At 75.2% G+C, this 56,786-nt stretch carries 51 protein-coding genes (2 of these 51 only partly in view); 24 read left to right on the top strand and 27 right to left on the bottom strand.

The annotated features are described in order from the left end of the window. The 7 genes from ABD160_RS25135 to ABD160_RS25165 form a co-directional block, all read right to left on the bottom strand. Positions 1–358, bottom strand: partial view of a helix-turn-helix transcriptional regulator gene (locus ABD160_RS25135; protein WP_344026701.1) — the 5' portion only. It extends 2,483 nt beyond the left edge of the window; the window shows 358 of its 2,841 coding nt (coding positions 1–358); its start codon is at positions 356–358; its stop codon lies off the left edge, out of view. Positions 359–472: 114 nt separating this feature from the next. After that, a complete protein-coding gene (locus tag ABD160_RS25140; protein ID WP_344026703.1) occupies positions 473–2,761 on the bottom strand; it encodes a hypothetical protein in 2,289 nt (762 codons plus the stop codon). 125 nt (positions 2,762–2,886) lie between these two features. Continuing rightward, positions 2,887–3,243, bottom strand: a complete 357-nt coding sequence (locus tag ABD160_RS25145; protein ID WP_344026705.1) for a hypothetical protein — start codon at positions 3,241–3,243, stop codon at positions 2,887–2,889. A gap of 157 nt (positions 3,244–3,400) precedes the next feature. Next, entirely contained in the window at positions 3,401–4,003 is a 603-nt protein-coding gene (locus ABD160_RS25150) for a TetR/AcrR family transcriptional regulator (protein WP_344026707.1), read from the bottom strand. Then, on the bottom strand, positions 3,987–4,586 hold the full coding sequence (locus ABD160_RS25155; protein WP_344026709.1) for a GNAT family N-acetyltransferase: 600 nt from the start codon (positions 4,584–4,586) through the stop codon (positions 3,987–3,989). The genes ABD160_RS25150 and ABD160_RS25155 overlap by 17 nt, the downstream gene beginning before the upstream one ends. A 55-nt stretch (positions 4,587–4,641) precedes the next feature. Beyond that, positions 4,642–5,085 (bottom strand): OsmC family protein, encoded by a 444-nt coding sequence (locus ABD160_RS25160; protein ID WP_344026711.1) that lies wholly within the window; start codon positions 5,083–5,085, stop codon positions 4,642–4,644. 121 nt (positions 5,086–5,206) lie between these two features. Beyond that, complete coding sequence (locus ABD160_RS25165) at positions 5,207–5,698, bottom strand: L,D-transpeptidase (RefSeq protein ID WP_344026713.1); 492 nt, start codon at positions 5,696–5,698, stop codon at positions 5,207–5,209. Between the two features lie 316 nt (positions 5,699–6,014). Between ABD160_RS25165 and glmU the strand changes: the two genes are divergently transcribed. Both glmU and ABD160_RS25175 read left to right on the top strand, forming a co-directional pair. After that, positions 6,015–7,598 (top strand): bifunctional UDP-N-acetylglucosamine diphosphorylase/glucosamine-1-phosphate N-acetyltransferase GlmU, encoded by a 1,584-nt coding sequence (gene glmU, locus ABD160_RS25170; protein ID WP_425563658.1) that lies wholly within the window; start codon positions 6,015–6,017, stop codon positions 7,596–7,598. Continuing rightward, the gene (locus ABD160_RS25175) at positions 7,595–8,575 is read left to right on the top strand and encodes a ribose-phosphate diphosphokinase (RefSeq protein WP_344026715.1); all 981 of its coding nucleotides are present in this window, start codon (positions 7,595–7,597) and stop codon (positions 8,573–8,575) included. Before glmU ends, ABD160_RS25175 begins: the two co-directional genes overlap by 4 nt. Before the next feature lie 58 nt (positions 8,576–8,633). Here ABD160_RS25175 and ABD160_RS25180 read toward each other — a convergent pair whose 3' ends face one another. After that, positions 8,634–9,785 carry a Fic family protein gene (locus ABD160_RS25180; protein ID WP_344026717.1) on the bottom strand — a complete coding sequence of 384 codons (1,152 nt, stop codon included), beginning with the start codon at positions 9,783–9,785 and terminating at the stop codon, positions 8,634–8,636. A gap of 309 nt (positions 9,786–10,094) precedes the next feature. On the opposite strand from ABD160_RS25180, the gene ABD160_RS25185 reads away from it, so the two are divergent. Genes ABD160_RS25185 through ABD160_RS25195 form a run of 3 tightly spaced genes read left to right on the top strand, consistent with a single transcriptional unit; the run spans position 10,095 to position 12,296 of the window. Further along, positions 10,095–10,784 (top strand): 50S ribosomal protein L25/general stress protein Ctc, encoded by a 690-nt coding sequence (locus ABD160_RS25185; RefSeq protein ID WP_344026719.1) that lies wholly within the window; start codon positions 10,095–10,097, stop codon positions 10,782–10,784. Beyond that, positions 10,781–11,374, top strand: a complete 594-nt coding sequence (pth, locus tag ABD160_RS25190; RefSeq protein WP_344026721.1) for an aminoacyl-tRNA hydrolase — start codon at positions 10,781–10,783, stop codon at positions 11,372–11,374. Before ABD160_RS25185 ends, pth begins: the two co-directional genes overlap by 4 nt. A gap of 28 nt (positions 11,375–11,402) precedes the next feature. Then, complete coding sequence (locus tag ABD160_RS25195) at positions 11,403–12,296, top strand: DMT family transporter (protein ID WP_344026723.1); 894 nt, start codon at positions 11,403–11,405, stop codon at positions 12,294–12,296. Positions 12,297–12,324: 28 nt separating this feature from the next. Here the strand turns inward: ABD160_RS25195 and ABD160_RS25200 are convergent, their stop codons facing one another. Continuing rightward, positions 12,325–14,007, bottom strand: a complete 1,683-nt coding sequence (locus ABD160_RS25200; RefSeq protein WP_344026725.1) for a fatty acyl-AMP ligase — start codon at positions 14,005–14,007, stop codon at positions 12,325–12,327. Between the two features lie 91 nt (positions 14,008–14,098). On the opposite strand from ABD160_RS25200, the gene ABD160_RS25205 reads away from it, so the two are divergent. Continuing rightward, complete coding sequence (locus ABD160_RS25205; RefSeq protein ID WP_344026727.1) at positions 14,099–15,466, top strand: dipeptidase; 1,368 nt, start codon at positions 14,099–14,101, stop codon at positions 15,464–15,466. Between the two features lie 80 nt (positions 15,467–15,546). Further along, a complete protein-coding gene (locus ABD160_RS25210) occupies positions 15,547–16,386 on the top strand; it encodes an LLM class F420-dependent oxidoreductase (RefSeq protein ID WP_344026729.1) in 840 nt (279 codons plus the stop codon). On the opposite strand, the gene ABD160_RS25215 is transcribed toward ABD160_RS25210, so the two are convergent. Next, positions 16,331–17,179 carry an alpha/beta fold hydrolase gene (locus ABD160_RS25215; RefSeq protein ID WP_344026841.1) on the bottom strand — a complete coding sequence of 283 codons (849 nt, stop codon included), beginning with the start codon at positions 17,177–17,179 and terminating at the stop codon, positions 16,331–16,333. The two genes, ABD160_RS25210 and ABD160_RS25215, sit on opposite strands and share 56 nt — an antisense overlap. A gap of 44 nt (positions 17,180–17,223) precedes the next feature. On the opposite strand from ABD160_RS25215, the gene ABD160_RS25220 reads away from it, so the two are divergent. Next, positions 17,224–20,379: an AfsR/SARP family transcriptional regulator gene (locus tag ABD160_RS25220; RefSeq protein WP_344026730.1), complete on the top strand. Its 3,156-nt coding sequence runs from the start codon at positions 17,224–17,226 to the stop codon at positions 20,377–20,379. Here ABD160_RS25220 and ABD160_RS25225 read toward each other — a convergent pair. The 7 genes from ABD160_RS25225 to ABD160_RS25255 form a co-directional block, all read right to left on the bottom strand. Continuing rightward, positions 20,354–21,181, bottom strand: coding sequence for an ABC transporter permease (locus tag ABD160_RS25225; protein WP_344026732.1), 828 nt, complete (start codon positions 21,179–21,181; stop codon positions 20,354–20,356). The two genes, ABD160_RS25220 and ABD160_RS25225, sit on opposite strands and share 26 nt — an antisense overlap. Further along, a complete protein-coding gene (locus ABD160_RS25230; RefSeq protein WP_344026734.1) occupies positions 21,178–22,143 on the bottom strand; it encodes an ATP-binding cassette domain-containing protein in 966 nt (321 codons plus the stop codon). Before ABD160_RS25230 ends, ABD160_RS25225 begins: the two co-directional genes overlap by 4 nt. 294 nt (positions 22,144–22,437) lie before the next feature. After that, a complete protein-coding gene (locus ABD160_RS25235; RefSeq protein ID WP_344026736.1) occupies positions 22,438–24,234 on the bottom strand; it encodes an ABC-F family ATP-binding cassette domain-containing protein in 1,797 nt (598 codons plus the stop codon). Between the two features lie 15 nt (positions 24,235–24,249). Next, positions 24,250–25,227, bottom strand: a complete 978-nt coding sequence (locus ABD160_RS25240; protein WP_344026738.1) for a 4-(cytidine 5'-diphospho)-2-C-methyl-D-erythritol kinase — start codon at positions 25,225–25,227, stop codon at positions 24,250–24,252. 62 nt (positions 25,228–25,289) lie between these two features. Further along, on the bottom strand, positions 25,290–26,810 hold the full coding sequence (locus ABD160_RS25245) for a DHA2 family efflux MFS transporter permease subunit (RefSeq protein WP_344026740.1): 1,521 nt from the start codon (positions 26,808–26,810) through the stop codon (positions 25,290–25,292). A gap of 55 nt (positions 26,811–26,865) precedes the next feature. Beyond that, the gene (locus ABD160_RS25250) at positions 26,866–27,654 is read right to left on the bottom strand and encodes an SDR family NAD(P)-dependent oxidoreductase (protein WP_344026742.1); all 789 of its coding nucleotides are present in this window, start codon (positions 27,652–27,654) and stop codon (positions 26,866–26,868) included. After that, positions 27,651–29,102 carry an aldehyde dehydrogenase family protein gene (locus ABD160_RS25255; protein ID WP_344026744.1) on the bottom strand — a complete coding sequence of 484 codons (1,452 nt, stop codon included), beginning with the start codon at positions 29,100–29,102 and terminating at the stop codon, positions 27,651–27,653. The genes ABD160_RS25250 and ABD160_RS25255 overlap by 4 nt, the downstream gene beginning before the upstream one ends. A 182-nt stretch (positions 29,103–29,284) precedes the next feature. Here ABD160_RS25255 and ABD160_RS25260 point away from each other — a divergent pair, with 182 nt between their 5' ends. From ABD160_RS25260 to ABD160_RS25270, 3 genes are read left to right on the top strand one after another with little or no spacing between them, the layout of a single operon-like run. Beyond that, positions 29,285–29,941 (top strand): GntR family transcriptional regulator, encoded by a 657-nt coding sequence (locus ABD160_RS25260; RefSeq protein WP_344026746.1) that lies wholly within the window; start codon positions 29,285–29,287, stop codon positions 29,939–29,941. A gap of 32 nt (positions 29,942–29,973) precedes the next feature. Further along, on the top strand, positions 29,974–31,110 hold the full coding sequence (locus ABD160_RS25265) for a 3-isopropylmalate dehydrogenase (protein WP_344026748.1): 1,137 nt from the start codon (positions 29,974–29,976) through the stop codon (positions 31,108–31,110). Next, on the top strand, positions 31,107–31,877 hold the full coding sequence (locus tag ABD160_RS25270; protein ID WP_344026750.1) for a FadR/GntR family transcriptional regulator: 771 nt from the start codon (positions 31,107–31,109) through the stop codon (positions 31,875–31,877). The genes ABD160_RS25265 and ABD160_RS25270 overlap by 4 nt, the downstream gene beginning before the upstream one ends. Here ABD160_RS25270 and rsmA read toward each other — a convergent pair whose 3' ends face one another. From rsmA to metG, 4 genes are all read right to left on the bottom strand, one after another. Beyond that, on the bottom strand, positions 31,878–32,768 hold the full coding sequence (gene rsmA, locus ABD160_RS25275; protein ID WP_344026752.1) for a 16S rRNA (adenine(1518)-N(6)/adenine(1519)-N(6))-dimethyltransferase RsmA: 891 nt from the start codon (positions 32,766–32,768) through the stop codon (positions 31,878–31,880). A 44-nt stretch (positions 32,769–32,812) separates the two neighbouring features. Then, the gene (locus ABD160_RS25280; protein ID WP_344026754.1) at positions 32,813–33,664 is read right to left on the bottom strand and encodes a resuscitation-promoting factor; all 852 of its coding nucleotides are present in this window, start codon (positions 33,662–33,664) and stop codon (positions 32,813–32,815) included. Positions 33,665–33,966: 302 nt separating this feature from the next. Continuing rightward, positions 33,967–34,740: a TatD family hydrolase gene (locus ABD160_RS25285; protein ID WP_344026843.1), complete on the bottom strand. Its 774-nt coding sequence runs from the start codon at positions 34,738–34,740 to the stop codon at positions 33,967–33,969. 71 nt (positions 34,741–34,811) lie between these two features. Then, on the bottom strand, positions 34,812–36,602 hold the full coding sequence (metG, locus tag ABD160_RS25290; protein ID WP_344026756.1) for a methionine--tRNA ligase: 1,791 nt from the start codon (positions 36,600–36,602) through the stop codon (positions 34,812–34,814). Between the two features lie 113 nt (positions 36,603–36,715). Here metG and ABD160_RS25295 point away from each other — a divergent pair, with 113 nt between their 5' ends. Beyond that, on the top strand, positions 36,716–37,279 hold the full coding sequence (locus ABD160_RS25295) for a TetR/AcrR family transcriptional regulator (protein WP_344026758.1): 564 nt from the start codon (positions 36,716–36,718) through the stop codon (positions 37,277–37,279). 13 nt (positions 37,280–37,292) lie between these two features. On the opposite strand, the gene ABD160_RS25300 is transcribed toward ABD160_RS25295, so the two are convergent. From ABD160_RS25300 to ABD160_RS25310, 3 genes are read right to left on the bottom strand one after another with little or no spacing between them, the layout of a single operon-like run. Then, on the bottom strand, positions 37,293–37,844 hold the full coding sequence (locus ABD160_RS25300) for a Uma2 family endonuclease (protein ID WP_344026760.1): 552 nt from the start codon (positions 37,842–37,844) through the stop codon (positions 37,293–37,295). A 23-nt stretch (positions 37,845–37,867) separates the two neighbouring features. After that, a complete protein-coding gene (locus ABD160_RS25305; RefSeq protein ID WP_344026761.1) occupies positions 37,868–39,718 on the bottom strand; it encodes a glycoside hydrolase family 15 protein in 1,851 nt (616 codons plus the stop codon). After that, the gene (locus ABD160_RS25310; RefSeq protein WP_344026763.1) at positions 39,715–41,136 is read right to left on the bottom strand and encodes a glucose-6-phosphate dehydrogenase; all 1,422 of its coding nucleotides are present in this window, start codon (positions 41,134–41,136) and stop codon (positions 39,715–39,717) included. Before ABD160_RS25310 ends, ABD160_RS25305 begins: the two co-directional genes overlap by 4 nt. Positions 41,137–41,207: 71 nt before the next feature. Between ABD160_RS25310 and ABD160_RS25315 the strand changes: the two genes are divergently transcribed. Both ABD160_RS25315 and ABD160_RS25320 read left to right on the top strand, forming a co-directional pair. Beyond that, positions 41,208–41,690, top strand: a complete 483-nt coding sequence (locus ABD160_RS25315; protein ID WP_344026765.1) for a cation:proton antiporter regulatory subunit — start codon at positions 41,208–41,210, stop codon at positions 41,688–41,690. Between the two features lie 3 nt (positions 41,691–41,693). Next, positions 41,694–42,869, top strand: coding sequence for a cation:proton antiporter (locus ABD160_RS25320; RefSeq protein ID WP_344026767.1), 1,176 nt, complete (start codon positions 41,694–41,696; stop codon positions 42,867–42,869). A 738-nt stretch (positions 42,870–43,607) separates the two neighbouring features. On the opposite strand, the gene rsmI is transcribed toward ABD160_RS25320, so the two are convergent. Next, positions 43,608–44,465 (bottom strand): 16S rRNA (cytidine(1402)-2'-O)-methyltransferase, encoded by an 858-nt coding sequence (gene rsmI / locus ABD160_RS25325; protein WP_344026769.1) that lies wholly within the window; start codon positions 44,463–44,465, stop codon positions 43,608–43,610. Positions 44,466–44,489: 24 nt separating this feature from the next. On the opposite strand from rsmI, the gene ABD160_RS25330 reads away from it, so the two are divergent. The 3 genes from ABD160_RS25330 (at position 44,490) to ABD160_RS25340 (ending at position 47,703) form a co-directional block, all read left to right on the top strand. Beyond that, a complete protein-coding gene (locus tag ABD160_RS25330) occupies positions 44,490–46,085 on the top strand; it encodes a dolichyl-phosphate-mannose--protein mannosyltransferase (protein ID WP_425563659.1) in 1,596 nt (531 codons plus the stop codon). A 73-nt stretch (positions 46,086–46,158) separates the two neighbouring features. Continuing rightward, a complete protein-coding gene (locus ABD160_RS25335) occupies positions 46,159–46,734 on the top strand; it encodes a copper resistance CopC family protein (RefSeq protein WP_344026771.1) in 576 nt (191 codons plus the stop codon). 18 nt (positions 46,735–46,752) lie between these two features. Further along, positions 46,753–47,703: a CopD family protein gene (locus tag ABD160_RS25340; RefSeq protein ID WP_344026773.1), complete on the top strand. Its 951-nt coding sequence runs from the start codon at positions 46,753–46,755 to the stop codon at positions 47,701–47,703. Positions 47,704–47,709: 6 nt separating this feature from the next. On the opposite strand, the gene ABD160_RS25345 is transcribed toward ABD160_RS25340, so the two are convergent. Together ABD160_RS25345 and ABD160_RS25350 are read right to left on the bottom strand one after the other, a co-directional pair. After that, entirely contained in the window at positions 47,710–49,053 is a 1,344-nt protein-coding gene (locus tag ABD160_RS25345) for an MFS transporter (protein WP_344026775.1), read from the bottom strand. Between the two features lie 99 nt (positions 49,054–49,152). Then, entirely contained in the window at positions 49,153–50,133 is a 981-nt protein-coding gene (locus ABD160_RS25350; RefSeq protein WP_344026777.1) for a LysR family transcriptional regulator, read from the bottom strand. A gap of 116 nt (positions 50,134–50,249) precedes the next feature. On the opposite strand from ABD160_RS25350, the gene ABD160_RS25355 reads away from it, so the two are divergent. The 7 genes in view from ABD160_RS25355 to ABD160_RS25385 are tightly spaced (at most 41 nt apart) and all read left to right on the top strand, a layout consistent with a single transcriptional unit that may run on beyond the window. Next, positions 50,250–50,795, top strand: a complete 546-nt coding sequence (locus tag ABD160_RS25355) for a flavin reductase family protein (protein ID WP_344026779.1) — start codon at positions 50,250–50,252, stop codon at positions 50,793–50,795. 41 nt (positions 50,796–50,836) lie between these two features. After that, entirely contained in the window at positions 50,837–52,294 is a 1,458-nt protein-coding gene (locus ABD160_RS25360; protein WP_344026781.1) for a 4-hydroxyphenylacetate 3-hydroxylase family protein, read from the top strand. Continuing rightward, positions 52,291–53,952, top strand: a complete 1,662-nt coding sequence (locus ABD160_RS25365) for an acetolactate synthase large subunit (protein WP_344026783.1) — start codon at positions 52,291–52,293, stop codon at positions 53,950–53,952. The genes ABD160_RS25360 and ABD160_RS25365 overlap by 4 nt, the downstream gene beginning before the upstream one ends. Before the next feature lies 1 nt (position 53,953). After that, the gene (locus ABD160_RS25370) at positions 53,954–54,775 is read left to right on the top strand and encodes an SDR family NAD(P)-dependent oxidoreductase (RefSeq protein WP_344026785.1); all 822 of its coding nucleotides are present in this window, start codon (positions 53,954–53,956) and stop codon (positions 54,773–54,775) included. A gap of 34 nt (positions 54,776–54,809) precedes the next feature. Beyond that, positions 54,810–55,847 carry a WD40/YVTN/BNR-like repeat-containing protein gene (locus tag ABD160_RS25375; RefSeq protein WP_344026786.1) on the top strand — a complete coding sequence of 346 codons (1,038 nt, stop codon included), beginning with the start codon at positions 54,810–54,812 and terminating at the stop codon, positions 55,845–55,847. Positions 55,848–55,874: 27 nt separating this feature from the next. Then, the gene (locus ABD160_RS25380; protein WP_344026788.1) at positions 55,875–56,354 is read left to right on the top strand and encodes a VOC family protein; all 480 of its coding nucleotides are present in this window, start codon (positions 55,875–55,877) and stop codon (positions 56,352–56,354) included. A gap of 23 nt (positions 56,355–56,377) precedes the next feature. Continuing rightward, a protein-coding gene (locus tag ABD160_RS25385; RefSeq protein WP_344026790.1) for an amino acid synthesis family protein crosses the window boundary here: on the top strand, positions 56,378–56,786 show its 5' portion. The gene runs 197 nt beyond the window's last position; the window shows 409 of its 606 coding nt (coding positions 1–409); it begins with the start codon at positions 56,378–56,380; its stop codon lies beyond the right edge, outside the window.

A 56,786-nucleotide genomic window follows, 5' to 3' on the forward strand; every position in this document is an offset into this window, starting at 1 on the left:
CCGGGCGGTCCCCGCGCAGCGCGGCGAGCGCGTGCTGCAGCAGGACGAACCGGTCCGGCTCCCCCGGCACCGGCGGTACCGCGTGCGCGAGGGGGCCCAGCGGGACGTCCGGTCCGGTCCCGGTGACCAGCACCGTGCGGCGCCCCAGATCGCGGGCGATGCGGACGGCCTCACGCAGCAGCCGGGTCCGCCCCACCCCGAGCGGCCCGGTCAGCAGCACGCCGCCCGGTTGCCCGTCGGTCAGGAACCGCTGCAGGACGGCCAGTTCCGCGTCCCGCCCGACCAGCGGCGGATGTGTGCTCAGCACCTCCGGGCCGGCGTCGTGCCGGCGGTCGGACGACGGCGCCACTCCGGCCACGCGGTCCTCCCGTCCTCGGCGATCGTCTACCGGTATGTCCGTTTCCGGGGACGGTTCGGTTCAACCCGGTGGCTGCATTCACCCCACGACTCACCCCACGACCCACCCCACGACTCACCCCGGCGCGCCGGGCACCGACGCGGCCGGGGCGGGCGGGGCCGCCGGGGCGGCGCTGGTCGCCGCGGCCGTCACCACCGGGCCGGACGCCGCCAGGAGGACCGCGACCGTCGCGCCGAGCAACGCCCCGGCCCGCACCGGCCGTTCCCGGTCCAGCACCCGATCGGCCAGTCCGGCGGCGAGCATCGCCAGCACCGGTCCGAGCAGCAGCACCGCCGCCGTCCGGGTGTCCGGGAACGCCGACGCGGCGAGCAGCACCGCCGCGGCGGTGCCGAGCGGGGCGAGCGGGCGCCGGAAGCGCACGGTCAGCAGCACCAGCACCGCACCGGCGGCGACCGGCGCGAGCTGCGTCGCACCCAGCTCCGGGACGACCCCGGCCCGGCCGGCGAGCACCCCGCCACCGAGCGCGGCCGCGGTGCCCGCGACGACCACCAGCGTCCACCGCCCGGCCGGGCGCAACCGCGGACCCAGCTGACCGGTGTGCGCGGCGTGCGCGACGAACGCCGCCAGCGCCACCGCCGCGACCGGCGAGGTCAGCGCGGCGACCGCGCAGGCCAGGTAGGCACCCCGGGCGGCGGCCGGGCCGCGGCCGGCGAGCAGCGCAGCGACCAGCAGCCAGAACGCGGCCGGGGCCGCCGGATCGCCCGCCGCGTGCACGACGACCAGCGGCGGCAGCGCCCCGGCCAGCACGACGGCCAGGCCGGCGATCGGCGCCGGCAACCCGATCCGGCGCGCCATCGGCCACAGCAGGACCGCGGTGACCGCGCCGAGCAGCACCCCGGTGACCGGTCCGGACGCCCCGGTCAGCGCGAGCAGCGCCGCGGTCTGCCGCTCACCCAGCCCGAGCGGGTCCGCCGACGCGGCCACCGCGGGCAGCTGCGATGCCCCGGCCGCCGTGAGCGCACCGACGAGCAGCACCGGCAGCAGGGTGCCGGCGAGCGTCGGCAGCGCCCGGTCGCCGGCGTCCCGGGTCTCGACGAGCCGGCGCAACAGCGGCGCCCCGAGCAGCGAGAGCACCAGCCCGAGCAGCAGCGCACCGCCGACGATCGGCAGCACCAGCAGTGCGGCGCGGACGGTGCCGAGCACCGCCTCGACCGCGATCCCGTCCCGCACGCCGGCGGCGGCGTCGCCGAGGAAGCCACGCGCCCCGCCGAGCATCTCGGGCACGACGACCGGTGCGGCCAGCAGGAACCCGCCGAGGAACACCACCAGGAACGGGACGACGAGTGCCACCCACAGCTCGACGGTGCGGCGGACCCCCGGCCGCAGCCGGGTCAGCTTCGGGTCCGGCGTCGCGCCGGGCAGCCGGCTGCGCAGCACCGGGCCGAGGTAGCTGAACAGGTCCGGGACGCCGACGATGTCGCTGAGGATGTAGTAGCCGTCGAGCCGGATCATCGGCAGGAACTGCCGGGCCGTCTCCAGGTGCAGCAGCGCCAGCACCACGAGCAGCCAGTCGGTGCCGGTGAGCAGCCAGGTCGCGGCGAGCCCGCCGAGCACGATCGCGTTGAAGTAGACCCCGCCCAGGTCGGTGCGCAGCCGCCCGGCCCGGGACAGCCGGTAGCTGTCGGTCACGGTGCTGTAGAAGGCGGGCCAGACCAGGTAGACGCCGAGCCCCATCGCGCCGGGCCGGGCGCCGCCGTAGCGGCAGGCGGACACGTGCCCGGCCTCGTGGAACGCCCCGGTCGCCAGGAACAGGCCGAGCACCGCCAGCACCAGCGCGGGGTTCGCGACCATCTCACCCGTCCCGGCGAGCGCACCGGCGATCCCGCCGCCGAACAGCACCACCAGGTCGAGCACCAGCACCGCGACCAGCACCGGGACGACGACGGGCGGCCGGTGCAGCCACGTGAACATCCCGGCGATCACCCAGGTCACCGACGGCGGCACCACCGGCAGCCGGAACCGCAGCATCAGCAGGTGATCGGGCCGCTGCTCGAGGCGTTCCGGCCGCTCGTCGTTGTCGGAGCCGGAGCCGGTCTCGACCAGCCCGGCCGGGACCAGCCGCTCCCGGACGAGCGCGTCGACGTCGGTGGCGGTGAGGTCCTCCCCGGTCTCCGCGGCGACCCGCTCGGCCAGTTCCGCGGCGCCGGAGCGGCCGTCGATCGCCGAGACGATCCGGAAGAGCAGTTCGGAGAGCTGGACGACCTGGCCGTCCGCGCGCACCACGACGTAGCGCTGGTCGGTGTAGCCCGAGCCCTGGTACGGCCCCACGAGCTCGATCCCGTCGGCCGGCCGGAACGGCGCCGCGACGAGCTGGGTCGGCGGATCGAGAACCAGGGTCTGCATCGCCTGCCTTCGTCCCGGTGGTGTCGGAAAAGTGCGGAAATTGCCTCGAACGCACCGGAGGGGCGACCCGCGGGCCGCCCCTCCGATTATCCGGAAATCGTTTCGCAACGATTCCCGGGGATGGCTCAGCGCCAGTTCTGGAAGACCCAGGAGTCGGCGTCGCCGCCGGAGCCGCCGTCGCCGCCGGACCCGCCGTCGCCACCGTCGGACGAGGCGTTGCCGCCGTCGCCGCCGGAGCCGCCCTCGGCCAGCTGGTTGGTGCTGCCGCCGTCGCCGATGACGCTGAAGCCGCTGAGCACGGACACGTTCGTGCCGCTCCCGCCGCTGCCGCCGTCGGCCGACGCCGACGAGCTGCCGCCGTCGCCGCCGGAGCCGCCGTCGCCACCGGACCCGCCGATGACGCCCAGCAGGGTCATCTGGGTGCGGGCCGGGAGGAGCTCGGCGTGCTCGGTGTCCAGGTGCCGGGAGATCGAGTCGCTCATCTGCGGACTCCTTTTCTCGGTTCGGATCCGTGGACCTCGGTCCACGCTTTCGGGAATCGGCCCGGTCGAGCCGATCTGGAATCCATCCTGGCCATCCCGGCGAGCGGCCCGCAATCAGATCCGGTACGTACAAATCAATGGGCCGGACCACGTAGGTTCATTCTCGGGGTACGGAGATGGCCGGATCGGCCACTGATCCCGGGCCCAGCAGGATGCCGCTGATCAGTCCGGGCTCGGGCACCGGCAGCGCGTCGCCCAGCGCGATCCGCATCGCGGCCAGACCGGACAGCGCGGCGAGGTAGGTGACGCCGCGCTGTCGCGGGTCCCCGTCGCCGGTCGCCAGCCCGGCCAGGACGTCGAGCAGGATCCGGTGCCGCTGCGCCAGCTCGGCGGTCCGGGGCGGCGGCCCGGGCACCGCGAACGCCTGGTTCATCAGGAGCAGGAACTCGGCGAACCGGTCGTCGCGGGCGATCGCGGCGACCACCTCGCGGGTGAACTCCCGCAGCGCGTCGCCGTCGTGCAGCCGGTCGACGACCGCGTCGAGGCCGTCCGTGGCCTCGCCGACCAGCGCGTCGAACAGGTCCTCCTTGGACGCGTGGTGCCGGTAGACCAGGCCGGTGCTGATCCCGGCGGCGCGCGCGACGTCCCGGATGCCGGTCGCGGCGAAGCCGTGCCGGGCGAACAGCGAGACGGCGGCGGCGCGGATCCGCTCCTCGGTGCGCGCCCGCATCGCGCCGTACTGCTCAGCCGGCCGGGGCACCGCGGTCCAGCCGCATCGAGACGTAGGCGCCGATCCCGGTGCGCGCGGTGTGCGGCACCGGCCGTCGCCGGTACTCGACGAAGCCGAGCTTGCGGTAGAGGTTCAGCGCGGCGGTGTTGACGTCGGCGATGTCCTCCAGCACGAACGCGGTGCAGTCGCTGTGCCGCATCAGGTGTTCGAGCAGCGCGGTGGCGACGCCGCGGCCGCGGTGGGCCGCCGCGGTACCGACGAACTCCAGCGACGCGGTGCCGGGCGGCAGATCGAGGCTGCCGGAGAACTCGCGGCGCAGCATGATCCCGCCGATCCCGCCGCGGATCGGGCCGAGCCGGCGCAGCAGCGGCCACAGCCGCGGCCGCACGCTCTGCTGCCTGCCGTCGGTGCGGGCGGCGAGCCCGGCCGGTTCGCCGTCGAGGACGGCGACGTGGAAGAGCTCGGGCACCAGCATGTGCTCGAACGCGTCCGCGAGCCGCCGCGGATCGGTGGCGAACCAGCGGAAGTCCGCGCCGAACGCGTCCAGGTAGAGCTCGACGAGCAGCCGCCGGTGCCGCGCACCGAGCTCCACCGCCGGTACGACGTCGACCATGACCGCCCCCGAGGAGAATGAACTTGTGTTCACTCTACCCCGGGGGGCGGGCCGGTCAGCTCTCCAGCGCGGCGTCCAGCGTGATCTCGACGCCGGCCAGCGCCTTCGAGACCGGGCAGCCGGCCTTGGCGGCCTCCGCGGCCTCCCGGAACCCGTCCGCGTCCAGGCCGGTGACCTCGCCGCGGACGGTCAGCGTGATGCCGGTCAGCCGGAAGCCGCCGTTCGCCTCGTCCGGCCCGAGCGAGACGTCGGCGGACACGTCCAGCGACTCCGGGGTCCCGCCGGCCTGGCCGATGTTCGCCGAGAGCTGCATCGCGTAGCAGGCCGAGTGCGCGGCCGCGATCAGCTCCTCCGGCGAGGTGACGCCGCCGGCGTCGTCGGCGGCGCGCTTCGGGAAGCTGACCTCGTAGGTGCCGACCTTCGAGCTGCTGAGCTCGACCTGTCCCGAGCCCTGCTCGAGGGTGCCGTTCCAGGCGGTGCGGGCGCTGCGGGTGGGCATGGTGCCTCCAGGTAGATCGGAATCGGTTGTACGCAACCGGTCAACCCGATCCTGGTGGGCGCGACTCCTCGGCCGGCACCTGTCGCGCCGAAAGGCACCGGCCGGGCGTCGAGCGGTCGCCTCAGCGCACCTCGACCCGGTCGCCGACCTGCAGCGAGGCGTACCAGCGCTCGGCGTTCGCCCGGTCCAGCCGGACGCAGCCGGCCGACGGCGAGTCCAGGTTCCCCTCGTGGAAGGCGATGCCGCCGGGGGCGAAGAACACCGCGAACGGCATCGGGGCGCCGTCGAACTCGGTGCTGCGGTGGTCGCGGTTCTTCCACTCCACCTGGAACGTGCCGAGCGGGGTCTCCTTGCCCTGACCGCCGGGCGCGACCCGGACCGGCCCGGCCTCGATCCGGCCGTCCCGGATGAGCCACGCGGTGCGGCCGGCCCGGTCGACGCAGGCGCGCGCCTGGGCGCTGCACGGCGTGCCCTCGGCCCGGCCCTCGGACCCGCCGCGCCCCTCCGCGGGGGCCGCCGGTGCCGCCGGAGCCGGTGCGGCCGAGGCCGTCGCGGCGAGTGCGCCGAGCAGCACCCCCGGCACCAGGACCAGCACCGTGACCAGGGCCGTCATCGTGCGGGACCGCCCGCGGCGACCCCCGACCTCGCGCGTCATCGCACTCCCGCTCGTCACCGCGGCGGCCACCGCGGCCGGCACGTGACCGGTTGAACGACGGCGTCGCAACCTGGTTACCACCCGAAGGTTTGATCTTCGGCCGGGCCACCCGGCCGGGTGCCGGAACGACGGGCCGGGACCGGCGCGGAGCGGCCCCGTACGATGCCGTACCGGCACGGGGGGCCGTTGCACCACGAGCGACCGACCGTCCGCGACGCGGCCGGGGCACGGGCCGTCCGACCGGCGGCGGGAACCCCAGCAGGAGGAACCGAACATGCCCGATGCCCACCAGGGCGGCACCGGCGACCGAACCGACCCGACCGCACCCGGCGCAGCCGCGGCCGTGGTCCTGGCTGCCGGGGCGGGCTCCCGGATGCGCTCGGCGACGCCGAAGGTGCTGCACCGGCTCGGCGGCCGCAGCATGCTGGGACACGCGCTGCACGCGGTGGCCGGGGTGCTCCCGGAGCACCTGGTGGTCGTCGTCGGGCACGAGCGGGAACGGGTCGCCGAGGCCGTCACCGGCATCGCCGGCGAGCTCGGCCGCACCGTCACCGCCGCCGTGCAGGAGAACCGGCTCGGCACCGGCGACGCGGTCCGCGCCGGACTCGCCGCGCTGCCGCCCGACCTGGGCGGGACCGTACTGGTCACCTACGGCGACGTCCCGCTGCTCGACACCGCGACGCTCACCGCGCTGGTCGGCGAGCACGAGCGGGCCGGCGCCGCGGTCACGCTGCTGACCTGCGACCCGGACGATCCCACCGGCTACGGCCGGATCGTGCGCGACGAGGCCGACCCGGCCCGGCCGGTGACCGCGATCGTCGAGCACGCCGACGCCACCGCGGAGCAGCGCGCGATCACCGAGGTCAACTCCGGCGTCTACGCCTTCGACGCGGAGTTCCTGCGCGCCGGGATCGGCGGGCTCGCCGCCCACAACTCGCAGCAGGAGCTCTACCTGACCGACCTGGTCGGCGCCGCCGTCCAGGCCGGGCGGACGGTGCACGCCGTCCGCTGCGCCGACGAGTGGCTGCTGCGCGGGGTGAACGACCGGGTGCAGCTCGCCGAGCTGCGCGCGGAGCTCAACCGCCGGGTGCTGCGGCGCTGGATGGTCGACGGCGTCACCGTCGTCGACCCGGCCACCACCTGGGTGGACGTCCAGGTGCGGCTCGGCACCGACGTCGTCCTGCACCCGGGGACGCAGCTGCACGACGCCTGCACGATCGGCGACGGCGCCGAGATCGGGCCGGACAGCACGCTCGCCGGCTGCGTCGTCGGGCCGGGCGCGACCGTCGTCCGCACGCACGGCTCGGAGGCCGAGATCGGCGCCGACGCCTCCGTCGGGCCGTTCGCCTACCTGCGGCCGGGCGCCCGGCTCGGGACCCGCGGCAAGATCGGCACCTTCGTCGAGGTGAAGAACTCCGACATCGGCGCCGGCAGCAAGGTGCCGCACCTGACCTACGTCGGCGACGCCTCGATCGGCGAGATGAGCAACATCGGCGCCTCGTCGGTGTTCGTCAACTACGACGGCGTCCGCAAGCAGCGGACGACGATCGGCTCGCACGTGCGGACCGGCTCGGACACCATGTTCATCGCGCCGGTCACGGTCGGGGACGGCGCCTACACCGGCGCCGGGACGGTGCTGCGCTCGGACGTCCCGCCGGGGGCGCTCGCGGTGTCGGGCGGGACACAGCGCACCATCGAGGGGTGGGTGCCCCGCAAGCGCCCGGGCACACCGGCCGCCGAGGCGGCCGAACGGGCGGGGGTCCACCCGGCCACCCAGCAGGACGACAGCACCGGCCGGAACAGCGACGCCCGGAACAGCGACAACAGAGACCTCAGCCGAGGAGGCACCGCACGGTGAGCGCGATCGCAGGAACCCCGAAGAAGAACATGATGCTCTTCTCCGGACGGGCGCACCCCGAGCTGGCCGAGCACGTGGCCAAGGAGCTCGACGTCACCGTCACACCGCAGTCGGCGTACTCCTTCGCCAACGGCGAGATCTTCTGCCGCTTCGAGGAGTCCGTCCGCGGCAGCGACGCGTTCGTGATCCAGGCGCACTCCGCCCCGATCAACGACGCGATCATGGAGCAGCTGATCATGGTCGACGCGCTCAAGCGCGGCTCGGCCAAGCGGATCACCGCCGTCATGCCGTTCTGGGGCTACGCCCGCCAGGACAAGAAGCACCGCGGCCGCGAGCCCATCTCGGCCCGCCTGGTCGCGGACATGTTCAAGACCGCCGGTGCGGACCGGATCCTCACCGTGGACCTGCACACCTCGCAGATCCAGGGCTTCTTCGACGGCCCGGTGGACCACCTGTTCGCGCTGCCGGTGCTGGCCCAGCACATCAAGAGCACCCGCCCCGGGGAGGACTTCGCGGTCGTCTCCCCCGACTCCGGCCGGGTGCGGCTCGCCGAGCGCTGGGCGGACACCCTCGGCGGCACCCCGCTGGCGTTCATCCACAAGACCCGGGACCCGCTCAAGCCCAACGAGGCCGTCGCCAACCGGGTGGTCGGTGACATCGAGGGCCGCTGCTGCGTCGTCATCGACGACATGATCGACACCGGTGGCACGGTGGCGAAGGCGGTCGAGGTGCTGCTGGCCGAGGGCGCGACCAAGGTCGTCGTCGCCGCGACGCACGGTGTGCTGTCCGGCCCGGCCACCGAGCGGCTGGCCAACTGCGGCGCCGACGAGGTGATCTTCACCGACTCGCTGCCGATCCCGGCCGAGAAGCGCTTCGACCGGATGACCGTGCTGCCGATCGCGCCGCTGCTGGCCGAGGCGATCCACCAGGTCTTCGAGGACGGCTCGGTGACCAGCCTGTTCGACGGCAACGCCTGAGCGGTCCACGCAGCGCACGACGGCGCCCCACCGATTCGGTGGGGCGCCGTCGTGTGCGTCAGGCCCGCAGCAGGATCGCCACGATGTCCGGTGCGGTGAACTCGCGCGCGTAGGCCGACTCGTCGTACCTGCGCAGGACGCCGAGCTCCACGAGCTGACCGACCAGTCCGTTGGCCCGTGTGTAGGTGACACCGAGCTGTTCCTGCACCTGGCGCACGGTGAAGATCGGCCGGCCGAGCGCGAAGTCGACGAGCAGCGTCGCGTTGTCCGCGCGCAGCCCGCCCGCCCGCACCCGGCGCTTGAGGTCGTCCTGCACCGCCAGGAGCTCCACCAGCCGCTGCTCGGTGTCCCGCGCCGCCGCGGCGACCCCGCGGGCGAAGAACCGGATCCAGCCGTCCCAGTCGGCACGGGTGCTGACCGCCATCAGCGCGTCGTAGTAGTCCGCCCGGCGGGCCTCGAACCACGGGGAGACGGTGAGCGTCGGTTCCACCAGGACTCCCGCGTAGAGGAGCTGGAGCACGATCAGCAACCGCCCGATACGACCGTTCCCGTCGTGGAACGGGTGCAGCGTCTCGAAGTGGTAGTGGCTCATCCCGGCGGCCACGACGGGATCGATGTCGGCGTCCCGGCTCCGCGTGAACCAGTCGATCCAGGTGCGGACCTGCTGTTCCAGCTCCGGGCCGGGCGGCCGCGGGACGAACCGGGCGTCCTGCACACGCATGCCGGGATCGCCACCCACCATCACCTGGTTCGAGCGGAGCCGGCCCGTCTGGTCCCCGTCGACCGAGGTGCCGCGGACCAGCGCGGCGTGCAGCTCGGTGAGCAGGGTCATCCCGAACGGCCGACCCTCCCCGTGCCAGGCGAAGGCGTGCTCCGCCGCGCGGACGTAGTTGATCACTTCGCGGAGCCCCGCGTCCGTCTGGTCCTCCCGCTCGTCGGCGGCGAGCACCACGGGGAGCGGGGCGTAGGTCCCCTCGAGGGCGGACGTGCTCTGCGCCTCACGGCGGAGGACGGGCCTGCGGAGCAGCGCGGGGTTCGGCAGGCGGCGGGCCGAGCTGTCCAGCGCGGCCACCGCCGCGCGGGCGTCGGCCACCGCGTTGAACGTGCTGGCCGACAGAGCGGGCGACTCCAGCGGCAGCGCGGCCGGGACGAACGCGACGTGCTCCCAGCGGCCGTAGCGGATGCTCTCCCCGCTGATCGGAACGAGCATGCCCGGACTGTCCGGACCGAACTCCTCGACGCGCACAACTGAACACTATCGGCAGTTGTGTTGCGTTGTCCGGCGAAATCGGGGGCGGAATGCAACACGGCCGCCCGTCCCGTCGCATGCACGTTCCGGGCGTTGCGGGTGGGTGCCACAGGGTGTAGGGCAGCCGTGCCGTAGACTTCCCGGCATCTCCGCGGCGAGGGCGGGTGCACGCTGACCCGCCGTGATCGACGTGGGCCGATCCCGGTCGGCTCCTCGCCGCGCGCACGCCTTCCACAGCGCAGAACGCAGCAAGAACCGAGGAGCACCCCCGTGGCCCAGACCCGCATTCCCGCCGAGAACCGGACCGAGTTCGGCAAGGGCGCCGCCCGCCGCACCCGTCGCGCCGGCAAGATCCCCGCCGTGCTCTACGGGCACGGCACCGACCCGGTGCACCTGTCGCTGCCGTCGCTGGAGTTCGCCGCCGTCGTCCGCGAGCAGGGCCGCAACGCCGTCCTGGAGCTCGACGTCGCCGGCAGCGCGCCGCAGCTCGCGCTGACCAAGACCGTCGTCGTGCACCCGCTGCGCCCCTACATCGAGCACGTCGACCTGCTCGTCATCAAGCGCGGCGAGAAGGTCGAGGTCGAGCTCGACGTCGTCGTCACCGGCGACGCCGCCCCGGGCTCGCTGGTCACCCAGGACCTCAACACCGTCCTGGTCGAGGCCGACGTGCTGAACATCCCGGAGAACATCGAGATCTCCGTCGAGGACGCCGAGATCGGCACCCAGTACTTCGCGAAGGACCTGCGCCTGCCGCAGGGCGTCGAGCTGCGCACCGACGAGGAGTACCTGGTCGTCCAGGTCGTCCCGGCCCCGACCGAGGAGGACCTCGAGGCCGAGATCGACACCGAGGGCGCGGGTGTCGTCGAGGAGCCGTCCGACGAGGAGGAGGCCGCCGAGCCGGCCGCCGAGTCCGCCGAGGGTTCCGAGGGCTCGGACGAGTCCTCCGACGACGCCAAGTGAGCCCCGTGCCGGGGCCCGCGCTGGTCGTCGGGCTCGGTAACCCGGGCCCGGACTACGCCGAGACCCGGCACAACGTCGGCACCCGCGTCGCCGCCCTGCTGGCGGCGCGGGCCGGCGCCGGCCGGTTCTCGGTCCACAAGCGGACGAACTCCGACGTGGCCCAGGGCCGGCTCTCCGGCCGGCCGGTGACCGTGGCCGTCCCGAGGACGTACATGAACCTCTCGGGCGGCCCGGTCGCCGGGCTCGTGCAGTACTTCTCGATCCCGCCGGCCGAGGTGATCGTCGTGCACGACGAGCTGGATCTCGAGTTCGGCGTCGTCCGGCTCAAGCGCGGCGGCGGCGAGGGCGGGCACAACGGCCTGCGCTCGATCAGCCGGTCGCTGGGCACGAAGGACTACCTGCGGGTGCGGTTCGGCATCGGCCGCCCGCCCGGCCGGCAGGACCCGGCCGACTACGTGCTGAAGCGGTTCTCGGGCGCCGAGAAGAAGGAGCTCGATCTCGGGATCGACCTGGCCGCGGACGCCACCGAGGCACTGCTGGCCGACGGGCTGGAGGCGGCGCAGAACCGCTTCCACCCGCTGTCCGGCTGACCGCCGGCCGCCCCGGAGCGTCCCGCGCGTGTCCCGTCCCGGCCTCGTCGGCGCCGCCGCATCGCTGGTCGGTGCGACGCTGTTCTGGGCGGGCAACTACATCGTCGGGGCCGAGGCGGTGCGCAGCATCGACCCGTTCAGCCTCACGCTGCTCCGGTGGGTGCTGGCGCTGCCGCTGCTGGTCGCGCTCGCCCAGCTGGTCGAACGCCCGGACTGGCGGCGGGTGCTCGCCGCCTGGCCGTGGCTGCTGGCGCTGTCGCTGTTCGGGATGCTCGCCTACACCGGGTTCCTCTACGCCGCGCTGGCGGCGACCACCGCCTTCAACGCCTCGCTGATCAACGCCTTCAATCCGGCGCTGATCGCGCTGGCCGGTGCGGTCCTGCTGCGCGAGCGGCTGACCCCGGTCGCGGTCGCCGGGATCCTGGTCGCACTGCTCGGCGTGCTGATCGTCGTCACCGACGGCGACCCGGCGACCGTGCTGCGCACCGGGTTCGGCGCGGGCGAGCTGCTGATGCTGGGGGCGATCCTGTCCTGGACCGGCTACGCCGTCGTCGGCCGGCGCGCCCCGGCGCTGCCGCCGATCTCCTCGACCGCCGCCCAGGCCGCGGTGGCGGTGCTGCTGCTCGCCCCGGCCGGTCTGCTCACCGGGGTCACCCTGCCCGACGGCCCGTCGTCGACCGGCTCGCTGCTGTTCATCGTGGTGTTCCCGTCGGTCCTGTCGTACCTGCTGTGGACCCGGGCCCTGCTCGTCCTGCCGGCCGGCAGCGCGGGCGTGTTCCTCAACCTGATCACGGTCTTCACCGCCGCGTTCACGATCGCGGTGGGCGACCCGTACACGTCCGCGCAGCTCGTCGGCGGCCTGATCGTGATCGTCGGGGTCGTCCTCACCTACGGGCGGCACCTGCGCCGCCGGCCCGGCTGACCGGGCCGGGCCGGGCGGCACGACGGCGTCAGCCGGGGGTGCCGAGCAGGTCGGCGGTGGCGGCCCGGCGCAGCTTGCCCGACGGCGTCTTCGGCAGGGTGCCCGGCGCGAGCACCGCGACCTCGGCCGGGCGCACCCCGACCGCGGACACCACCCGGCGCACCACGTCGTCCCGGATCGCCTTGACCGCCTCGGGGCTGTCGGCGCCCTTCGCCTCGACCGCGACCGCGAACGACTCGCGGTGCCGCCCCTCGCCTGCGGCCAGCCGCACGGCGACGACGTTCCCGGCCCGGACCCCGTCGGCGGCGGCCGCCGCGCGTTCGATGTCGGTCGGGTAGATGTTGCGGCCGCCCATGATGATGACGTCCTTGGTGCGGCCGCACACGACGACCGCGCCGTCCGGGGTGAGGTAGCCCTCGTCACCGGTGTCGAACCAGCCCTCGGCGTCCTGGGTGGACCGCGGGCCGTCGACGGTGAGATAGCCCGGCGTCACGGCCTCGCCGCGCAGGTGCAGCACGCCGACCTCGCGCGGCCCGAGCACCCGGCCGCCGGGGCCGACCGCCCGCACCTCGAGACCGGGCAGCGGCGGCCCGAGCTCGGGGAACTCCCGGACCGGCCCGTCCGAGGCCGGTTCGGCGCGCCGGTGCGTCTCCAGCGACGCGGCGTCCACCCGGTCCACCGTCAGTCCGGTGTGGACCGGCGCGAACGACACCCCGAGCGCCGTCTCGGCCATCCCGTAGGCGCACAGCACCGACTCCGGGCGCAGCCCGAACCGGGCGCCGGCCGCGGTGAACGCCGCGACGGCCGCCGGATCGACCGGCTCGGCGCCGTTCAGCGCGATCCGCAGCGACGACAGGTCGAGCTCGCCGTCGTCGACCCGGGCGAGCTGGCGGGCCAGCACGGCGTAGGCGAAGTTCGGCGCCGCGGTCACCGTGCCGCGGTACTTCGAGATCAGCTCCGCCCACAGCCGCGGCCGGCCGAGGAAGTCGACCGGGGTGACCGTGACCAGGTCCAGCCCGACCGTCATCGGGATGGTCAGGAAGCCGACCATCCCCATGTCGTGGAACAGCGGCAGCCACGACACCATCCGGTCCGATGCGACGTCCAGCTCGGACGCGGTGACCATCGAGCCGATGTTCGCGTGCAGGTTGGCGTGGGTGATCCGGACGGCCTTCGGCGCCGCGGTGGAGCCGCTGGTGAGCTGGAGCAGCGCGGTGTCGCCCTCGTCGGCGACGGCGGCGTCCGCGGCGAACGCGTCCGGGTCGCCGTCCAGCGAGTCCAGCGTGCGGAACGGGATGCCCTGCTCCATCAGCACCGGCGCGAGCGCGTCGAACGGCGCCCCGAGCAGCACCATCGACGCGTCGATCATCTTCAGCGTGGTGACGGTGTCCGCCGCCCACTCCGCGAGATCGGTCCGCGGGGTCGGCTGGTGCAGCATCGTGACGCTGCCGCCGCGCAGCCACACCGCCTGCGCGGTCGGCGCGATCGCCGCCGGCTCGCCGGCGAGCACCCCGACCGCCCCGCCGGCCGGTAGCGCGGGCGCGCCGTCCGCGCCGGGCCTGCGCAGTGCGTCCGCGCAGCCCCGGGCGGCCCGGTGCACCTCCGCCCAGCTGCGCCGGGTCGGCTCGCGCGGCTCCCCGGTGGTCATCCCGCGGGCATCCCGGTCGGGACCGGTCGCGGACTCCAGCAACGTCGCCAGGAATCGGGACATGCGCCCGACCCTAGCGACGAACCGGGCACGCGCGCCGCCGCGATCGGTGACCGGCTGATCCGGAACGGGCCCGGGCGTAGCATCCGGGCCCATGACGGACCAGCAGATCAGCACCCCGCCGGCCGAGCTCGCCGAGGCGGTCACGGCCGTCCTGCCCGGGGCGCGCACCGACCTGGAGGCGCTGGTCCGCATCCCGAGCATCTGGGCCGATCCGGCGCACGCCGACGACACCCGGCGCTCCGCGGACGCGGTCGCCGCGCTGGCCCGCGACGCCGGCGCGGCCGACGTGCAGGTGATCTCCGCCGGCGGTGGCGCGCCGGCCGTCGTCGCGCACTGGCCGGGCCCGGAGGGCACGCCGACCGTCATGCTCTACGCCCACCACGACGTCCAGCCGACCGGCGGCGACGAGCACTGGACGACGCCCCCGTTCGAGCCGACCGAGCGGGACGGCCGGCTCTACGGCCGCGGCGCCGCCGACGACAAGGCCGGCGTGATGACCCACCTGGCGGTGCTGCGCGCCTACGACGGGCGGCCCCCGGTCGGGGTGGTGCTGTTCATCGAGGGCGAGGAGGAGTCCGGCTCGCCGACGCTGACCGCGCTGCTCGCCGAGCACCACGCGAGCCTCGCCGCGGACGTCATCGTGATCGCCGACGCGGCCAACCCGGCGGTCGACGTGCCGGCGCTGACCACCAGCCTGCGCGGGCTGGTCGACGTCGTCGTCGAGGTGTCGATGCTGGAGCGGCCGGTGCACTCCGGGGTCTACGGCGGCCCGATCGGCGACGCGCTCACCGCGCTCTGCCGCACGCTGGCGACCCTGCACGACGACAAGGGCGAGGTCGCCGTGCCCGGCCTGGTGCACGGCAGCTCGGACGCCCCCGACCCGGACGAGGCGACCTACCGGGCCGACGCCGGCCTGCTCGACGGCGTCGAGCTGATCGGCTCCGGCAGCATCCCGGAGCGGGTGAACGTCAAGCCCGCCGTCGCCGTGCTCGGCATCGACGCGCCGCGGGTCGCCGAGGCCTCGAACGTGCTGCTGCCGCGGGCCCGGGCGATGGTGAGCATGCGGCTCGCCCCCGGCGAGGACGCGGCGCAGGCGCAGCGGGCGCTCGCCGAGCACCTGGAGCGGAACGTGCCGTGGGGCGCGCACGTGACGGTGACCCCCGGCACCGGGGTCGCCGAGCCGTTCAGCCTGTCCGCGACCGGCGAGGTGTACGACCACGCCCGCGCCGCCTTCTCCTCGGCCTACGGCAACTCCGCGGTGGAGACCGGCATCGGCGGCTCGATCCCGTTCATCGCCGAGTTCGCGCGCACCTTCCCGGGCGCCGCGGTGCTGGTCACCGGTGTCGGCGACCCGGCCAGCCGGTGGCACGGCATCGACGAGAGCCTGCACCTGGGCATGTTCGGCCGCGGCGTGCTCGCCGAGGCGCTGCTGCTGAGCCGGCTCGGCGGGCAGGACTGACCCGGACCTGCCCCGGCCGGCGCCGGTGACCCGGCCGGGCCCGCCGACTGGGCCGGGGCCGGATCGGGTATCCACGGACCATGAAGTTCGGCATCGCCACGTTCGTGACCGACGAGGGCATCCGGCCGGGTCCGCTGGGCCGCGCGCTCGAGGAGCGCGGGTTCGACTCGGTCTTCCTCGCGGAGCACTCGCACATCCCGTCCAGCCGGGAGTCCCCGTACCCGGGCGGCGGTGACCTGCCGCGGGTCTACTACCGCACGCTCGATCCGTTCGTCGCGCTGACCGCGATGGCCGCGACGACCACCGATCTGCTGCTCGGCACCGGGATCGTCCTGCTCCCGCAGCGCGACGTGATCCACACCGCGAAGTCGGCGGCCAGCCTGGACCTGGTGTCCGGCGGGCGGCTGCTGTTCGGCGTCGGCGCCGGCTGGAACCGCGAGGAGATGCGCAACCACGGTGTCGACCCGGCGACCCGGGGCCCGCTGATGACCGAGCAGCTGCACGCGCTGAAGGCACTGTGGACGCAGGAGGAGGCCGAGTTCCACGGCGAGCACGTGCACCTCGAGCGGTCGTTCTGCCGGCCCAAGCCGGTCCGCGAGCCGCACCCGCCGATCTACCTCGGCGGGGAGAGCGGGGCCGCGCTGAACCGGCTCGCCGAGGTCGGCGACGGGTGGCTGCCGCGCGGGCACCTGCCGATCGACGAGATCCGGCGGGTGCGCGCCGAGCTCGCCGACCGCGGGAGGCCGGACGTGCCGACCACGGTGTTCGCCGTCCCGCCGGAGCCGGCGGCGGTGGCCGGCTACGCCGACGCCGGGATCGAGCGGGTGACGTTCCTGCTGCCGACGCTGCCCGAGTCGGAGACCCTCACGAAGCTGGACGAGCTGGCGCAGGTGACGCGGGTGGCGCAGGGCGCCCGCTGACCGCGCCGAGCACCAGCGCGGTCAGCGCCTCCGGGGCGTCGAGCTGGATCAGGTGCCCGGCGGCGGGCACCAGGTGCAGCTCGGCGCCCGGGATCGCGGCGGCGAGCCGGTGCGCCCGGTCCACCGGGATCCAGGTGTCCTCGGTGCCCCACACGATCCGCACCGGCAGGTCGAGCTCGCCGTAGCGGGGCTCGATCTCGTCGGTGAAGCGCTGGTCTGCCTGCGCGATCTGCCGGTAGAACGCCGCCCGCCCCTCCGCGCCGAGCCACGGCCCGACCAGCATGTCCTCGTCGTCGGCGCGCAGCGGGCGGAACGCCGCGCCGCGCACGTAGGCGCGGACCAGCGCCTCGTGCAGCGGAGCGGGCAGCGCGGCGAACACGGCCGCGTTGTCCCGGACGAGCCGGAAGAACTCCGAGCCCCACGGGGCGAGCGCGACGACGTCGACCAGGGTCAGCGAGGCGTACGCGGCGCCGTGCAGCAGGTGCGCCCGCAGCGCGACGGCGCCGCCGTAGTCGTGCGCGACGACGTGCGGCGGATCGTCGAGCCCCCAGTGGTCCAGCAGCGCGGCCAGCATCCGGCCCTGCACGCCGAGCGACACGTCGTCGCTCTTCGACGACGTCCCGTAGCCGGGCATGTCCCACAGGAGCACCCGGTGCGACGGGGCGAGGGCCGCCGCGACCGGTGCCCACAGCCGCGACGACCACGGCGTGCCGTGGCAGAACACCACCGGTGGGCCCGCGCCGCGCGAGGTCCATCGCACCCGGTGGCCGTCGACCGAGTACACCTCGTCCATATCCACCGGCGGAGCCTCGCACATTCCGGGCAGAATGAGCGCCGATGGAGATCCGGCTGCTGGGCACCGTGTCCGCGCTCGACGGGTCCGGTGCGGAGCTGCTGCCCGCCGGTCCGCGGCTGCGCGGGCTGCTGGCCCGCCTGGCGCTGGACGCCGGTCACCCGGTCGACGCCGCCACCCTGGTCGACGCGCTGTGGGGTGAGGCGCCGCCGTCGACGGCGAACGCGTTGCAGTCGCTGGTGTCCCGGTTGCGCCGGTCGGTGGGCGCCGACCGGGTGCGCTCGGCGCCCGGCGGCTACCGGCTCGACGTCGGCGCCGACGCGGTCGACGCGCTGCGGTTCGCCCGGCTGCGACGGGAGGCCGCCGCGACCGCGGACCGCGAACGGGCCCGGGAGCTGCTGGACCGGGCGCTGGGCCTGTGGTCCGGCCCGGCGCTGGCCGACCTGCGCGAGGTCGCGTTCGCCGGGCCGGCGGCGGCCCGGCTGGCCGAGGCCCGCGCCGCGACGGCCGAGGAGCTGACCCGCCGCACCCTGGAGGACGGGGTGCCCGCCCCCGGCACGCTGCGCGGCGTGCTCACCGAGGTGCTGGCCGAGCAGCCGCTGCGGGAGACCTCGGCCGTCGCGCTGGCCAGGTTGCTGCACGCGTCCGGGCACCGCGCCGACGCGCTCACCGTGCTGGACCGCACCCGCTCCGCGCTGGCCGCGGAGCTGGGCGTCGACCCGGGCCCGGAGCTGCGGGCCGCCCGCACCGAGCTGCTGCACGACGCCCCCGCCGGGAACGGCCGGGTCGCGGCACCGGCACCGGCCACCCGCGCCGGCCCGGCGGGGACCCCGCGCCACCGCGCGCCCGCGCTGACCTCGTTCATCGGCCGGGAGGACGATCTGGCCCGGCTCCGCTCCCTGCTCGCGGGCGCCCGCCTGGTCACCGTGACCGGGCCGGGCGGGGCCGGGAAGACCCGGATCGTCGCCGAGGTGGTGCGCGACCTGGACCGCCCGGTGGAGGTGGCCGAGCTGGCACCGCTGGCCGGGCCGGAGCAGCTCGCGGCGACCGTGCTGCACGCCGTCGGCGGCCCCGATCTCAGCCTCGGCGACCGCACCGGGCCGGGCACCCTGGCCCGGTTGCGGACCGCGCTGGCCGGCCGGGAGCTGCTGCTGGTGCTGGACAACTGCGAGCACCTGATCGACCCGGTCGCGACGCTGGTGCACGACCTGCTGGGCACGGTGCCGGGGCTGACGGTGCTCGCCACCAGCCGGGAGCCGCTGGGGGTGCCCGGCGAGGTGCTGCACCCGCTGGGCGCGCTCGACGACGCGCAGGCGGCCCGGCTGTTCACCGACCGCGCCGCGGCGGTCGCGCCCGGGTTCACCGCCGATCCGGCGACCGTCACCGAGATCTGCCGCAGGCTCGACGGGCAGCCGCTGCCGATCGAGCTGGCCGCGGCCCGGGCCCGCACGCTCAGCGCGCGCGAGATCGCCGACCGGCTGGCCGACCGGTTCCGGCTGCTGGTGACCGGCAGCCGCACCGTGCTGCCCCGGCACCAGACGCTGCGCGCGGTCGTCGACTGGAGCTGGGACCTGCTCGGCGCCGCCGAACGCACCCTGGCCGACCGGTTCGGGGTGTTCGCCGGGCCGGTCGGCGCGCACGCGGTGGAGACCGTGTGCGGGGGCGGCGGCCTGGACGGCGACCCGCTCGGCCTGCTCGACGCGCTCGTCGAGAAGTCGCTGGTCGTCGCGACCCAGGATCCGGGCGGCGGGCCCACCCGGTACCGGATGCTGGAGACGATCCGGGAGTACGCGGCGGCCCGGCTCGCCGAGTCGGGTGGGTCCGGCCGGATGGTGCGGGCACACGCCGACTGGCTGCTGGCGGTGCTCGAACCCGCCGAGCCGCAGCTGCGCACCCGCGCGCAGCTGGACACGCTGGCGACGGTGCGCCGGGTCGAGGGCGAGGCGTTCCGGGCACTCGACCGGGCCGTCACCGATCCGCGGCCGGAGCACGCACACCGGCTGCTGGCGGCGGTGTCGTGGAGCTGGATGATCCGCGGCGAGAACATCGCGCTGCTGCACTGGTCGGACCTGGTGGCCGCGCTCGACGCGCCGGCGGACGTGCCGGCGGTCACCACGAACCGGGCGATCCGGGCGCTGCTGCTCGCCGGTTACGTCTCCGTCGAGGGTGCGCCCGCCGAGATCGACGCCGTCGGGTCGGCGCTGCCCGGGCTGCCGCATCCCCGGCACCCGGCCGTCGTCCTGGCCGGGCCGGTCGCCGAGGCGTTCCGCTCGGGCGACCGCACCGAGCTCGGCGCCCTGGTCGCCCGGGGTGCGGACCCGTGGCTGCGCGGCGCGGCCGCGTTCCTGGCGTCGGTGCACGCGGAGAACGAGGGGGACCTCGACGAGCAGCGCGCCTACCTGCGGGTCGCCCATCCGCTGTTCCGCTCGGTCGGCGACCGGTTCGGGCTCGGGCTGACCGTGGCCTCGCTCGGCGAGCTGGAGGACCTGGCCGGCAACGGTACGGCCGCCTGCACCGCCTGGACCGAGTCGATCGCGCTGACCGCGGAGCTGGGCAACCTCGACGACATCCCGCACTACCGGATGCAGCTGGCCGGTCTCGCGGCCCGCCGGGGCGACGAGGCCGGGGCCCGGGAACATCTGGAGCTCGCCGCGAGCGACCTGCGCGAGCACCCGCACCAGCGCCCCGCGAGCTGGATCGACTGGGGTCGCGCCGACGTCGAGCGGCGGCTCGGCAGGCCGGTGCACGCCCGGACACTGCTCGCCGAGTCGTGGAACGCCGACGGGCCCGGCGCGGGCCGGATGCAGCGGGTGGCCCTGCAGCACGTCTTCGCGGCCGCGGCCGAGCTGGACCTCGGCCGGATCGACGCCGCCCGGGTGCTGCTCGACGCCGCCGCCGACGCCGCCCTGCAGAGCAACGACGGCCCGGTGCTCGGCATGGCCGCCGAGGCGTCCGCCCGCTGGGCGGTCGCCGATGGCGACCCGGAGCGCGCCGGTGAGCTGCTCGGCGTCGCGATCGCCCGGCGCGGCACCCTGCACCTGGGTGATCCGGAGGTCGTCGCGACCCGCGACGCGGTCGTCGCCGCGCTCGGCGAGGGCGGCGCGGTGACGGCGATCGACCGCGGCCGGGCCGCCCCGCGCGACGTCGCGCCCCGGCCGCTGCGCGCCCATGACGTCAGGTCCGCCGCCGGTACAGGGTGACCGCCAGCGGCGCGAAGATCGCGACCACGATCGCCGAGGTCACCAGTGACGCGGTGACCGCGGCTGCGGCGGGTTCGCCGTCGAGCAGGGCCCGGACCGCGTCCGCGCACCGGCTGACCGGGTTCACCTCGGCGAACGGGCGCAACCAGTCCGGCATGGTCTCGACCGGGACGAAGACCGAGCTGGCGAACGTCAGCGGCAGCATGATCATCGCGCCGATGCCCTGCACCGACCGGGGCTCCCGGACCAGCACCCCGAGCGCGGTGAAGATCCAGCACATCGCGAAGGCGAACAGCACCACCAGTGCGAACGCACCCAGCACCGCGACCGGCCCGGCCGAGGTGCGGTAGCCCAGCGCGAAGCCGAAGGCCAGCATGATCACACCCGAGGTGATGTAGCGGACCAGGTCGGCGCCGACCGCACCGACCAGCGGCGCCGCCCGGGAGATCGGCAGGCTCCGGAACCGGTCGAAGATCCCGGTCTTGAGGTCCTCGGCCAGCCCGACCCCGGTCCCGGCGGAGGCGAACACGACGGTCTGCAGCAGCACACCGGGCAGCGCGTACTGCAGGTAGTCCTCGCTGCTCCCGGCGATCGCGCCGCCGAACACGTAGACGAACAGCAGCAGGAAGACGATCGGCTGCAGGGTGACGTCGAGCAGCGCCTCCGGCGAGTGGATCGTCTTGGTCAGGCCGCGGCGGGCGAGCGCGGCACTGTGCCGCAGCGGGGCGGGTACCCGGCTGCGGCGGGCGCCGGCCGGCGCCGCGGCGGGCGGCGACGGGCGGCCGGTGAGGGTGGCGGTCACGCGGACTCTCCATCGGTGGTGGTGGCCTGCCGGCCGGTGAGGGTGAGGAAGACGTCGTCGAGGCTGGGCAGCCGCAACCCGATCTCGGCGACCGCGATCCCGGCCTCGGCCAGCCGGCCGTCGGCGCGGCCCAGTGCGCCCGGGTCGCCGGCGGGGACGCTGACCTCGCCGGAGGGCGCGATCGACGGCTCGCCGCCGGTCTCGGCCGCGACGACCGCGGCGACCTGCGCGGCGTCGCCCGGCCGGACCGGCCGCACGTGCAGCAGCTGCCCGCCGGTGTCCGCCTTCAGCTCGGCCGCCGTGCCCGCGGCGATCACCCGGCCCCGGTCGAGGACGACGAGATCGTGCGCGAGCTGGTCGGCCTCCTCCAGGTACTGGGTGGTGAGCAGGACGGTGACGCCCTCGTCGGCGAGCCGGCGGACGGCCTCCCACACCTCGTTGCGGTGCCGTGGATCGAGCCCGGTGGTCGGCTCGTCGAGGAACAGCACCTCCGGGTCGCCGACCAGGCTGGCCGCGAGATCGAGCCGGCGGCGCATGCCGCCGGAGTAGGTGCGGACCCGGCGGCCCGCGGCCTCGGTGAGCCCGAACCGGTCGATCAGCTCGTCGGCGCGGGCCCGCGCGGCGCGGCCCGGGAGATCCAGCAGCCGCGCGATGAGCACCAGGTTGTCGCGGCCGGTGAGCGCCTCGTCGACCGCGGCGTACTGCCCGGTGAGCCCGATCCGGCGGCGGACGGCGGCCGGATCGGCGGCGACGTCGTGCCCGAGCACGGTGGCCCGGCCCGCCGTCGGCGGCAGCAGGGTGGCGAGCATCCGGACGGTGGTCGTCTTGCCGGAGCCGTTCGGCCCGAGCAGCCCGAGGACCTGACCGGGACGGGCGGTGAAGGAGATGCCGTCGACGGCGCGGACGTCGCCGAACGTGCGTACGAGCCCGTCGACCTCGATGGCGGGCGGTGGAGCGTTCATGCGTCCATCGTGCGCCGAGGCCCTGGCACGGGGCTGGCACGGGCCTGGCACGGGACCTCGCACCGGGCTGTCACGGGACCGGGGCCGGATCAGCGCCGGCCGGTGCGGCCCGATCGGCCCGGCTCCACCGCCGCCCCCCGACGGCGGCGGCGGAACCGAACCGCTCCCCCCGTCACGGCGACGCTCCCCAGCCCGCCGTGACCCGTCCGACGGTATCGGGGTCGCGCGGCGTCCGGATCGGTCGAACTACTGATCTCCAACCCCGGCTCCTCCTACCGAGGTAGGAGAAACGCCCTACCCTTCGGCGCGTTCGGCGGCATCCAGCCACTCGATCTCGACCGTCTCCCGCTCCGCGACGACCGCCTTGAGCTCGCGGTCCAGCTCCATCAGCCGGTCCGGATCGGTGGCCGCCTCGGCCAGCTGCGTGTGCAGCCGCTCCTCACGCTTCGTGAGCTGCTCCATCCGCCGTTCGAGGCGCTGCGCGTCCTTGCGGGCGGTCCGCTGCGCGGCGGCGTCGACCTTCGGTGCCCGCCCCGCCGGGGTGCCGGCGGGCGACGGCGCGGCCTGCGCCACCGCGGCCGGGCCGCGACCGGCGGCCGCCCGGCGCGCCACGTACTCGCCGATCCCGCCGGGGAGGTGGGTCAGCTTCCCGTCCCCGAACAGCGCCAGCACCTGGTCGCAGACCCGCTCGGTCAGGTACCGGTCGTGGCTGACCACGACCAGCGTGCCCGGCCAGCCGTCGAGCAGGTCCTCCAGCCCGGCGAGGGTGTCGACGTCCAGGTCGTTCGTCGGCTCGTCGAGCAGCAGCACGTTCGGCTCGTCCATCAGCAGCCGGGTCAGCTGCAGCCGTCGGCGCTCGCCGCCGGAGAGCCGCCCGACCGGCGTCCACTGCCGGGCGGCCGGGAACCCGAGCTGCTCCAGGACCTGCGACGCGGTCATCTCCTGCTTCCCGAACCGCACGTACTTGGCGACGGCCTCGGTCGCCTCCAGCACGCGCATCTCGGCCGGCAGGTCGATCAGCTCCTGGGTCAGCTGGGCGAGCTTCACCGTGCTGCCCTGCACCCGGCGTCCGGCGTCGAGCTCCCGCTCGCCGGTGAGGGCGCGCAGCAGGGTCGTCTTCCCGGACCCGTTGACGCCGACGATGCCGACCCGGTCGCCCGGCCCGAGCCGCCAGGTCACCCGGTCCAGCAGGGTCCGCCCGGCGACCTCGACGGTGGCGTCCTCCAGCTCCAGCACGGTGCGGCCGAGCCGGTTGGTCGCGAACTGCATCAGCTCGACGGTGTTGCGCGGCGCCGGGACGTCCGCGATCAGCGCCTCGGCGGCCTCGATCCGGTACCGCGGCTTCGACGTCCGGGCGGGCGGGCCGCGGCGCAGCCAGGCCAGCTCCTTGCGGGCGAGGTTGCGGCGGCGCTGCTCGGCGGCGTCGGCCTGCCGGGACCGCTCGGCCCGGGCGTAGACCCAGTCGGCGTAGCCGCCGAGGTAGGACTCGACCTTCCCGTTCGCGACCTCCCAGGTGCGGGTGCAGACGGTGTCGAGGAACCAGCGGTCGTGCGTGACGACGACGAGCGCGATCCGGCGGGTGATCAGGTGCTCGGCCAGCCAGCCGATGCCCTCGACGTCGAGATGGTTGGTGGGCTCGTCGAGCACCACCAGGTCGAGCTCGCCGACGAGTGCCGCGGCCAGCGCGACCCGCCGCTTCTCGCCGCCGGACAACCCGTCGGTGGGCCGCTCCGTGTCGGTGATGCCCAGTCCGTCGAGCACGTCGCGCACCCGCGGGTCGGACGCCCACTCGTGATCGGCGCCGTAGTGCTGCAGCACGATGTCGCGGACGGTCGACCCGGCCGGGAACCGGTCCCGCTGGGCCAGGTGCGCCATCCGCAGGCCGCCGAGCCTGCTGACCCGGCCGCCGTCGGTCGGGCGGTCCCCGGTGAGCACGTCGAGCAGGGTGGTCTTGCCGCCGCCGTTGAGGCCGACGACGCCGATCCGGTCGCCGCGTTCCACCCCCAGCGAGACGGCGTCGAGCAGCACCCGGGAGGCGTCACCGGGCACGTGCGCGGTGACGTTCTCCAGGTTGAGCAGGTTCTCGGGCATCAGTTCCTCCGGCCTTCAGGCACGTGCCGGCGGCCAGCTGCCGGATCCGGTCGGGCCGCCGCGTCCCGGCGGCGGCTCGTGCTCGTCGATCACCCGGGCGCCGCCGACCGGGCCGTGCGCCACCCGGACGGTGCGGCACACGCCCATCCCGGCCAGCTCGGTGGCCACCTCGACGGCCGAGTCGGCGTCCGCGCAGAGGAACGCGCAGGTCGGCCCCGATCCGGAGACCAGACCGGCGATCGCCCCGGCGTTCACCCCGGCGCGCAGCGTGCGGCGCAGGTCCGGCGCCATCGAGACGGCGGCGGCCTGCAGGTCGTTGCCCAGGTTCAGGGCGAGCTGTCGCGGATCGCCGCCGGCGAGCGCCTCCAGCACCGGCTCGACCGGCCGTTCCGGCGGCTCGGCGCCGCCGCGCAACCGGTCCAGCTCGCCGAACACCGCCGGGGTGGACAGCCCGCCGCGGGCGAGCGCGATCACCCAGTGCAGCCGGTGCCGGGCGAGCACCGGGATGACCTGCTCACCGCGGCCGGTGCCGAGCGCGGTCCCGCCGTGCAGGCCGAACGTGACGTCCGAGCCGAGCTCGGCGGCCAGCCCGGCCAGCTCCTCGCGGCCCAGCTCCATCCGCCACAGCGTGGACAGCGCGACCAGCGCGCCGGCCGCGTCGGCGGATCCGCCGGCCATGCCGCCGGCGACCGGGATGCCCTTGCGCAGGGTGACCCGCACGTCCGGCTCCCGGCCGGCCCGCTGCGCGAGCAGCTCGACCGCCCGCCAGGCCAGGTTGGTGGCGTCCAGCGGCACCTCGGCGACGCCGTCGCCGTGCACGTCCAGCGCGGGCTCCTCGGCGGGCTCGACCGACACCTCGTCGAACAGGCTCACCGCGTGGAACACGGTGACCAGGTCGTGGAATCCGTCCGGCCGCACCCCGCCCACGGCGAGGTGCAGGTTGATCTTCGCGGGCACCCGGACGGTGACCGGTCGTGGCACGGCGGACAGCACCGTTCAACCCTACGGGCAGCGCCGGGCGGCGTGCCGCCACCCGGGGAGTACGGTGGCCCGGCTCACCGCCGCGGTGCGTCGCCCCGGTCCGCCGCGGCCGGGTCGCGGGTGCGCAGGTGCTGCGGCCGGGCGAAGCAGAGCACCGCGACGAGCCCGATCACCAGTACCGCGGCCGGCAGCAGCACCGACTGCGCCATCGCCGTCGCGAAGGACTCGCGGACCTCGTCGGGCAGCGGACCGGCCGCGAAGGCGGCGTCCGGGGTGGCCGCCCCGCCCGGCACCAGCGCGGCGATCCGCGCCTCCATCAGCACCGCGATGCCCGCGCTGCCCAGCACCGCGCCGACCTGCCGGGTGGTGTTGTAGACGCCGGAGCCCGATCCGGCCTGCTCCATCGGCAGGTTGCGGGTCGCGCTGGTCGAGATCGGCGCCCACACGCAGGAGTTGGAGATGCCGAGCAGCGAGATCGGCAGCAGCAGCTGCCAGACCGGGGTGTCCGGGCTCATCACCGCGGCCAGCCAGAGCAGCCCGATCACGAACGTCGACATGCCGAAGCCGCCGATCAGCCGCGGATGGATCCGGTCGGTCAGCCGCCCGGTCCACGGCGCGAGCGCGCCGGAGAGCACCGCGAGCGGCACCAGCAGCAGCGCCGCCTCGGTCGGCGAGAAGCCGCGCACGTTCTGCGCGTAGATCATCAGCGGGAAGCCCTGCGCGGTGATCGCGAACCCGACGGTGCAGATCGCGATGTTCGCCAGCGAGAAGTTCCGGTCCCGGAACAGCTGCAGCGCGACCAGCGGCTCGGAGCGGGTGCGGGACTGCCACCACACGAACACCACCAGCACGACGGCGCCGACCACGATCAGCATCCACACCGGGACCGGGCCGACGATCGGCCCCCAGTCGTAGCGCTGGCCCTCCTGGATCCCGAAGACCAGCAGGAACACGCCGGTCGCCGACAGCACGACGCCGACCAGGTCGAACCGCCGCTTCGAGGTCTCCAGCGCGGGCACCAGGTACCAGACGGCGGCGAACGCGACGACGCCGAGCGGCACGTTCACGAAGAAGATCCACTCCCAGCCGAGCGCGCCGACCAGCACCCCGCCGAGCACCGGGCCGGCCAGCGTCGCGACCCCGGCCACCGCGCCCCACAGGCTCATCGCCCGCCCGCGCTGGGCGGCCGGGAAGGTGCGGGTGATCACCGCCATCGTCTGCGGCGTCATCATCGCCGCGCCGAGCCCCTGCGCGACGCGGGCGACGATCAGCTCGCCGATCGTGCCGGTCAGCCCGCACCACAGCGACGCCAGGGTGAACACCGCGAGCCCGGCGAGGTAGACGTTCTTCGGCCCGAACCGGTCCCCGAGCCGGCCGGTGACCAGCAGCGGCACCGCGTAGGCGAGCAGGTAGGCGCTGGTCACCCAGACCACGGTGTTGACGTCGGTGCCGAACGCCACCAGCAGCGCGGGCGTCGCGACGGTGACGATCGTCGCGTCGACGAGAATCATGAAGAACCCGATGACGAGCGCCCAGAGCGCCGGCCACGGGCTCGTCCCGTCCGCGCTCACGACCGCCTCGCGTGCCCTCGTCACCCGACCATGATGGGCCCGGCGGGTCCGGTCCGCCGCGACGGGCCCGGGTGACCGCTCAGGCCGGTGGGGTGAATCGCCCGTCCACCGCGGTCCAGCCGCCGTCGACGAACAGGGTGGAGCCGGTCACGAAGGCGGCCGCCTCCGAGGCGAGGTAGACCACCGCGCCGGTCAGCTCGGCGGGCACCGCCCACCGGCCGAGCGCGCCCTTGGTGGCGTAGGCGGTGTACCAGGCGTCGTCGCTGCGGATCTGGGCGGTCAGCGGGGTCTCGACGACGCCGGGTGCGATCGCGTTGACCCGCACGCCGGCCCCGCCGAACTCGACGGCAGCCGTCTTCACCAGCTGCTCGGTGCCGGCCTTGGTCGCCGCGTAGACCGACTGGCCCGGCTCGACGACGGAGCCGCGGATCGACGAGAAGAGGATCATGCTGCCGGTGCCGCGCTCGACCATCCCGCGGCCGAACGCCTGCACCACGGAGAAGGTCGCACGCAGGTTGAGGCCGACGACGCGGTCGAACTCGTCGAGGGAGTAGTCGAGGATCCGCTTCCGGACGTTCGTCGCGGCGGTGTGCACCAGCACGTCGACCGGGCCGGCGTCGCGGGCGGCCCGCTCGACGGCGGCCGGATCGGTGACGTCGAGCTCCAGCGGCTCCCCGCCGGCGGCGGTGGCGGCGGCCCGGGCGACGCCGGCGTCCCGGTCGGCGCAGATCACGTGGGCGCCGTGCGCGGCCAGCCCGAGCGCGAGCTCGTGGCCGATGCCGCCGGCGCCGACCAGCACGGCCCGCCGGCCGTCGAGTCGGAACAGGTCGGTGTAGGGGTTGTGCGGCATACCGGTCAGCTCGCTCATTCCGGCCGGATCACGGCCATCCGGGTGACGGTCAGTTCCTCGATCGCGAAGCGGGGGCCCTCCCGGCCGATGCCGGAGTCCTTCACGCCCCCGTAGGGCATGACGTCGGAGCGGAACCCGGGGACCTCGTTGACCACGACGCCGCCCACGTCCAGCTCGTCCAGCGCGGTGAAGGCGGCGGCCAGCGAGCGGGTGAACACGGCGGCGTGCAGGCCGTAGCGGGACCGGTTGACGGCCTCGAACGCGGCGGGCAGGTCGGGCACCGAGCGGATCGCGACGACCGGCGCGAAGATCTCCTCGCACCACGCCTCGGCGGACTCCGGGACGTCGAGCAGCAGGGTCGGCTCGACGGTCCGGCCGGTCACCCCGCCGCCGTGCAGGACGGTGGCGCCGGCCCGGCGCGCCCGGTCGATCCAGGACAGCACCCGCTCGGTGGCGGCCGGGTCGATCAGCGGCGCGACCCGGGTGGCCGCGTCCCGCGGGTCGCCGACGGTCAGCTCGCCCATCCGTGCGGCCAGCCGGGCGACGAACTCCTCGCGGACCGGCTCGCAGACCAGCACCCGCTGCACGGCGATGCACGCCTGGCCGTTGAAGTAGAAGCCGCCGCGCAGCACGGCGTCGGCGGCGCGATCGAGATCGGCGTCCGCGGCGACCACCAGCGCGGTGTTCGAGCCCAGCTCGAGCAGGGTCTTGCGGGGCGCGGCGTCCCGGGCGATGGCGTGCCCGACGGCCGCCGACCCGGTGAAGGACACCGCGGCGACCCGGGGATCGGTGACCAGGGTGCGGCCGACCTCGGCGTCGCCGGTGACGACCTGGACGAGCTCGGCGGGCGCGCCGTGTGCGACCAGCGCGCGGCGCACCACGTCGGCCAGCCAGAGCGTGGCCAGCGGGGTGGCCGGGGCCGGCTTGCAGATCACCGGGCAGCCCGCGGCCAGCGCCGGCGCGATCTTGTGCGAGGCGAGCAGGAACGGGGCGTTGAACCCGGCGATCCCGACGACCAGCCCGATCGGGCGGCGCACCCAGAACCCGACCAGGCCCTCGCCGGAGGGCTGCAGGTCCAGCGGCACCGTCTCGCCGTGCAGGTGGCCGATCTCCTCGGCGGCCGCCGCCCAGGTGAACAAGGTGCGGTCGACCTCGACCGCGCAGTCGGTGCGGGTCTTGCCGGTCTCGGCGATCAGCAGCTCGACGAACGCGTCGCGGTGCCCGGCGAGCTCGCGCTGCACGGCCAGCAGGACGGCGCGGCGGGTCCCGGCGCTGAGCCGCCCGGCCGGGCGGACCGCGGCGGCGCCGGCGTCCAGTGCGGCCTCGGCGTGCCCGGTCCGGCCGACCGGGCCGTGCGCGAGGACCGAGCCGTCGTAGGGGAAGACGACGGGGGCGAGCGCGGTGTCGTCCCGCCATCCCGATCCGATCGGCAGGCCGGCCGGGTGATCGGGCAGCGCGAGGGTCATGGACGGCAACTCCTGCGGACGACGACGGCGGCCTGCTGGTCAGACCAGCTCACTGACGCCGAGCATGCAGATCGCGCCCGGCGCGCGTCAAGTCGCCGGGTCCGGGCAGGTCGCAGCGATTGGGTTGACAGTGCGACGATCGCCGACGAGGCTCCGGAGCCACTGGATCCACTGGGTCCACGATGCGCCGCGGAGAGGGGATCATGGCCGGCCTGGTCGAGGAGGTCGCCTCGGTGCTGCGCGAGCGGATCTACGCCGGCCGGATCGCGCCCGGCGGGTCGCTGCGCCAGGAGCCGCTCGCCGCCGAGCTCGGGGTGAGCCGCACACCGCTGCGCGAGGCCATCCGGCTGCTCGAGCAGGACGGCCTGGTACGGGTCGATCCGCGGCACGGCGCCCGGGTGGTGACCGGCGACCGGGCGACCCTGCTGCGGGCCTACGAGCTGCGCGCCGTCGTCGACGGGCTGGCCGCCCGGCTCGCCGCCCGGGCCCGGCCCGGTGCGGCCCGGGTCCGCGAGCTGCACGCGATCCTGGCGGCCCAGCGGGCGGCGCTCGACCCGTGGGACGCCCGCGCCTACACGGTGGCGAACGTCGACTTCCACGAGCAGCTGCTGCACCTGTCCGGCAACGAGTTCCTGGTCGACCGGGCGCCGCTGCTGCGGATGACCGCGCAGGTGTTCGGCCCGGTCGCGCTGCTCGACCCGGCGGGCGCCCGGCGGGCGGTCACCGAGCACGCGGGGATCGTCGACGCCGTCGCGGCCGGCGACGAGGACGCCGCGGAGCGGCTGGCCCGGGCGCACGTCGAGGCGACCATCGACGCGCTGCGCGGCGGAACCGGATGACCACGACCCCACCCACCCCTGGAGGAGAGCACGTGCGCAGCTACGACCTGGCCGTCGTCGGTGGCGACGGGATCGGCCCGGACGTCACCGACGCCGCCCTGGCCGGTGTCCTGGCCGCGGCCGACCGGTTCGGCTTCGCGGTCCGGCCCACCCGGCTCGATCTCGGCGCCGAGCGCTACCTGCGCACCGGCACCGTGCTGGACGACGACGACGTCGCCACGCTGCGCCGGCACGACGCGATCCTGCTCGGCGCCGTCGGCGACCCGCGGGTGCCGCCCGGCGTGCTGGAGCAGGGCCTGGTGATCGCGCTGCGGGTCGCGCTGCGCCAGTCGGTGAACCTGCGCCCGGTCCGGCTGTACCCGGGCGTGACCAGCCCGGTCACCGGCGTCACCCCGGACAACTGCGACCTGGTGATCGTCCGGGAGAACACCGAGGGCCTCTACAGCGGCGGCGGCTCCACCTCGCACGCCGGGACCCCGCACGCCCTCGCCCTGCAGCACTCGGTGACCACCACCGCCGCCACCCGGGACGCGGTGGAGTTCGCGTTCCGGCTGGCCGCCGCCCGCCGCGGCCGGCTCACGCTGTGCCACAAGACGAACGTGCTGGTGCACGCCGGGCGGCTGTGGTCCGGCGTGGTGGAGGAGATCGCCGCGGACTTCCCCGGCGTCGAGCACGACTACGTGCACGCCGACGCCATGTGCCAGCACCTGCCGCTGGATCCCGGCCGGTTCGACGTCGTCGTCACCGACAACCTGTTCGGCGACATCATCAGCGACCTGGGCGCCACCGTGCAGGGCGGTCTCGGGCTGGCGGCGAGCGCCAACCACAACCCGCACGGCGACGCGCCGAGCATGTTCGAGCCGGTGCACGGCTCGGCACCGGACATCGCCGGGACCGGCGGCGCGAACCCGGCCGCCGCCGCGCTGTCCGCGGCGATGTGCCTGGCCGGGCTCGGCGAGGCGGACGCCGCGCTGGCGCTGGAGGCGGCCACCGCGTCCGTGCTCGCCGAGCTGCCCGCCCTCGCCGGGCCGGCGATGGGCGCCGACACGGCCACGATCGGCGCCCGGATCGCCGAGCGGGTCGGCACCGCCGCGCCGGTCGGCGACCCGGCGACGTCGTTCGTGGCCGCGTTCGCCGGTCTCGCCCCGCGCCGGGCCGTCCCGGCGTGACCGGTGGCGACGCCGATCCCCGGGTGTTCCAGCGGGTGGTCGACCACGTCGAGCGGGCGATCGCCGGCGGCGAGCTCGCCCCCGGTGACCGGCTGCCCAGCGAGCGCGAGCTCGGCGAGCGGTTCGCGATCGCCCGCACCTCGGTCCGCGAGGCGCTGCGGGTGCTCGAGCACGCCGGGCTGATCCGGTCCCGGCCGCGCGACCCGCGCGGGCCGCTGGTGCTGGCGCCCTCCCCCGGCCCGGCCCGCCGCTCGATCGCCACCTTCACCAGCACCGGCGGGTTCGGGCTGGCCGAGCTCGTGCAGTTCCGGATGGTCGCCGACGCGTCCGCGAACCTGCTCGCCGCGCGCCGGCGCACCCCCGCCGACCTGGTCGCCCTGGAGCGCAACACGGCGCGGATGCGCGCCGCCATCGACGCCGGCTACGTCGAGTTCGGCCTCGCCGACCTGGAGTTCCACGAGATCATCGCCCGGGCCGCCGGGAACCGGCTGGTGCAGCTCTACGGCGACGTGACCCGGGAGGCCGTGCTCGGGCTGATCCAGCGCACCATCCTCGACGCCGACGACCGGCACACCCTGATGCTGCGGTCGGTGCGCCACCATCGCGCCGTGTTCGCCGCGATCGCCGACCGGGACGGGCCGCTGGCGTCCCGGCTCGCCCGGGAGACCCTGTACGCCTACTACGCCGAGCACGTCGGCGACGACGACCGCGAGATCATGGCCGACCTGGTACGCGAGGTCGGCGGGCGGCTGCCGGACCGGCCCTGATCAGCCGTGCTCGGCCGGGTGCGCGGCGGCGACGGCCGCGAAGTCGGCGACCGAGAGCCGTTCGGCCCGGGTCGCCGGGTCGATCCCGGCGGCCCGCAGCGCCACCTCGGCCGCCGCCGGGGAGCCGGCCCAGCCGGCGAGCGCGCCGCGCAGCGCCTTGCGCCGCTGCGCGAACGCGGCCTCGATCACCGCGAACGTCGCCGCCCGGCCGGCACCGGCCGGCGGATCCTGCCGGACGAACCCGAGCAGCCCCGAGTCGACGCCCGGGACCGGCCAGAACACCGCACGCGGCACCGGACCGGCCCGGCGGGCGTCGGCGTACCAGGCGAGCTTCGCGCTCGGCGCGCCGTACTCCCTCGACCCGGGGCGGGCGGCGAGCCGGTCGGCGACCTCTGCCTGCACCATGACCAGTCCACGCTCGATGCCGGGCAGCTCGGCGAGCAGGTGCAGCAGGACCGGGACGGCCACGTTGTACGGCAGGTTCGCGACGATCGCGGTCGGACCGGCCGCGCCGGGACCGGCGTCGGCGGCCAGCTCTGCGGCGCCGACCCGCAGCGCGTCCGCGGTGGTGACGGTGAGCCGGTCCGCGAGGCCGGGCGCCCGCTCGGCGACGGTCCCGGCGAGCACCCCGGCGAGCACCGGGTCGATCTCCACCGCGTGCACCCGGGCGACGGCGGGGAGCAGCGCCAGGGTGAGCGAGCCGAGGCCGGGCCCGACCTCCAGCACCACGTCGTCGGCGCCGACGCCGGCGACCTTCACGATCCGCCGGACCGTGTTGCCGTCGTGCACGAAGTTCTGGCCGAGCTTCTTGGTGGGGCGCAGGCCGAGCCGGTCGGCCAGCACCCGGACGTCGGCGGGGCCCAGCAGCCGGGCGGTCCCGTGGTCGCTCACCGGGCCATTGTCGCCGGGCGCCCGCGGCCCGGACGAGCCGGGGATCAGCGCAGGCCGAGCTTGCGGGAGCAGGCCGGCCAGGCTCCGTAGCCGCCGCGGTCGTCGCGCACCTTCTCGGCGATCGCGATCTGCTGCTCGCGGCTCGCCTTGTCGGCGGTCGGCGCGTACGTGCCGCCGCCGTAGGCCTGCCAGGTCTGCTTGTTGAACTGCAGACCGCCGTGGTAGCCGTTGCCGGTGTTGATCGACCAGTTGCCACCGGACTCGCACTGGGCGAGCCGGTCCCAGGTCGCGCCGTTCGACACGGCGGGGGCGGCCGGGCTCTCCGGCGCCTCCTCGACCTTCTTCTTGGTGCCGACCTTGACCACCCGCGGCTTCGCCGGGGTGTCCTGACCGGCGCCGATCCGCTCCCGGGAGACCTCGTTGCCCTGGTCGTAGGTGACCCGCCAGATCACGCTGCGCTCACCCTCGGTGCCCGGGTCGACCACGGTGCGGGTGCCCTCCTCCAGGGTCGGGTCCGCCACCTCCTCCTCCGGGACGGGGAGCTTCAGCAGCTCGACGACCTGCGCGTCGATGATGTCGGCCGCGCTCGCCGGGGCCGCGACCGGGGCGAACGACGCGGCCGACGGGGCGGTCTCCAGCGCCATCGTCGCGGTGCCGAGATCGGTCGCGCCGGCGGCCAGGTCGGCGCGCAGCGTCTGCGTGTCGGGCTCGGCCTGCGGCGCCATCACGGCCGCGGCGAGACCGCCCGTCGGCAGTGAGAACAGGGCCGCCGCGGCGACGGTGCGTACACCCGCCTTCGAGCGGCCGGTGGACCGGTGCCTGCCCTCGTACGCGGCTCCGGCCAGACCGGCGGGGGCGGCGATGGGAAGCGGACGCGTGACGTCGTCTTCGGACACACCGTCTCCGGACACACCAGCGTTGCGCTCGAACATGACTTCCCGGGTGACTCGGCTCTCCGGGCAGGGGGTGTGACCTGCGGAGACGACGGCCGGCGCGGTGCCGGGGAGCGGAACCGATGCTGGGGAGCGGACCGGCCGTCGTCCCGCGGGTCGGGGAGCTTTCCCATCCCGGTGGGTACGGCGCAGGACGTTAGCGGACCGTGACCCGCCCGCGGTGCACCCGACGCGCTTGCCGCGGCGAGCGGCTTGTGATCGACGGTGAGTGACGACCGGGCCGCCGGCGGGCTCGGCGGGCGGCGTTATTCGATTGCGCCCGTCCGGAAGATCCGTTCGGCGTTGCGCCGCGCCATCTCGGCGACGCGTGCTTCCGTCTCCCCGCGCGTCGCCGCCATCCCGCGGACCGTCCAGGGCAGCACGTAGGGCTCGTTCGCCCGCCCGCGGTGCGGGTGCGGGGTGAGGAACGGCGCGTCGGTCTCGACCAGGTACTGCCCGTCCGGGACGAGCGCCGCGGCGGCCCGCAGCTCGTCGTTGCGCTTGAAGGTGACCGGCCCGGCGAACGACAGGACGTAACCGGCGTCCACGCACTCGCGGGCCATCGCCGCGTCCCCGGAGAAGCAGTGGAACACCACGGTCTCCGGGGCGCCCTCCTCGCGCAGGATGCGCAGCACGTCGTCGTGCGCGTCCCGGTCGTGGATCATCAGCGGCTTGCCGGTGCGCTTGGCGAGCCCGATGTGCCAGCGGAACGCGTCCTGCTGGGCGGCCGGCGGCGAGTGGTCCCAGTAGTAGTCCAGGCCGGTCTCGCCGATGCTGACCACCCGCTCGTCGGCGGCCAGCCGCTCGATCTCGGCCAGCTCGGCGGCGCCCACCGACGCGGTCCGGGTCGGGTGCAGCGCGACCGCGGCCCACACCCGCGGATCGGCGTGCGCGGCCCGCACCGCGAACCGGGCACCGGCCAGGTCGTCGGCGATCGTCACGGCGCCGACGACGCCGACCGCCGCCGCCCGGTCCATGGCGGCGACGACGTCGGCGTCGGTCTCGCAGCCGCACGCGTCGAGATGGGTGTGGCTGTCGATCGTCGGTGCGGCGAGCGGCTCCGGCGGGTCCGGCCGGGGACGCCTGCCGTACGGCGGGTCCCCCTGCTCGCTCACTGCCCGATCGGGGCCCACTCCGGGCCCGTCTCCCCCAGCTCGGGCGCGAGCTTGGCGAAGATCGGCGACGGCTTGGCCAGCGGCCGCCCCACCTCGATCGGGGTGGATCCCCAGTGCGCCTGCTCGGCGGCGTAGTCGCCGGTCAGCACCGGGTACGACGGGCCGTCGCCGAGATCGTCGACCTCCGTGCGCTCCGGCTGCGCCGCCCAGGTCCCGCTGCCGCCCAGCGCCTCGTGCACCTGCTGCGCGGCGTGCGGCAGGAACGGGGTGAGCAGCGTGTTCGCGTCCTGCACGACCTGCAGCGCGGTGTGCAGGATCGTGTCCCGGCGCTCCGGGTCGTCGCGGCGCTTCCACGGCTCCTGGTCGGACAGGTACCGGTTGGCGGCGGTGACCACCCGCATCGCCTCGGAGGACGCCTGCTTGAACCGGTTGCGGGCGAGCAGGCCGCCGACCGTGTCGAACCCGGCCCGCGAGTAGGCGAGCAGGTCGGCGTCGGCCTGGGCGGGGGCGGTCGGCTTCGGGACGGCGCCCACGTTCTTGTGCGCCATCGAGATGGACCGGTTGACCAGGTTGCCCCACTCGTTGGCCAGCTCGAAGTTGATCCGGCGGACGAACTCGTCCCAGGTGAAGTCGACGTCGGTGTTCTCCGGGCCGGCGACGGCGATGTAGTAGCGCAGCGCGTCCGGCCCGAACTCGCGCAGGAAGTCGCCGACGTAGATGACGGTGCCGCGGCTGGTGGAGAACTTCGAGCCGCTCATCGTCAGGTACTCCGAGGAGACGACCTCGCTGGGCAGGTTCAGCGTGCCGTAGGTGCCGGGCTCGCCGCCGCGGTCGCCCTGGCCGTTCTGGCCGAGCAGGATGGCCGGCCACATCACCGAGTGGAAGGTGATGTTGTCCTTGCCCATGAAGTAGTACGCCTGGGCCGCCGGATCGGTCCACCACTGCTTCCAGGCGTCCGGGTCGCCGCTGCGCCGCGCCCACTCCACCGACGCGGACAGGTAGCCGATCACCGCGTCGAACCAGACGTAGATCTTCTTCATCGGGTTGTCCGACCAGCCGTCCAGCGGCACCGGGACGCCCCACTCCAGGTCCCGGGTGATCGCGCGCGGCTTGAGGTCCTTGGCGAGGTTCGCCGAGAACCGCAGCACGTTCGGCCGCCAGTCGGTGCGGGTGGACAGCCACGAGCCCAGCGCGTCGGAGAACGCGGGCAGATCGAGGAAGAAGTGCTCGGTCTCGACGAACTTCGGCGTCTCGCCGTTGATCTTCGACCGCGGGTTCTTCAGATCGGCCGGGTCGAGCTGGTTGCCGCAGTTGTCGCACTGGTCGCCGCGGGCGCCGTCGTAGCCGCAGATCGGGCAGGTGCCCTCGACGTAGCGGTCCGGCAGGGTGCGGCCGGTGGACGGGCTGATCGCGGCCAGCTGCGTCTTCGGGACGATGTAGCCGTTGCGGTACAGCGACGAGAAGATGTGCTGCACGACCTCGTAGTGGTTCGAGGTCGTGGTGCGGGTGAACAGGTCGTAGGACAGGCCGAGCCCCTGCAGGTCGGCGGTGATGACGTCGTTGTACTTGTCCGCCAGCTGCCGTGGGGTCAGCCCCTCGGCGTCGGCCTGCACCTGGATCGGGGTGCCGTGCTCGTCGGTGCCGGAGACCATCAGCACCCGGTCCCCCGCCATTCGCCGGTACCGGGCGAAGACGTCGGAGGGCACACCGAAGCCGGAGACGTGGCCGATGTGCCGGGGACCGTTGGCGTAGGGCCACGCCACGGCGGTCAGCACGGCATTACTCATGCTCCCCAGCCTATTCACCGCGGCCACCCGGTTGCCGGGCGGCACGTCCGCGGCGTCCGCGCGGACCCGTGATCGACCGGCCCGCGGCCCCGGCCGGTGCCATGATGGCTGTCATGGATGCTGCCGAGCGGGACCGCGACGCGCTGCTGGACGCGGGCCTGCAGCAGTGGGCGGACGGCGGCTGGGCGGCGGTCGACCCGGTGTCGGCGGCCCGCCGGGCGGGCGTCGGGAACGACAGCACCGGCGAGTTCGGCTCCGGCGTCGACCTGGCGTGTGCGGTGTTCGACCAGGTCGTCGACGAGCGCGCCGCCGCCACGCTCAGCGCGGTGGAGCAGGCCGAGCCGAACACGATGGCGAAGGTGCGGGCGGCACTCGGCGCGTTCTTCGACAACATCCACGACGACCCGCGACGGGTGGTCGCACTGGTCGACGCGATCGGCTGCCCGCCGCTGGTCGCGCGCCGGCGCAGCGCCAACCGGGGCTTCGCGGAGCTGATGGTGAGCGGCAACGCCGGGAGCCGGATCGAGCCGGACGACCTGCGGGTCGCCGGGCACTTCTGCCTCGGTGGGCTGACCGAGGTCATCCTGGCCTGGCTGGACCCGGAGAGCCCGGTGACCCGCGGGCAGGCCCTCGAGCACGGCGCCCGGCTCTACGAGTCCTGCCTGAGCACCCGCTGAGCGGGCCCGGGCCTCAGACCTGCGCGGAGCCGTCGTCCCAGGTCAGGTGCAGGGCGCCGGCGGTGGTGCGCAGCTCGACGCCGAGCGTCTCCAGCCCGAGCACGCCGCCGGTCGCCTGGACCGGGAGCAGCCGGGTCCCGACCGCCCGGAACACCTCGGCCCGCCGGTCGTCGGGGTGCACGACGAGCAGCTCCCGCACCCCGGCGGCGGCGTAGAACTCGATCTTCTCGTAGGTCTCGTCCCCGGGTGAGCGGATCTCGACGACCAGATCGGCGCCCTCGGCTCCGCGACCCGACCGGTGCTCCGGGCGTCGATAGAGCTGGTCCGGGATCCGGTAGTCGTGCTCGGAGCGGAACAGCCCCGTCTCCATCCGTGGATCCAGGCCACGCCGCTTCGCCAGCGGGGCCAGGATCAGGAACAGCTCGCTGCTGATGCCCTGGTGCGGTTCACCCGGCGGCGGAACCATGTGCAGCACTCCGTCCCACATCTCGTCCCGGCCGTCCAGCCCCAGCCGGCGGCGCTCGTCGAGCATCGCCTTCGGCGGGTCGAGCATGAGGACCTTCATGGGGCGATGGTACCGAGGACCGGCTAGCCCAGGGCCCGATCGAGATTGATCGCGGAGCTGATCAGCGACAGGTGCGTGAACGCCTGCGGGAAGTTCCCCAGCTGCTCACCGGTCAGGCCGATCTCCTCGGCGTAGAGCCCCAGGTGGTTGCCGTAGGAGAACATCTTCTCCAGTGCGATCCGGGCCTGCTCCGACCGGCCGGCCCGGGTCATCGCCTCCACGTTCCAGAACGAGCACATCGAGAACGTGCCCTCCCCGCCGTCCAGGCCGTCCGGCGCGTCCTGCACGTCGTAGCGGAACACCAGGGTGTCGACGACCAGGTCGTCGTTGATCGCGTCCAGGGTGGCCAGGAAGCGGGGATCGGTGGGCACGCAGAACTTGACCATCGGCATCAGCAGCACCGACGCGTCCAGCGTCCGCGAGCCGTAGCGCTGCACGAACGAGCCGCGCGGCGCGACGTCCGGGTCCCAGCCCCGGTCCTGGATCTGGTGGTAGATCTCGTCGCGGGTGGCGGTCCAGGCCGCGATGTCGCCGGGCAGGCCGCGCCGGCGCGCCATCCGGATCATGCGCTCGACGGCGACCCAGCACATCAGCCGGGAGAACACGTGGTGCTGCCGGCCGGCCCGGGTCTCCCAGATCCCCTCGTCGGCCCGGTCCCAGTGCTCCCGCAGCCAGTCCAGGATCCGGCAGAGGTTCATCCAGTCGCAGTGGCCGACGCCCTCGCCGTACTTGTCGTAGAGGTACACCGAGTCGACGATCTCGCCGTAGATGTCGAGCTGCAGCTGCCCGGCCGCGCCGTTGCCGCACAGCACCGGGCGCGATCCCCGGTAGCCGGCGAGATGGTCCAGCTCGGTCTCCCCGGGCACCTCGTCGCCGTCGATCGTGTACATCACCCGCAGCGGACCGTCCTCGCCGTCGGTGCCGGTCCCGCCTGCCGGATCGCCGATACGGCGGGTCAGCCAGCCGATGAAGGCCCGCGCCTCCTCGGTGAAGCCGAGCCGCAGCAGCGCGTACAGGGTGAACGCGGCGTCGCGCATCCAGACGTAGCGGTAGTCCCAGTTCCGCTCCCCGCCCAGCTGCTCGGGCAGCCCCATCGTCGGCGACGCGACGACCGCGCCGGTCGGCTCGTGGGTGAGCAGCTTCAGGGTGAGCGCGGAACGGTGCACCCGCTCCCGCCACCGCCCGGTGTAGGACGAGTGCGACAGCCACTCCTGCCAGAACGCGACCGTCCCCTCGAACAGCCCGTCCGCGGCGTCGTCGCAGGGGCCCGGTTCGCCGTCGCCGTCGACCTCCAGGACGAAGATCTCGGTCCGGCCCTCCCGGGTCTCGAACCCGGCGCCGGCCGCGTGGTCGGTCACCGCCAGCGGCACCGTCGAGGTCAGGTCGAGCGTGACGTGCGATCCGGTGAACCGGATGCCGGCACCGGCCTCGGTGACCTCCGGCAGCTCGCGGGCGTAGCCGGGGCGCGGCACCACGTGCACGGTCATCGGCACCGAGCCCCGCACCCCGGTCACCCGGCGGACCAGCCGCTGCCGGTGCTGCGGATCGTGCGGGCGCAGCAGCGCCAGGAAGTCCTGCACCTCGACGATGCCGTCCGAGGTGAGGAAGCGGGTGATCAGCACGGTCGAGTCGGGGTAGTAGAACTGCTGCTGGGTGACCGTCCCGGTGGCGCCGTCCCGGTCGGTGGCCGGCGCCAGCGACCAGTGGCCGCCGCGATCGGGATCGAGCAGCGAGGCGAACACGCTGGGCGCGTCGAACCGGCCGGGGCAGAACCAGTCGACGGTGCCGTCGGTGCCGACCAGTGCCGCGGTGCGCAGATCGCCGATGATCCCGTGCTCGGCGATCGGCAGGTAGCCGTCCGCGTCCGGGATCACTCCGGCACCCGCCAGCCGCGCGGTCCGGGCAGGTCCAGGGCGTCCCGCGGGCCCCAGGAGCCGCGCGGGTACTCCCGGACCGGCGGCGGATCGGCCGGGACCGGATCGCACAGCTCCCAGAGCCGCTCCACCTCGTCGGCGGTGGTGAACAGGGTCCGGTCGCCGTGCACGACGTCGAGCAGCAGCCGCTCGTAGGCCTCCAGTGCGGCGTCGCCGCCGGGCACGTCGAGCACCATCCGGCCGCGCCGCAGCGCCGAGCCCGGCCCCGGGTCCTTGGCCCGGACGTCCAGCGCGGCGTCCGGCTGCTCGGTCAGCTCCAGCACCAGCTCGGCGGGCGGGCCGTCGGCGTCCGGGAACAGCGCGGGCTCCGGATCGGCGAAGCCGACCGTGACGGTCCGCCGGGTCCCGCCCATGCCCTTCCCGGTGCGCAGCAGGAACGGCACCCCGGACCAGCGCGGGTTCTCCACGAACACCTCCGCCGCCACGAACGTCTCGACGTCCGAGTCCGGATCGACGCCCTCGGTGTCGCGGTAGCCGGCGTACTGGCCGAACACCGTGCGGGCCGGGTCCAGCGGCCGGACCGACCGCAACAGCTCGGCCTTCGCCGCGTGCACGGCGTCCGGGGTGAGCTCGCGGGGCCGTTCCATCGCGACGAACGCGAGCACCTGCAGCAGGTGCGTGGAGATCATGTCCCGGAACGCGCCGGTGGACTCCATGAACGACGCCCGGCCCTCGATCCCGTCCTCCTCCGGGACGTCGATCTGCACGTACCGGACGTGCCGGTTGTTCCAGGCCGGCTCGAACACCCCGTTCGCGAAGCGCAGCGCCAGGATGTTCTGCACCGGCTCCTTGCCGAGGAAGTGGTCGATCCGGAAGACGTCCTCCTCCCGGTACACCTCGCGCAGCCCGGCGCCGAGCTCGCGGGCCGAGGCCAGGTCGGTGCCGAACGGCTTCTCCAGCACCAGCCGGGACCGCTGCGCGAGCCCGGTCCGGCCGAGCATCCCGACCATCGGGGTCATCACGGCGGGCGGCACCGACAGGTAGACGATCCGGCGCACGTCGCCGCCGCCCAGCTCCTCCTCTGCGGCGCGGACGGCCCGGGCCAGGTCGGTGTCCCCGCCGCCATCCCCGCCGCCGTCCCCGCCGGCCCCGCCGGTCGTCCCGTCGTCCGCGTCGGACGGGGTGAAGCTCAGCCGGGGTGCGAGGTCGTCCCAGCCGGTGGTGTCGCCGAGGGCGTCGCGGACCTGGTCGCGGAACTCGTCGTCGGTGCCGGGCGAGTGCCGGCCGGTGCCGATCACCCGCAGGTCCGCGGGCAGCAGGCCCGCGTTCCACAGCCGCAGCAGGCCCGGGAAGAGCTTGCGCCGCGCGAGGTCGCCGGTGGCACCGAAGATCACGAAGACGTGCGGGGGCAGAGCCATGATCGGCGCATACCCCGGACCGGGGCGGAGTGAACCTACGCCGGGCGGCGGGCGCGGCGTACCGTTGCACCGTGAACGTGGACGTGACGCCGCTCCCCGGCATCGGGGTGCGCAAGGAGATCGAGCTGCGCGGCGGCCGCCGGGTCGGCGTCATCACGCACCGGGACGGCCGGATCGAGCTGATCCTGTCCCGGGCCGACGACCCGGACGCCTGCCTCGCCGAGCTCCCGCTCACCACCGAGGAGGCGGGCGCCCTGGCGAACCTGCTGGGCGCCCCGCAGCTGGTCAACCAGCTCAACGACGAGCACCGCGACCTGCCCGGGATCACCACCCGCAAGCTGCCGATCCGGACCAACAGCCCCTACGACGGCCGTCCGCTCGGCGACACCGCGCTGCGCACCCGCACCCAGGTGTCGGTGGTGGCCGTGATGCGGGCCGGGCAGGTGTGCCCGTCGCCCACCCCGGACTTCGTGCTCGTCGCCGGGGACATCGTGATCGCCGTCGGGGAGGCGGACAAGCTCGACCAGGCCGCCGACGTGCTGGCCCGCGGCTGACCCTTGGACCACACCGCGCTCGAACTGCTCGAACTCGGCGCCGTCTTCTTCGGCCTCGGCCTCCTCGGCAGGCTCGCCCACCGGATCGGGCTGTCCCCGATCCCGCTGTACCTCGTCGGCGGGCTCGCCTTCGGCACCGGCGGCATCCTCCCGCTCGGCGACATCGGCGACTTCACCTCGCTGGCCGGTGAGGTCGGCGTCGTACTGCTGCTGTTGCTGCTCGGCCTGGAGTACTCGGCGGCCGAGCTGGTCACCGGGCTGCGCCGGTCCTGGCTCGCCGGGGTCGTGGACATCGTGCTCAACGCGGCGCCCGGCGTGGCGGTCGCGCTGATCCTCGGCTGGGGCCCGGTCGGGGCGATGGTGCTCGGCGGCGTCACCTACATCTCGTCGTCCGGGATCGTCGCCAAGGTGCTGTCCGACCTGGGCAGGCTGGGCAACCGGGAGACCCCGGTGGTGCTGTCCGTGCTGGTCTTCGAGGACCTCGTGATGGCCCTCTACCTGCCGATCCTCACCGCGCTGCTGCTCGGGGTCACGCTGTGGGGCGGGATCGGCGCGGTCGGGATCTCGGTCGCCGTGATCTCGGTGGTGCTGCTCGTCGCGCTGCGCTACGGCCGCTGGGTCTCCGCCGTCGTCGACTCCGACGACCAGGAGGTCTTCCTGCTCAAGGTGCTCGGCGCGGCGCTGCTGCTCGCCGGGTTCGCGCAGGCGATGCAGGTCTCGGCGGCGGTCGGCGCGTTCCTGCTCGGGATCGCGATCTCCGGTTCCACCGCGGAGAACGCCGCCCGGCTGCTGGAACCGCTGCGGGACCTGTTCGCCGCGGTCTTCTTCGTCGTGTTCGGGCTGTCCACCGATCCGGCGTCGATCCCGCCGGTCCTCGGCTGGGCGCTGGTGCTGGTCGTGACCAGCACCGTCACCAAGTTCGCGACCGGCTGGTGGGCCGCGCGGCGGGCCCGGATCGGGCGGATGGGCCGGGCCCGCGCCGGCGCGGCGCTGGTCGCCCGGGGCGAGTTCTCGATCGTCATCGCCGGGCTGGCCGTCGGGTACGCCGCGGTGCCCGACGAGCTCGCCGCGCTGGCCACCGGGTACGTGCTGATCATGGCGATGGTGGGGCCGATCCTGGCCCGCTACATCGAGCCGGTGGTGCGGTTGCTGCCGAGCCGGCCCGCCGTCCCAATCTGATTCGGCCGGTCGCCCGTGCGCCCGGGGTGCGGTCCCCGGCCCGGCCGGTTGCGCACCGCGTCGGACGGCGCACCCCCAGCACCGGACCGCACCACCTCCGAGGGGTGCGGCGACGAGCGCGGGGTGCGGCAACGGGCCCGGGGTGCGGCGCCGAGCCCGAGGTGCGGCGACGAGCCCGGGGGGCGGCGCGCGCGCCCGAGGTGCGGTGCCGCGCCCGAGGTGCGGCCGCGCGACCGAGGTGTGGCAACGGGCCCGGGGGCGCACCGCATCGGACGACGCACCCCCAGCACGAGATCGCACCACCTCCAAAGGGTGCGGCGCCGAACCCGGGGTGCGGCAACGAGCGCGGGGTGCGGCAACCAGCCCAAGGTGTGGCAACGCGCCCGGGGTGCGGCAACGCGCCCGGCCGCGCACCGCACCGGACGACGCACCCCCAGCACGAGATCGCACCACCTCCAAAGGGTGCGGCGCCGAGCCCGGGGTGCGGCGCCAAGCCCGGGGTGCGGCAACGAGCCCGGGGTGCGGCAACGCACCCGAGGTGCGGCAACGCGCCCGGCCGCTCGCCGCATCGGACGACGCACCCCCAGCACGAGATCGCACCACCTCCAAGGGGTGCGGCAACGAGCCCGGGGTGCGGCAACGAGCCCGGGGTGCGGCAACGAGCCCGGGGGCGGCGCCGAGCGCGGGGTGCGGCGCCGAGCGCGGGGTGCGGCGCGACGGGGCGGGCGAACCCGCCGGTCAGTCGTCGCGGGCGGCGAGGGTCGCGTTGTACAGCTCCCGCTTGGGCACCCCGGCCGCCTCGGCGACGGCGGCGACGGCGTCCTTCAGCCGCTCGCCGTCGTCCACCCGCTCCCGGACGGCGTCGATCAGCGACCCCACCGGCGGCGCGTCGGGCGCCTCGGCCCCGGCCAGCACGATGGTCACCTCACCGAGCACGTCCCCGCTCGCCGCCCAGCCGGCCAGCGCCGCGAGGGTGCCGCGCTGCACCTGCTCGTAGGTCTTGGTCAGCTCCCGGCACACCGCGGCCCGCCGGTCCGGCCCGAGCACCTCGACGGCCGCGGCCAGCAGGTCCGCGGTGCGCCGCGGCGACTCGAAGAACACCACGGCCCGGCGCTCGTCGCGCAGCGTCTCCAGCCAGCGGCGCCGCTCCCCCGGCCGGCGCGGCGGGAAGCCCTCGAAGCAGAACCGCTCGGCGGGCAGCCCGGACAGCACCAGCGCCGTCGTCACCGCGGACGGGCCGGGCAGGCAGGTCACCGGGAGGTCCTCGGCGGCGGCCGCGGCGACCAGCCGGTAGCCGGGATCGGACACGGCGGGCATCCCGGCGTCCGACACGACCAGCACGGTCGCCCCGTCCCGGACGGCGGCCAGCAGGCCGGGCGCCCGCTCGGTCTCCACCGCGTCGTAGTGACTGACGATCTTCCCCGTGTAGGTGACCCCGAGTGCCGCGGCGAGCGTGCGGAACCGGCGGGTGTCCTCGGCCGCGATCACGTCCGCGGTGCCGATCAGCTCCCGCAGCCGCACCGAGGCGTCCCGGGGATCACCCAGCGGTGTGGCGGCCAGGACCAGGACACCGGGAGCAGCGGTCGATGCGGGCACCGCACCACCCTACGATCGGGCCCCGTGGCCACCTCGACCGCCGACCCCGGGAGCCGGGTCGCGGGAGCGGCCCCCGAACCGGGGCTGACGCCCCGCGGCACGCCCCCACCGCTGCGCCGCGCCGATCCCGGTCCGGCCGCGCGGCTCGGCGCACCACCACCGGCCGACCGGCTGCGCGGCTGGCTGGTCACCGCCGGGATCGTGCTGCTCGCCGCGCTGCTGCGGTTCTACGAGCTGGGCGAGCCCACCGACCGCGGCACCCCGGTGTTCGACGAGAAGCACTACGTCCCGCAGGCGTGGGAGATGGTCCGCAACGGCGGGGTGGAGAACAACCCCGGCTACGAGAAGATCGTCCATCCGCCGCTGGGCAAACAGCTGATCGCGCTGGGCCAGATGGCATTCGGCTACGACGGCGTCGGCTGGCGGGTGGCGGCCGCGCTGGCCGGGGTGCTCACCGTGCTGCTGGTGGTGCGGGCCGGGCGCCGGCTCACCCGGTCCTCGGCGCTCGGCGGGCTGGCCGGGCTGCTGCTCATCGCCGACGGCCTGTCCCACGTGCAGTCCCGGATGGGGATGCTGGACGTGTTCGCCGCGCTGTTCGTGGTCGCCGGGTTCGCCGCGCTGCTCTGCGACCGGGACGACGTGCGGGCCCGGATGGCCCGGGTGGTGGCGCAGGGCCGGGTCGGGGACACCCCGTTCGGGCCGCGCTGGGGGGTGCGCTGGTGGCGGCTCACCGCAGGCGTCTGCCTCGGGCTGGCCTGCGCGGTGAAGTGGAGCGGCTCCTACTACGTCGCCGCGTTCGGCGTGCTCTGCGTGCTGTGGGACGTGTCGCTGCGGCGCCGCGCCGGGGTGGCCCGGCCGTGGGCGGGAACCGTGGTGCGCGACCTCGCCCCGGCGCTGTGGGCGCTGGCCCTGGTCCCGGTGGTCACCTACATCGCGTCCTGGTGGGCCTGGTTCGGCAGCGAGACCGGGATCGACCGGCACCAGGTGGGCCGCGAGATCGGCACCGGCGGGCCGTTCGCCTGGGTGCCGGACGCGCTGCGCTCGCTCTGGTACTACCACGGTCAGGCGCTGGCGTTCCACGAGAACCTGACGACCGGCAGCGCCGGGCAGCATCCGTGGGAGTCCAAGCCGTGGACGTGGCCGATGGGGCTGCGGCCGATGCTCTACCGCTACTCCGACGAGGCGACCGGCTGCGGCGCCACCGAGTGCGTCTCGGCGGTGATGCTGATCGGCACCCCCGCGCTGTGGTGGGCGTCGATCCCGGTGCTGCTGTGGGGCCTGTGGCGGGCGGTCACCCGGGTGGACTGGCGCTGGACGGCCGTGCTGGTCGGCTACGGCGCCGGGTTCCTGCCGTGGTTCCTGAACCTGGACCGGCAGATGTACTTCTTCTACATGATGCCGGTGGCGCCGTTCCTGGTGCTGGCGGCGACCCTCGCGATGGGCCAGCTGCTCGGGCACGCCGGCCAGTCCGAACGACGACGCCGGACCGGCCTGCTGGTCGTCTCGGCCTGGCTGGCGCTGATCCTGGTCAACTTCGTGTGGCTGTGGCCGATCCTGGTCGGCGACCCGATCACCCCGGACCACTGGCAGGCGCAGCTCTGGCTGCCCTCGTGGCGCTGAACCCACCTGCGCCGGACGGGTGAACCCGGTCACGGCGCGGAACCGGGCCGCGCCGGGAGGCGACTCCTCGCGGGTGACACCCGTACCGCCCCCGGTCCGCCGGGTCGCCCTCGCCCTGCCCGTCGTACTGCTCGCGCTGCTGCTCGGCGCCGTCCCCGCCTGGGCGCACACCGAGCTGGAGTCCAGCACCCCCGCCGCGGACTCCGAGCTGGCGCAGGCGCCGACGGAGATCACCCTGACCTTCTCCGAGAACGTCCCGCCGGACACCGCCGAGATCACCGTGCGCGGCCCGGACGGCACCGACCACGTCGCGGGCCCCGCCACCGGCGACACCGGCACCCTCACCGTGCCGCTGCAGCCGCTCGGCCCGGCCGGCGTCTACACCGTCGAGTACCGGGTCGTCTCCGACGACGGCCATCCGGTCTCCGGCACCGTGCCGTTCACCCTGACGCAGCCCGGACCGGCCGCCGCCGCGGCGAGCACCCCGCCCGCGACGTCCGCCGCCCCGCCCGCCGATCCGGCGGCCCCGGCCCCGGCGGCGGCCGCCGGCGACACCGGGGACGGCGCACCGGTCTGGCCGTGGGTGCTGCTCGCCGTCGTGGTGCTCGGTGGCGGGGTGGCGGTCGCGCTGCGCCGCCGTCCCGGCTGACCGGCGATCGTCGACGTCATGACCGGCAGCACCCGGCGCGGCGACGCCGGAGCGGCGGTCGTCGCGGGCTGGTGCGCCGTCGCGTTCGGTGCGGCGGTCGTCGCGGCCGGGCTGACCGGCGGCATCGGCCCGGAGTCGGTGCCGCTCGATCTCGCCGCGACCCTGACCCGGGCCGCCGCCGACCTGGCCGCGCTGCTGGTCGCCGGGGCCGCCCTGGCGATGCTGCTGGCCCCGGGCCGGGTGCCCGGCGCGGACCGGGTGCTGATCGTCGCGGTGCCGGCCTGGGCGGCGGTGCTGCTGGTGGAGGCGCTGGTCCGGGCCGCGATCATGGTCGGGGTGCCGCCGGCCGCGGTGCGCCCGGCCGACGTCGCCGGCTACCTGACCGGCCCGGCCGCGGGGACCGGCCTGGTCCTGGCCGGGACGGCCACCGTGCTGCTGCTCGGCTGCGTCGCCGGACGCCCGGCGGGCCCCGGCCACGGCCCGGGCCCGGCGGTGCTGGTGCTCCTCGTCGCGATCGCCGGGGCCGCCGCACCCGCGGCGTTCGGGCACGCCGCCGCCTCGGCGAACGCCGCGATCGCGGTCCCCGGCGTGGTGCTGCACGTGACGGCGGCGCTGCTGTGGGTCGGCGGGCTCGGCGCGGTGCTGCTGCTGTCCCGCGATCCGGCGCTGCTGGCGGTGGCGCTGCCCCGGTTCTCCCGGCTGGCCGGGTGGAGTGTCCTGGTGCTGGCGGTGTCCGGGCTGCTCGCCGCGACGGCGCGGCTGGGCTCGCCCGCCGAGCTGGTCGGCGGCGCGTACGGCGGGCTGCTGCTGGCGAAGATCGTGCTGCTGGCCGGTGCCGCCGCGCTCGGTGGCCTCACCCGGCGACGGCTGCGCAGCGGGCGGGTGCCGGTGCTCGCCTGGGCCGGGATCGAGATCGTGCTGCTGGTCGCCGCGGTCGGCGCCGCGGCGACGCTCAGCCACACCGGCTGACCGGCGTCAGGTCCCCCGGCGCGCCGGGACGTGCCGCCGGACCAGCAGCAGCGACGCCCCGGCCAGGGTCGCGGCGGCCAGCAGCAGGAGCAGGAACCCGTGCCCGGCCGCGCCGACCAGGCCCCCGGCGACGAGTGCCGCGGTGATCGCACCGGCCCGGCCGACCGTGCCCGCCGCCCCGACCCCGGTTGCCCGGATGCCGGCCGGGTAGATGTGGCTCGCCAGGTTGTAGAGCACGGTCTGCAGCCCGGCGAAGCAGCCGCCGTGCAGCACGATCTGGGCGACGAAGGTGATCCCGGTGGTCCCGTCGACCGGCGGGACGAGCAGCAGCCAGCCCGCGGACAGCGCGGCGCCCGCGGCGAGCGCGAGCATGACCGGCCGGGAGCCGATCCGGCCGATGAGCACCCCGGCGACCAGCGCGACGACGATGCCGCCCGCGTTGTAGAGGGTGATCGACAGGCTGGCGGCGGCCAGCGAGTAGCCGTTGGCCTGCAGCAGCGACGGGCCCCAGCTGAAGAAGCTGAACACCCCGAGCAGGCTGAAGAAGAAGGCCCCCCACAGCGCGAGCGAGTCGCGGCGCAGCTCGCGGCCCAGCAGCGCCCGCGGGCTCCCGGTGCCGGCGCCGGCGGCGATCGGGTCGGGTGCGGGCGGCACCACCGCCCGGCCGGTCCGGCGCAGCACGGCGGCCCGGCGCTCGTCGTCACCCGGCCGGCCGCGGGCCGCCAGGAACTGCGGGGACTCCAGCAGCACCAGCGCCAGGACGACGACCAGCAGCAGCGGCACGACGCCGCCGATCAGGTAGAGCTCCCGCCAGCCCCAGCGCGGCAGCACCGCGGCGGCGACCAGGCCGCCGACCAGCGCGCCGCCCGGGATGCAGGCGATGCTCACCGCGATCGCCAGGTGCCGCCACCGGGCCGGGGTGAACTCGGCGACCAGCGAGGTCACCGCGGGCAGCGCCATCCCCAGCCCGACGCCGGCCACGATCCGGCAGCAGGCGAACGCGAGCGTCCCGCCGGTCGTGGCGCTGATCAGCGTGAACGTCCCGAACACCAGCACCGCCAGGATCAGGCAGGGTTTGCGGCCGATCCGGTCACCGACCAGCCCGCCGAGCGCGGTCCCGACGCCGATGCCGACGAAACCGACCGCGAACACCCAGCCGAACTCCGCGCGGCTGGAGCCGAACTCGTCGACGATCTGCAGGACGGCGAAGCCGAGCAGCTGGTTGTCGAACCCGTCGAGCAGCATCGTGACCGCACCGAGCACGACGATCGCGAGCGCCCGCCCGGACATCCGCTCGTTCCCCCCGGGATCGGTCCCCACCCGGGTCCGGCTGCGTGCGGGTCGGATCATGTCCGCTCCGATCTGCTCGGGACCGGCGCGGCGGTTCGGCCCGCTCACCCGATCGTGTCGGGCAATCCTGCGGATCCGGTGGCCCCCGGCACAGCAGGACTACTCGATGGCCGTCATCGGTTCGTCCGATGGTCCGTCCGGCCCGGTCAGCCCGGCCCGCCGTCGCGCGGCCCGGTCCCGGGCGACCAGCCCGGCCAGCACGGCGCGCAGGTGCACCGAGAAGTCCCGGGCCCGCCGGGTCGTCGTGCTGCCGGGCAGGGTGAACAGGCCGAGCCGGAGCGGGATCGGCTCGCCGCGCAGCTCGACCGGCACCACCGGCAACCCGGTGAAGGTGACGTTGCTGGCGGGCCGCACGGTGAGCAGGGCGAAGCCCTCACCGGCGGCGACGAGCCCGCGCATCGTCTCGTAGCCGGCGATCGGGGTGCTGACCGGCGGGCTGACGCCCTCGTGCAGGAACATGAACTCCATCAGCTGCTGGGTGGGGTGCTCCGGGCTGTACATGACCCAGGGGTACTGGGCGAGCTCCTGGAGGGTGACGCTGCTCCGGCCGGCGACCGGATGGTCGGGCGCGACGATCGCGTGCGGATGGACCTGGCCGACCTCGGCGAACTCCAGGTCCGCGAGCGCGCTGAGCTGGTAGCTCACCACCAGCTCGCACTCCCCGGTGTGCAGCGACCGCTGCAGCTCGGTGGTGGTGCCCTCGATCGTCCGGATCACGGTGTCGCTCCCGGCGCGCCGGGCGGCGGCGACCGCCTGCGGCACGCAGACCGGGGCCAGCGGCAGGAAGCAGCCGATCGTGAGGGCGCCGTGGCTGCCGATCCCGCGGCCGCGCTCGTTCACCTCGCGGGCGACGCGCAGCAGGTTGCGGGCGTCGGCGAGGAACTGCCGGCCGGCCGGCGAGAGGACGATCGGCCGGGCCGGGGCGCGGACGAACAGATCGGCCTGCAACGAGCGTTCCAGCTTGGTCAGGCTCGCCGAGATCGCCGACTGGGACAGGTGCAGTTCCTCGGCGGCCCTGGTCATGCTGCCCGCGGTGGCCACCGCCACGAAGTGCTCCAGCTGCACGAGGGTGAAGTCCACGCGACACTCCATGTTCGATGATATCGATCGTCGGCATCGTAACGATCGTCTTTGTTCATCAGGTCTCCCGCGCCAGCATCGGCGTCATCCCCGGCACGCCGAGACCTGGAGGACCGATGGACCTCACCCGAGCGCTCGAGCAGATCCTGGTCCCACCACCGGCCGGGCCCGCCCCGGTCGACGGTGACCGCTTCACCGAGGCGATGGCCTGTCTCCCGGCCGGCACCACGGTCGTCGCGACCGACGGGCCGGGCGGCCGGTTCGGCCAGACGGTCACCGCCGTCTGCTCGGTCACCGCCGATCCGCCGTCGGTGCTGTTCTGCATCCGGGAGACCAGCCCGCTGCACCGGGCGGTCGGCGAGAACGGCTGCTTCAGCGTCAACGTGCTCGCCGCCGACCAGCGCGGGCTCGCCGACACCTTCGCCGGCCGGGGCCTCCCGACCGGGACCGCCTACGGGTTCGACGACGGCTGGCGGCCCGGCCGCAGCGGCGCACCGGTCCGCCCGGACACCGCGGCGTCCCTGGACTGCGTGCTCGCCTTCCGGATCCGGGTCGGCACCCACTGCGTGTGCCTCGGGCACGTGGTCGCCGCGGGCACCGGCGGCGGCGAGGCGCTGACCTACGGCCGCCGCAGCTACGGCAGGCACCACCCGGTCCCGTGACGCACGACGACCGGCAGCACCCCCACGACAGGAGGACCGCCATGGCCCGCACCGGGCGCGAGTATCTCGACGGGCTGCGCAGCAGGCCCCGGGAGGTGTGGCTCGGCGGACGCCGGGTCGACGACGTCACCACCCATCCCGGCCTCGCCGGCACCGCCCGCACCGTCGCCGGTCTCTACGACCTGCAGCACCGCGCCGACCTGCGCGCCGATCTGCTGGCCGACGGCGTCCCGCGCAGCCTGGTGCCGCCCCGCGACGCCGCCGGGCTGCGCGCCAGGGACCGGGCCTACCGGATCGTCGCCGAGGAGACGTTCGGCCTGCTGGGCCGCTCCCCCGACTTCCTCGGCACCGCGGTGACCCTGCTCGGCGCGGGTGCCGGCCACTTCGCCGCGGTGGACCCCCGGTTCGGGGCGAACGTCCGGGCGTTCCGGGAGCAGGTCCGCGACGGCGACCTGTTCCTCACCCACGCACTGCTCCCCCCGCAGACCGACCGGTCCCGCGACTCGGCGGGCCAGGCCGAGGACCTGCTGCACCTGGGGGTGCACCGGGAGACCGCCGACGGGCTGGTGGTCCGCGGGGCCCGGATGCTCGCCACCCTCGGGCCGCTCGCCGACGAGCTGCTCGTCTACTGCCTGCCCGGGCTGCGGCCCGGCGAGGAGCGGCACGCGCTGGCGTTCGCGATCCCGGTCGGCACGCCCGGTCTGCGGATGATCTGCCGGGCCCCGTTCGACGACGGCACCCGCGGCTCCTTCGACCATCCGCTGTCCTCCCGGTTCGACGAGCCGGATGCGCTGGTGGTGTTCGACGACGTGCTGGTGCCCTGGGACCGGGTCTTCCTGCACGGCGACGTCACGGCGTCCAACCGGATGTACGACGCGGTCGGCCTCGGGCCGCACCTGGCCCACCAGACCGGCGTGCGCGGCCTGGTCAAGCTGCGGTTCGCGGTGGCGGTCGCGGCCGCGCTGGCCGAGGCGGTGCGGGTCGACACCTTCCTGCCGGTCCAGCAGCGGCTCGCCGAGGGCGTGATGGCGGTCGACATCGCGGACGGGCTGCTCACCGCGGCCCTGCAGGGTGCGCGCGACCGCGACGGGGTGTGGACGCCCGCCGAGCAGCCGCTGCGCACGCTGCGCCTGTTCCTCGCCGAGGCCTATCCGAAGGCGGTGTCGAACCTGCAGGTGCTCGGCGCGGGCGGCCTGCTGATGACCCCGATGCAGGCGGACTTCGGGTCGCCGATCGCGGCCGACGTGCACCGCTACTACCAGGGCGCCGACGCGCTGCCCGCCACCGAGCGGGTCGCGCTGTTCCGGCTGGCCTACGAGCTGACCTGCGACGGGTTCGGCCAGCGGCAGGTGCAGTACGAGCGGTACTACGGCGGCGACCCGGTACGGCTGGCCGCCCAGCACCAGGCCCGCACCGACCCGGCCGAGGGCCGCCGGATGGTGGCCCGCGCCCGGGAGCTCGCCGGCGAGCCGGTGCCCGCACTGGCCGGGTCGGCATGACCGCCCACGCGCAGGCCGGGACAGCCGCGGAGCTGGCCCTGCGGAACGTGCCCGACACCGCCGCGACCGATCTCGTCCGGTCCGCCCGGCGGGCCGGGATCGACGTCTGGTTCGCCAATCCCGGCACCACCGAGATGCCGCTGGTCGCCGCGCTCGACGAGGTCGACGGGGTGCGGCCGGTGCTCGGCCTGTTCGAGGGCGTCTGCACCGGGGCGGCCGACGGCTTCGCCCGGATCGCCGGACGGCCCGCGGCGACCCTGCTGCACCTGGGGCCGGGCCTGGCCAACGGCCTGGCGAACCTGCACAACGCGCGCCGGGCCGGCTCCCCGGTCGTCAACGTGGTGGGCGAGCACGCGGCCTGGCACGTCGGGTTCGATCCGCCGCTCGCCTCGGACGTCGAGGGCCTCGCCCGGCCGATGTCGGTCTGGGTGCACACCAGCCGGGGCCCGGCCGATCTCGCCGCCGACGCGGCCCGCGCGGTGGCCGCCGCCCGGGAGCTGCGCGGCCCGGCGACGCTGGTGGTCCCGCTGGACCATCAGCTCGCCACCGGCGCACCGGTCCCGGATCCGGCCGCCGGCCCGCCGGGTGCGGCGCCGGACCCGGCCGACGCCGGGCCGGGTGCGGCGCCGGACCCGTGCGGGCCGGGCCGGGCCGAACCGGTCGATCCCGGCCGGGTGCGCGGGATCGCCCGCCGGATCCGGACCGCCGCCCGGGTGGTCGTCCTCGCCGGCGACGGCGCCACCGGGGCGCGGGCCCGGCTGACGCTCGCCCGGATCGCGGCGACCGGCCGGATCCGGGTGATCGGCGAGACCTTCCCGGCCGCCGTCGAGCACGGCGGCGGCCTGCCCGGCCTGCCCCGGCTCGCCTACCGTCCGGAGGCGGCCGCGGCGGAGCTGGCCGACGCCGAGCTGGTGGTGCTGGCCGGCGCCCGCGAACCGGTCTCCTACTTCGGCTATCCGGACCTCCCGGCGCGGCTCGCACCGCCCGGCTCGGTGCTGACGCTGTGCTCCCCGGGCCAGGACACCGGGCACGCGCTGGACCTGCTCGCCGACGAGCTCGGCGCACCCCGGAACGCCCCGGCGGTCCCGGCTCCCGCGCCGCCGCCCCCGGCCGACGGCCCGCTGGACCCGGAGATCGTCGCCGCGGTGCTGGCCCGCGAGCTGCCGGACCGGGCGATCGTCTCGGTCGAGGGCGGCACCTGCGGCTACCCGTTCGCCCGGCTCGCCGGCACGGCCGCCCGGCACACCATGCTCACCAACACCGGGGGCGCGATCGGGCAGGGACTGCCGGTGGCGCTGGGCGCCGCGGTCGCCGATCCCGGCCGACCGGTGATCGCGCTGCAGTCCGACGGCGGCGCGCACTACACGATCCAGTCACTGTGGACGATGGCCCGGGCCCGGCTCGACGTCACCGTGCTGATCGCCGCGAACCACCGCTACGGGCTGCTGCAGACCGAGGCCGACCGGATCTGCGGCAGCGCCGACGGTCCGGCCACCCGGGAGCTCACCGCGCTGTCCCCGCCCCGGGTCGACTGGGTGCGGCTGGCCGAGAGCTACGGCGTCCCGGCCCGCCGGACCCGCACCGCCGCCGACCTGCGGGACGCGCTCGGGCACTCGTTCCACGTCACCGGACCGCACCTGATCGAGATGGAGATCTGACATGACCGACGCCGAACCGGGGGCCGTTGCGGCAGCCGTCCTGACCGGCCGCACCGCGGTCGTCACCGGCGGCAGCCGGGGCATCGGGCGCGCCGTGGCGCTGGCGCTGGCGCACGCCGGGGCCGACGTGGCGGTGGTCGCGCGCACCGCGGGCCCGCTGGAGAAGACCGCACTCGACCTGGCCGAGCGGACCGGGCGCCGGGTGCTCCCGGTCGTCGCCGACACCGACGACACCGGATCCGTGCACGCCATGGCCCGGACCGTGCGCGACCGGCTCGGGCCGGTCGACATCCTGGTCAACGGGGCCGCGGCACCGTCCGGGCTGGTCCGCAACGGGATCGAGGAGGCCGATCCGGAGCTGCTGCTGGCCGATCTCGACACCAAGGTCGTCGGCTACCTGCGGTGCGTCCAGGCCGTCGCCGGCGACCTGCGGCGCAGCGGTCACGGGCGGGTGGTCAACATCGGCGGGCTGACCGGCCGGGCCAGCCACGCACTGTCCGGGATGCGCAACGTCGCCGTCGTGCACATGTCGAAGGTGCTGTCCGACCAGCTCGGCCCGGACGGGGTCACGGTCAACACGCTGCATCCCGGCGTCGTCGACACCGAGCACATCGGGGAGCTGTACCAGCGGGAGGCGACGCTGCGCGGCAGCACCGTCGACGCCGTCCGCCAGGGCTACCTGGACCGCACCCCGATCCGGCGGGAGATCCGGGCCGACGAGGTCGCCGCCGCCGTGGTCTTCCTCTGCTCCCCGGCCGCCGGCGGCATCACCGGGGAGTCCATCGGGATCGACGGCGGGATGTCCCGCGGGGTCTTCCTGTGACCCGGCGACCGCACACCGAGCGAGGAGGAACGCGATGAAGGGCACCATGCTGGTCGCGACCGCGAGCCAGGGCGTGATCCGCAGCAACGACGACGGCCGCACCTGGCAGCGCACGCCGCTGGACCAGGCCCTCGAGTTCGACGGCGTCACCCGGTCGATCGCGGTGCACCCCACCCGGCCGCACACCGTGTTCGTCGGCGCCGACGTCGGGCTGGTCCGCAGCGACGACGCCGGCGCGACCTGGGTCCGGGTGCGCGGCCCGTTCGACGACCACCACCTGTGGACGATCAGCATCGACCCGGTCGAGCCGGACGTCATGCTGGTCGGGTCCGGCGCCCCCAGCCGGGCCCGGGTCTGGCGCAGCACCGACGGCGGCACCGGCTGGGAGCAGCTCCCGCCGGAGATCCCCGAGTTCTGCGCCGGGGTGAGCAGGCCCCGGATCCTCGCCTCCACCATCGACCCGGCCGATCGCGGGCAGATGTGGTTCGGCATCGAGGAGGGCGGGCTCTGGCACAGCACCGACCGGGGCGCGACCTGGCGCCGGATCGACGACACCCGGCGCCCGGCCGCCCACCGCGGCACGCCCGGCCCGGTGTCGAACTCCGACGTGCACGCCGTCCTGGTCCATCCCGGCGACCCGGCCACCCATCTCGTCGTCACCGTGAACGCCCTGTGGACCAGCACCGACGGCGGCAGCAGCTGGTTCTGCCGGATCGCCGCCGACGAGTTCGGGCTGCGCTACGCGCGCACCGTCGCCACCCTCGCCGACGGCAGCGCGCTGCTGTTCGCCTGCGGCGACGCGACACCGGGGACCGAGACCCGGATCTACCGGTCCACCGACGGCGGTGCCCGCTGGGAGCCCACCGAGCTGGTCGACCGGCCCGGCTCGACGGTCTGGGGGTTCGGCGTGCACCCCGACGACCCGCAGCTCGTCCTCGCCGGCACCAAGTACGGCGACCTGCTGCGCTCCACCGACGGCGGCCGCAGCTGGCGCGCCGAGTGGCGCAGCTTCCCGGAGATCTCGGCCGTCGCCTGGACCCCGGAGATCTCCCCGGACAACCCGCGGCACTGACCGCCGTCCCGCCGAAGGAGCCCGACCGTGACCGACGACCTGCCCGACGTCCTGCGCACCCACCTTGCTCTGCTCACCCCGGACCCGCACACCCTCGCCGAGTGGTACCGCGACGTCCTCGGCATGCGGGTGACCGCGCGCCGCGACGACTGGGTGTTCCTCTCGTTCGGCCGCAAGCATCACGACATCGCACTGATCCGCGCCGCCCCGGGAGCCGTCCGCGGCGGCCTCGGGCTGCAGCACTACGGCCTGGAGGTCGCCGGGGACCTCGCGCACTGGCGGCGGCTGCACGACCGGCTCACCGACCGCGGCGTGGAGATCATCAAGGTGGCCGACCACAAGGTCGGCTACGGGATCTACTTCGCCGACCCGGACGGCAACCGGCTGGAGCTGTTCCACGAGACCGAGCCCGACGACGCCCGCGCCACCGCCCTGCTCGGCGAGTTCGGCGCCCCCAGCGACGAGATCGACATCGCCACGATCCCGGCCGGGCGGACCGCCCGATGACCACCACGAAGGAGCCCGCACCCGTGACCAGGCCCGCGAACACCGGCGCACTGCACGTCCGGAAGTGGATCACCACCCGCGAGGAGGTGCTCGCCAGCGAGTCCGGCCGGCTCGCCGGGTCCGCACCCGCCGTCCGGACGGTCGTCGCGGCCGTCCTGCACAACCCCTACGCCGGCCGGTTCGGCGAGTCGCTCGACGACCTGGTCGCCGACTCGGTCGAGCTGGGGAAGCAGTTCGCCGACCGGATCGCCGCCGCCGCCGGGGACCGGCCGTGGACCGGCTACGGCAAGGCCTGCCTGGTCGGCACCGCGGGCGAGTACGAGCACGGCAACGCACTGCTCACCACCGAGTTCGCCACCCCGGTCCGGCAGGCGCTGGACCGGGCGATCGCCTGGATCCCGTCCACCGGCAAGCGCGGCGGCCCGGGGACCG

Origin of the sequence: Pseudonocardia kongjuensis, assembly GCF_039526905.1 — a bacterium.
Taxonomy (GTDB): Bacteria; Actinomycetota; Actinomycetes; order Mycobacteriales; family Pseudonocardiaceae; genus Pseudonocardia; species Pseudonocardia kongjuensis.

What these genes read in the sequence shown, in the direction of transcription:
- ABD160_RS25295 (WP_344026758.1), top strand. Translation starts at nt 36,716, where the DNA reads ATGGATGCTGCCGAGCGGGACCGCGACGCGCTGCTGGACGCGGGCCTG.
- ABD160_RS25260 (WP_344026746.1), top strand. Translation starts at nt 29,285, where the DNA reads ATGCGCCGCGGAGAGGGGATCATGGCCGGCCTGGTCGAGGAGGTCGCC.
- ABD160_RS25180 (WP_344026717.1), bottom strand. Translation starts at nt 9,785, where the DNA reads ATGCTCGTTCCGATCAGCGGGGAGAGCATCCGCTACGGCCGCTGGGAG.
- ABD160_RS25200 (WP_344026725.1), bottom strand. Translation starts at nt 14,007, where the DNA reads ATGTCCCGATTCCTGGCGACGTTGCTGGAGTCCGCGACCGGTCCCGAC.
- ABD160_RS25310 (WP_344026763.1), bottom strand. Translation starts at nt 41,136, where the DNA reads ATGGCTCTGCCCCCGCACGTCTTCGTGATCTTCGGTGCCACCGGCGAC.
- ABD160_RS25340 (WP_344026773.1), top strand. Translation starts at nt 46,753, where the DNA reads ATGACCGGCAGCACCCGGCGCGGCGACGCCGGAGCGGCGGTCGTCGCG.
- ABD160_RS25300 (WP_344026760.1), bottom strand. Translation starts at nt 37,844, where the DNA reads ATGAAGGTCCTCATGCTCGACCCGCCGAAGGCGATGCTCGACGAGCGC.
- ABD160_RS25345 (WP_344026775.1), bottom strand. Translation starts at nt 49,053, where the DNA reads ATGATCCGACCCGCACGCAGCCGGACCCGGGTGGGGACCGATCCCGGG.
- ABD160_RS25145 (WP_344026705.1), bottom strand. Translation starts at nt 3,243, where the DNA reads ATGAGCGACTCGATCTCCCGGCACCTGGACACCGAGCACGCCGAGCTC.
- ABD160_RS25235 (WP_344026736.1), bottom strand. Translation starts at nt 24,234, where the DNA reads ATGCCCGAGAACCTGCTCAACCTGGAGAACGTCACCGCGCACGTGCCC.
- ABD160_RS25220 (WP_344026730.1), top strand. Translation starts at nt 17,224, where the DNA reads ATGGAGATCCGGCTGCTGGGCACCGTGTCCGCGCTCGACGGGTCCGGT.
- ABD160_RS25370 (WP_344026785.1), top strand. Translation starts at nt 53,954, where the DNA reads ATGACCGACGCCGAACCGGGGGCCGTTGCGGCAGCCGTCCTGACCGGC.
- ABD160_RS25355 (WP_344026779.1), top strand. Translation starts at nt 50,250, where the DNA reads ATGGACCTCACCCGAGCGCTCGAGCAGATCCTGGTCCCACCACCGGCC.
- ABD160_RS25205 (WP_344026727.1), top strand. Translation starts at nt 14,099, where the DNA reads ATGACGGACCAGCAGATCAGCACCCCGCCGGCCGAGCTCGCCGAGGCG.
- ABD160_RS25140 (WP_344026703.1), bottom strand. Translation starts at nt 2,761, where the DNA reads ATGCAGACCCTGGTTCTCGATCCGCCGACCCAGCTCGTCGCGGCGCCG.
- ABD160_RS25155 (WP_344026709.1), bottom strand. Translation starts at nt 4,586, where the DNA reads ATGGTCGACGTCGTACCGGCGGTGGAGCTCGGTGCGCGGCACCGGCGG.
- ABD160_RS25250 (WP_344026742.1), bottom strand. Translation starts at nt 27,654, where the DNA reads ATGAGCGAGCTGACCGGTATGCCGCACAACCCCTACACCGACCTGTTC.
- ABD160_RS25365 (WP_344026783.1), top strand. Translation starts at nt 52,291, where the DNA reads ATGACCGCCCACGCGCAGGCCGGGACAGCCGCGGAGCTGGCCCTGCGG.
- ABD160_RS25160 (WP_344026711.1), bottom strand. Translation starts at nt 5,085, where the DNA reads ATGCCCACCCGCAGCGCCCGCACCGCCTGGAACGGCACCCTCGAGCAG.
- ABD160_RS25210 (WP_344026729.1), top strand. Translation starts at nt 15,547, where the DNA reads ATGAAGTTCGGCATCGCCACGTTCGTGACCGACGAGGGCATCCGGCCG.
- metG (WP_344026756.1), bottom strand. Translation starts at nt 36,602, where the DNA reads ATGAGTAATGCCGTGCTGACCGCCGTGGCGTGGCCCTACGCCAACGGT.
- ABD160_RS25255 (WP_344026744.1), bottom strand. Translation starts at nt 29,102, where the DNA reads ATGACCCTCGCGCTGCCCGATCACCCGGCCGGCCTGCCGATCGGATCG.
- ABD160_RS25215 (WP_344026841.1), bottom strand. Translation starts at nt 17,179, where the DNA reads ATGGACGAGGTGTACTCGGTCGACGGCCACCGGGTGCGATGGACCTCG.
- ABD160_RS25165 (WP_344026713.1), bottom strand. Translation starts at nt 5,698, where the DNA reads ATGACGGCCCTGGTCACGGTGCTGGTCCTGGTGCCGGGGGTGCTGCTC.
- ABD160_RS25230 (WP_344026734.1), bottom strand. Translation starts at nt 22,143, where the DNA reads ATGAACGCTCCACCGCCCGCCATCGAGGTCGACGGGCTCGTACGCACG.
- ABD160_RS25375 (WP_344026786.1), top strand. Translation starts at nt 54,810, where the DNA reads ATGAAGGGCACCATGCTGGTCGCGACCGCGAGCCAGGGCGTGATCCGC.
- ABD160_RS25360 (WP_344026781.1), top strand. Translation starts at nt 50,837, where the DNA reads ATGGCCCGCACCGGGCGCGAGTATCTCGACGGGCTGCGCAGCAGGCCC.
- glmU (WP_425563658.1), top strand. Translation starts at nt 6,015, where the DNA reads ATGCCCGATGCCCACCAGGGCGGCACCGGCGACCGAACCGACCCGACC.